General features: G+C 62.8%; 56 protein-coding genes (1 of these 56 cut by a window edge). 16 read left to right on the top strand and 40 right to left on the bottom strand.

The window, feature by feature from the left end; all coding sequences use genetic code 11:
• Nucleotides 1–5, bottom strand: partial view of a DUF736 domain-containing protein gene (locus ACYCUK_RS07560; RefSeq protein ID WP_461594182.1) — the 5' portion only. 304 nt of this gene lie to the left of the window's left edge; only the first 5 of its 309 coding nucleotides appear in the window; it begins with the start codon at nucleotides 3–5; its stop codon lies beyond the left edge, outside the window.
• A gap of 721 nt (nucleotides 6–726) precedes the next feature.
• On the opposite strand from ACYCUK_RS07560, the gene ACYCUK_RS07555 reads away from it, so the two are divergent.
• Genes ACYCUK_RS07555 through ACYCUK_RS07545 form a run of 3 tightly spaced genes read left to right on the top strand, consistent with a single transcriptional unit; the run spans nucleotide 727 to nucleotide 3,495 of the window.
• Complete coding sequence (locus tag ACYCUK_RS07555) at nucleotides 727–1,350, top strand: TetR/AcrR family transcriptional regulator (protein ID WP_461594181.1); 624 nt, start codon at nucleotides 727–729, stop codon at nucleotides 1,348–1,350.
• 55 nt (nucleotides 1,351–1,405) lie between these two features.
• Nucleotides 1,406–2,284, top strand: coding sequence for an NAD(P)-dependent oxidoreductase (locus ACYCUK_RS07550; protein ID WP_461594180.1), 879 nt, complete (start codon nucleotides 1,406–1,408; stop codon nucleotides 2,282–2,284).
• A complete protein-coding gene (locus ACYCUK_RS07545; RefSeq protein WP_461594179.1) occupies nucleotides 2,281–3,495 on the top strand; it encodes an MFS transporter in 1,215 nt (404 codons plus the stop codon). The genes ACYCUK_RS07550 and ACYCUK_RS07545 overlap by 4 nt, the downstream gene beginning before the upstream one ends.
• A 468-nt stretch (nucleotides 3,496–3,963) precedes the next feature.
• Here the strand turns inward: ACYCUK_RS07545 and ACYCUK_RS07540 are convergent, their stop codons facing one another.
• The gene (locus tag ACYCUK_RS07540; RefSeq protein ID WP_461594178.1) at nucleotides 3,964–4,788 is read right to left on the bottom strand and encodes a DUF932 domain-containing protein; all 825 of its coding nucleotides are present in this window, start codon (nucleotides 4,786–4,788) and stop codon (nucleotides 3,964–3,966) included.
• Between the two features lie 534 nt (nucleotides 4,789–5,322).
• A complete protein-coding gene (gene radC / locus ACYCUK_RS07535; RefSeq protein WP_461594177.1) occupies nucleotides 5,323–5,829 on the bottom strand; it encodes a RadC family protein in 507 nt (168 codons plus the stop codon).
• Between the two features lie 409 nt (nucleotides 5,830–6,238).
• Between radC and ACYCUK_RS07530 the strand changes: the two genes are divergently transcribed.
• Entirely contained in the window at nucleotides 6,239–8,881 is a 2,643-nt protein-coding gene (locus ACYCUK_RS07530; protein ID WP_461594176.1) for an AAA family ATPase, read from the top strand.
• A gap of 272 nt (nucleotides 8,882–9,153) precedes the next feature.
• Nucleotides 9,154–9,531: a helix-turn-helix transcriptional regulator gene (locus tag ACYCUK_RS07525; protein WP_461594175.1), complete on the top strand. Its 378-nt coding sequence runs from the start codon at nucleotides 9,154–9,156 to the stop codon at nucleotides 9,529–9,531.
• A gap of 25 nt (nucleotides 9,532–9,556) precedes the next feature.
• Here ACYCUK_RS07525 and ACYCUK_RS07520 read toward each other — a convergent pair whose 3' ends face one another.
• The 6 genes from ACYCUK_RS07520 to guaB form a co-directional block, all read right to left on the bottom strand.
• The gene (locus ACYCUK_RS07520; protein WP_297364592.1) at nucleotides 9,557–9,799 is read right to left on the bottom strand and encodes a hypothetical protein; all 243 of its coding nucleotides are present in this window, start codon (nucleotides 9,797–9,799) and stop codon (nucleotides 9,557–9,559) included.
• A 16-nt stretch (nucleotides 9,800–9,815) separates the two neighbouring features.
• A complete protein-coding gene (locus ACYCUK_RS07515; RefSeq protein WP_461594174.1) occupies nucleotides 9,816–10,763 on the bottom strand; it encodes a nucleotidyl transferase AbiEii/AbiGii toxin family protein in 948 nt (315 codons plus the stop codon).
• Nucleotides 10,747–11,568 carry a type IV toxin-antitoxin system AbiEi family antitoxin domain-containing protein gene (locus ACYCUK_RS07510; RefSeq protein WP_461594173.1) on the bottom strand — a complete coding sequence of 274 codons (822 nt, stop codon included), beginning with the start codon at nucleotides 11,566–11,568 and terminating at the stop codon, nucleotides 10,747–10,749. The genes ACYCUK_RS07515 and ACYCUK_RS07510 overlap by 17 nt, the downstream gene beginning before the upstream one ends.
• Nucleotides 11,569–11,724: 156 nt before the next feature.
• Nucleotides 11,725–12,981 carry a tyrosine-type recombinase/integrase gene (locus tag ACYCUK_RS07505; RefSeq protein ID WP_461594172.1) on the bottom strand — a complete coding sequence of 419 codons (1,257 nt, stop codon included), beginning with the start codon at nucleotides 12,979–12,981 and terminating at the stop codon, nucleotides 11,725–11,727.
• Nucleotides 12,982–13,282: 301 nt separating this feature from the next.
• Entirely contained in the window at nucleotides 13,283–14,875 is a 1,593-nt protein-coding gene (guaA, locus tag ACYCUK_RS07500; protein WP_461594171.1) for a glutamine-hydrolyzing GMP synthase, read from the bottom strand.
• 64 nt (nucleotides 14,876–14,939) lie between these two features.
• Complete coding sequence (gene guaB / locus ACYCUK_RS07495) at nucleotides 14,940–16,415, bottom strand: IMP dehydrogenase (protein ID WP_461594170.1); 1,476 nt, start codon at nucleotides 16,413–16,415, stop codon at nucleotides 14,940–14,942.
• A 169-nt stretch (nucleotides 16,416–16,584) separates the two neighbouring features.
• On the opposite strand from guaB, the gene ACYCUK_RS07490 reads away from it, so the two are divergent.
• Complete coding sequence (locus ACYCUK_RS07490) at nucleotides 16,585–17,154, top strand: DUF4124 domain-containing protein (RefSeq protein WP_461594169.1); 570 nt, start codon at nucleotides 16,585–16,587, stop codon at nucleotides 17,152–17,154.
• Nucleotides 17,155–17,207: 53 nt separating this feature from the next.
• Here the strand turns inward: ACYCUK_RS07490 and ACYCUK_RS07485 are convergent, their stop codons facing one another.
• Nucleotides 17,208–18,191: an asparaginase gene (locus ACYCUK_RS07485; protein ID WP_461594168.1), complete on the bottom strand. Its 984-nt coding sequence runs from the start codon at nucleotides 18,189–18,191 to the stop codon at nucleotides 17,208–17,210.
• Nucleotides 18,192–18,328: 137 nt separating this feature from the next.
• Between ACYCUK_RS07485 and lexA the strand changes: the two genes are divergently transcribed.
• A complete protein-coding gene (gene lexA, locus ACYCUK_RS07480; RefSeq protein ID WP_461594167.1) occupies nucleotides 18,329–19,000 on the top strand; it encodes a transcriptional repressor LexA in 672 nt (223 codons plus the stop codon).
• 60 nt (nucleotides 19,001–19,060) lie between these two features.
• Here the strand turns inward: lexA and rraA are convergent, their stop codons facing one another.
• Nucleotides 19,061–19,591, bottom strand: a complete 531-nt coding sequence (gene rraA / locus ACYCUK_RS07475) for a ribonuclease E activity regulator RraA (RefSeq protein ID WP_461594166.1) — start codon at nucleotides 19,589–19,591, stop codon at nucleotides 19,061–19,063.
• Between the two features lie 188 nt (nucleotides 19,592–19,779).
• Between rraA and ACYCUK_RS07470 the strand changes: the two genes are divergently transcribed.
• On the top strand, nucleotides 19,780–20,676 hold the full coding sequence (locus ACYCUK_RS07470; protein ID WP_461594165.1) for a cytochrome c oxidase assembly protein: 897 nt from the start codon (nucleotides 19,780–19,782) through the stop codon (nucleotides 20,674–20,676).
• Nucleotides 20,677–20,732: 56 nt separating this feature from the next.
• On the opposite strand, the gene ACYCUK_RS07465 is transcribed toward ACYCUK_RS07470, so the two are convergent.
• Both ACYCUK_RS07465 and clpB read right to left on the bottom strand, forming a co-directional pair.
• The gene (locus tag ACYCUK_RS07465; protein WP_461594164.1) at nucleotides 20,733–21,329 is read right to left on the bottom strand and encodes an SCO family protein; all 597 of its coding nucleotides are present in this window, start codon (nucleotides 21,327–21,329) and stop codon (nucleotides 20,733–20,735) included.
• A 225-nt stretch (nucleotides 21,330–21,554) separates the two neighbouring features.
• Nucleotides 21,555–24,152 (bottom strand): ATP-dependent chaperone ClpB, encoded by a 2,598-nt coding sequence (gene clpB / locus ACYCUK_RS07460; protein ID WP_461594163.1) that lies wholly within the window; start codon nucleotides 24,150–24,152, stop codon nucleotides 21,555–21,557.
• Between the two features lie 256 nt (nucleotides 24,153–24,408).
• Between clpB and ACYCUK_RS07455 the strand changes: the two genes are divergently transcribed.
• From ACYCUK_RS07455 to ACYCUK_RS07445, 3 genes are read left to right on the top strand one after another with little or no spacing between them, the layout of a single operon-like run.
• Nucleotides 24,409–24,732 (top strand): ElaB/YgaM/YqjD family protein, encoded by a 324-nt coding sequence (locus ACYCUK_RS07455; RefSeq protein WP_461594162.1) that lies wholly within the window; start codon nucleotides 24,409–24,411, stop codon nucleotides 24,730–24,732.
• A 9-nt stretch (nucleotides 24,733–24,741) separates the two neighbouring features.
• Nucleotides 24,742–25,125, top strand: coding sequence for a phage holin family protein (locus ACYCUK_RS07450; protein WP_461594161.1), 384 nt, complete (start codon nucleotides 24,742–24,744; stop codon nucleotides 25,123–25,125).
• Between the two features lie 15 nt (nucleotides 25,126–25,140).
• Nucleotides 25,141–25,503: a YqjK-like family protein gene (locus ACYCUK_RS07445; RefSeq protein WP_461594160.1), complete on the top strand. Its 363-nt coding sequence runs from the start codon at nucleotides 25,141–25,143 to the stop codon at nucleotides 25,501–25,503.
• Between the two features lie 21 nt (nucleotides 25,504–25,524).
• Here ACYCUK_RS07445 and moaE read toward each other — a convergent pair whose 3' ends face one another.
• From moaE to ACYCUK_RS07410, 7 genes are read right to left on the bottom strand one after another with little or no spacing between them, the layout of a single operon-like run.
• Nucleotides 25,525–26,034 (bottom strand): molybdopterin synthase catalytic subunit MoaE, encoded by a 510-nt coding sequence (moaE, locus tag ACYCUK_RS07440; RefSeq protein ID WP_461594159.1) that lies wholly within the window; start codon nucleotides 26,032–26,034, stop codon nucleotides 25,525–25,527.
• A gap of 22 nt (nucleotides 26,035–26,056) precedes the next feature.
• Entirely contained in the window at nucleotides 26,057–26,314 is a 258-nt protein-coding gene (moaD, locus tag ACYCUK_RS07435) for a molybdopterin converting factor subunit 1 (RefSeq protein ID WP_461594158.1), read from the bottom strand.
• Between the two features lie 8 nt (nucleotides 26,315–26,322).
• Complete coding sequence (locus tag ACYCUK_RS07430; RefSeq protein WP_461594157.1) at nucleotides 26,323–27,552, bottom strand: molybdopterin molybdotransferase MoeA; 1,230 nt, start codon at nucleotides 27,550–27,552, stop codon at nucleotides 26,323–26,325.
• Nucleotides 27,539–28,066, bottom strand: coding sequence for a molybdopterin-guanine dinucleotide biosynthesis protein B (mobB, locus tag ACYCUK_RS07425; protein ID WP_461594191.1), 528 nt, complete (start codon nucleotides 28,064–28,066; stop codon nucleotides 27,539–27,541). Before mobB ends, ACYCUK_RS07430 begins: the two co-directional genes overlap by 14 nt.
• Before the next feature lie 22 nt (nucleotides 28,067–28,088).
• The gene (gene thrC / locus ACYCUK_RS07420; RefSeq protein ID WP_461594156.1) at nucleotides 28,089–29,495 is read right to left on the bottom strand and encodes a threonine synthase; all 1,407 of its coding nucleotides are present in this window, start codon (nucleotides 29,493–29,495) and stop codon (nucleotides 28,089–28,091) included.
• A complete protein-coding gene (locus ACYCUK_RS07415) occupies nucleotides 29,495–30,805 on the bottom strand; it encodes a homoserine dehydrogenase (protein ID WP_461594155.1) in 1,311 nt (436 codons plus the stop codon). The genes thrC and ACYCUK_RS07415 overlap by 1 nt, the downstream gene beginning before the upstream one ends.
• A 51-nt stretch (nucleotides 30,806–30,856) precedes the next feature.
• The gene (locus tag ACYCUK_RS07410) at nucleotides 30,857–32,095 is read right to left on the bottom strand and encodes a pyridoxal phosphate-dependent aminotransferase (RefSeq protein ID WP_461594154.1); all 1,239 of its coding nucleotides are present in this window, start codon (nucleotides 32,093–32,095) and stop codon (nucleotides 30,857–30,859) included.
• 133 nt (nucleotides 32,096–32,228) lie between these two features.
• On the opposite strand from ACYCUK_RS07410, the gene ACYCUK_RS07405 reads away from it, so the two are divergent.
• From ACYCUK_RS07405 to ACYCUK_RS07395, 3 genes are all read left to right on the top strand, one after another.
• Entirely contained in the window at nucleotides 32,229–32,642 is a 414-nt protein-coding gene (locus ACYCUK_RS07405; RefSeq protein WP_461594153.1) for an Mth938-like domain-containing protein, read from the top strand.
• Between the two features lie 135 nt (nucleotides 32,643–32,777).
• Nucleotides 32,778–33,242, top strand: a complete 465-nt coding sequence (locus tag ACYCUK_RS07400; RefSeq protein ID WP_112487183.1) for a peroxiredoxin — start codon at nucleotides 32,778–32,780, stop codon at nucleotides 33,240–33,242.
• 196 nt (nucleotides 33,243–33,438) lie between these two features.
• Nucleotides 33,439–35,133 (top strand): PhoH family protein, encoded by a 1,695-nt coding sequence (locus tag ACYCUK_RS07395; RefSeq protein WP_461594152.1) that lies wholly within the window; start codon nucleotides 33,439–33,441, stop codon nucleotides 35,131–35,133.
• A 56-nt stretch (nucleotides 35,134–35,189) separates the two neighbouring features.
• Here the strand turns inward: ACYCUK_RS07395 and dnaB are convergent, their stop codons facing one another.
• From dnaB to ppsA, 6 genes are all read right to left on the bottom strand, one after another.
• Nucleotides 35,190–36,554 (bottom strand): replicative DNA helicase, encoded by a 1,365-nt coding sequence (gene dnaB, locus ACYCUK_RS07390; protein ID WP_461594151.1) that lies wholly within the window; start codon nucleotides 36,552–36,554, stop codon nucleotides 35,190–35,192.
• A 115-nt stretch (nucleotides 36,555–36,669) separates the two neighbouring features.
• Nucleotides 36,670–37,122, bottom strand: coding sequence for a 50S ribosomal protein L9 (gene rplI, locus ACYCUK_RS07385; protein WP_461594150.1), 453 nt, complete (start codon nucleotides 37,120–37,122; stop codon nucleotides 36,670–36,672).
• A 19-nt stretch (nucleotides 37,123–37,141) separates the two neighbouring features.
• Nucleotides 37,142–37,423 carry a 30S ribosomal protein S18 gene (gene rpsR, locus ACYCUK_RS07380; RefSeq protein WP_112487187.1) on the bottom strand — a complete coding sequence of 94 codons (282 nt, stop codon included), beginning with the start codon at nucleotides 37,421–37,423 and terminating at the stop codon, nucleotides 37,142–37,144.
• A complete protein-coding gene (locus tag ACYCUK_RS07375) occupies nucleotides 37,395–37,703 on the bottom strand; it encodes a primosomal replication protein N (RefSeq protein WP_461594190.1) in 309 nt (102 codons plus the stop codon). The genes rpsR and ACYCUK_RS07375 overlap by 29 nt, the downstream gene beginning before the upstream one ends.
• Nucleotides 37,704–37,720: 17 nt before the next feature.
• Nucleotides 37,721–38,083, bottom strand: a complete 363-nt coding sequence (rpsF, locus tag ACYCUK_RS07370; RefSeq protein ID WP_112487189.1) for a 30S ribosomal protein S6 — start codon at nucleotides 38,081–38,083, stop codon at nucleotides 37,721–37,723.
• A gap of 92 nt (nucleotides 38,084–38,175) precedes the next feature.
• A complete protein-coding gene (gene ppsA, locus ACYCUK_RS07365) occupies nucleotides 38,176–40,575 on the bottom strand; it encodes a phosphoenolpyruvate synthase (RefSeq protein WP_461594149.1) in 2,400 nt (799 codons plus the stop codon).
• Nucleotides 40,576–40,769: 194 nt separating this feature from the next.
• Here ppsA and ppsR point away from each other — a divergent pair, with 194 nt between their 5' ends.
• Entirely contained in the window at nucleotides 40,770–41,588 is an 819-nt protein-coding gene (gene ppsR / locus ACYCUK_RS07360; RefSeq protein WP_112488441.1) for a posphoenolpyruvate synthetase regulatory kinase/phosphorylase PpsR, read from the top strand.
• Between the two features lie 67 nt (nucleotides 41,589–41,655).
• A complete protein-coding gene (locus ACYCUK_RS07355) occupies nucleotides 41,656–42,780 on the top strand; it encodes a hypothetical protein (RefSeq protein ID WP_461594148.1) in 1,125 nt (374 codons plus the stop codon).
• A gap of 30 nt (nucleotides 42,781–42,810) precedes the next feature.
• Here ACYCUK_RS07355 and ACYCUK_RS07350 read toward each other — a convergent pair whose 3' ends face one another.
• From ACYCUK_RS07350 to ACYCUK_RS07285, 14 genes are all read right to left on the bottom strand, one after another.
• The gene (locus ACYCUK_RS07350) at nucleotides 42,811–43,593 is read right to left on the bottom strand and encodes a TrmH family RNA methyltransferase (RefSeq protein WP_112487192.1); all 783 of its coding nucleotides are present in this window, start codon (nucleotides 43,591–43,593) and stop codon (nucleotides 42,811–42,813) included.
• A gap of 12 nt (nucleotides 43,594–43,605) precedes the next feature.
• Complete coding sequence (gene rnhB / locus ACYCUK_RS07345; protein ID WP_461594147.1) at nucleotides 43,606–44,226, bottom strand: ribonuclease HII; 621 nt, start codon at nucleotides 44,224–44,226, stop codon at nucleotides 43,606–43,608.
• A 1-nt stretch (nucleotide 44,227) separates the two neighbouring features.
• Entirely contained in the window at nucleotides 44,228–45,367 is a 1,140-nt protein-coding gene (lpxB, locus tag ACYCUK_RS07340; protein WP_461594146.1) for a lipid-A-disaccharide synthase, read from the bottom strand.
• Between the two features lie 20 nt (nucleotides 45,368–45,387).
• Entirely contained in the window at nucleotides 45,388–46,179 is a 792-nt protein-coding gene (lpxA, locus tag ACYCUK_RS07335) for an acyl-ACP--UDP-N-acetylglucosamine O-acyltransferase (protein ID WP_461594145.1), read from the bottom strand.
• Nucleotides 46,180–46,189: 10 nt separating this feature from the next.
• Nucleotides 46,190–46,636, bottom strand: a complete 447-nt coding sequence (gene fabZ, locus ACYCUK_RS07330) for a 3-hydroxyacyl-ACP dehydratase FabZ (RefSeq protein WP_461594144.1) — start codon at nucleotides 46,634–46,636, stop codon at nucleotides 46,190–46,192.
• Complete coding sequence (lpxD, locus tag ACYCUK_RS07325; protein WP_461594143.1) at nucleotides 46,633–47,718, bottom strand: UDP-3-O-(3-hydroxymyristoyl)glucosamine N-acyltransferase; 1,086 nt, start codon at nucleotides 47,716–47,718, stop codon at nucleotides 46,633–46,635. The genes fabZ and lpxD overlap by 4 nt, the downstream gene beginning before the upstream one ends.
• 2 nt (nucleotides 47,719–47,720) lie before the next feature.
• Nucleotides 47,721–48,284, bottom strand: a complete 564-nt coding sequence (locus ACYCUK_RS07320; protein WP_461594142.1) for an OmpH/Skp family outer membrane protein — start codon at nucleotides 48,282–48,284, stop codon at nucleotides 47,721–47,723.
• Between the two features lie 17 nt (nucleotides 48,285–48,301).
• Nucleotides 48,302–50,587, bottom strand: a complete 2,286-nt coding sequence (bamA, locus tag ACYCUK_RS07315; RefSeq protein WP_461594141.1) for an outer membrane protein assembly factor BamA — start codon at nucleotides 50,585–50,587, stop codon at nucleotides 48,302–48,304.
• Nucleotides 50,588–50,606: 19 nt separating this feature from the next.
• Nucleotides 50,607–51,965: an RIP metalloprotease RseP gene (gene rseP / locus ACYCUK_RS07310; protein ID WP_461594140.1), complete on the bottom strand. Its 1,359-nt coding sequence runs from the start codon at nucleotides 51,963–51,965 to the stop codon at nucleotides 50,607–50,609.
• A 57-nt stretch (nucleotides 51,966–52,022) separates the two neighbouring features.
• Entirely contained in the window at nucleotides 52,023–53,198 is a 1,176-nt protein-coding gene (gene ispC / locus ACYCUK_RS07305; RefSeq protein WP_461594139.1) for a 1-deoxy-D-xylulose-5-phosphate reductoisomerase, read from the bottom strand.
• Entirely contained in the window at nucleotides 53,195–54,031 is an 837-nt protein-coding gene (locus tag ACYCUK_RS07300) for a phosphatidate cytidylyltransferase (RefSeq protein ID WP_461594138.1), read from the bottom strand. Before ACYCUK_RS07300 ends, ispC begins: the two co-directional genes overlap by 4 nt.
• A 19-nt stretch (nucleotides 54,032–54,050) precedes the next feature.
• Nucleotides 54,051–54,797: a polyprenyl diphosphate synthase gene (gene uppS, locus ACYCUK_RS07295; protein ID WP_461594137.1), complete on the bottom strand. Its 747-nt coding sequence runs from the start codon at nucleotides 54,795–54,797 to the stop codon at nucleotides 54,051–54,053.
• 27 nt (nucleotides 54,798–54,824) lie between these two features.
• Nucleotides 54,825–55,385: a ribosome recycling factor gene (gene frr, locus ACYCUK_RS07290; protein ID WP_461594136.1), complete on the bottom strand. Its 561-nt coding sequence runs from the start codon at nucleotides 55,383–55,385 to the stop codon at nucleotides 54,825–54,827.
• Nucleotides 55,386–55,409: 24 nt separating this feature from the next.
• On the bottom strand, nucleotides 55,410–55,759 hold a 350-nt coding region (locus tag ACYCUK_RS07285; protein ID WP_461594135.1), incomplete at its 5' end, for an amino acid kinase family protein.

Raw genomic sequence — 55,759 nt, 5'->3', positions numbered from 1 at the left:
GCCATGATGTTTTCTCCGTTCGGGTTTGCAAGGTCGCGCCCATCGCGGCCTTGTCGGTGATCCGCCCGGCGGGGGACGGGCTGGCCGCACCGCGCAGCGGCCGCAACAGCGTGGAGGACCGGGAGGCCCAAAGAATTTGCCGCGCGAGGAAGCTGCGCAGCGGCGGGGAAATTGTTTGGGCCGGACGGTTGCGGCCATGAAGCCCGAGGCGCAGCCGCCCCCCGCCAGGATTCACGACAAGTCAAGGACGCATGGGTCGAACCACCCCGAATGGAGACAGGGCCGACTCGGCATCTCCGTACAAGAGATTCACTGGCCTGTGGCCTGACGCTGGCAAGGGCTGGAACGCAACGACAAGCGAGGATGCCGTCAGTGCCAGGCGGTGGGCGGGTTGAGGGCGTGGCGTGGAATCTTCATGGAGAAGCCGTGCGGCGTTTGTCGGTGAACCGTCCTTCGTGGCGTTGCAGGCAACGAACCGCCAGCGTCGGGGACAGCACGCATCGGCACAACCCAGTGCAGCAAGGTGGAGCGCACCCCAGCGGTCCACCCACCTGCGGAGCGCCGACAAGCGGAGCAGCAAGCAAGCAAGGTGCACAGCCGGCGAGCTCGGCGGCGCAAACGCCGACACACCAGGACTTCTTCAGAACAAACATCAGGATGCGGATACTTGCCCGAAGACGATTTCATGTTAGATTAGGAAATGAATATTTCCTTTAATGGCGCACCATGACACCCTCCCGCCGTTCGCTTGCAACCGCCTCCCGTAGTCGAGGCCGTCCGCGCGAGTTCGATGTCGATCAGGCATTGGACCAGGCCGTGCGCGTGTTTAGCGAGCGTGGCTACCACGGCACCTCGATCAGCGACCTGACCCGCGCCATGCGCTTGGCCCAGGGCAGCATCTACAAAGCGTTCAAGAATAAGCAGTCCGTCTTCCTGGCCGCGTTCAACCGCTACCGCACACTGCGGGCCGAGAAGTTGCGGCAGACCATCGGCGATGCCGGCACGGGCCTGGAGCGCCTTCGCAACGCGCTCGCCTTCTATGTCGAATCCTCGCAGGGCGCGGAAGGCCGGCAAGGCTGCCTCGTCGTCGGCAGCATCGCGGAGCTCGCGACGTTCGACAAGGAAGTGGCGCGGCACATTGCCACGGCGTTGGAGCGCAACGAGGCATTACTGGCCGACCTGATCCGACAGGGACAGGAAGATGGCTCCATCCCCGCCTGCGTCGACCGGCTGGCTGCCACCCAGATGATGCTGTGCCTCGTGCAAGGCATGCGGGTGGTCGGGAAAACCGGCCGCACCCACGAGGACATGCAGGCCGTGGTGAATATCGCCATGAAGGTGCTGGCTTGATTTTTTTGCCAATTTAGGAAATATTTGTTTCCTATTTATCAGAGGAGCTTCTGTGATGAAAATCGGATTTGTCGGCCTCGGAATGATGGGAACACCGATGGCCGCCAACCTCGTCAAGGCCGGCTACCCGCTGCGCGTGTGGAACCGCTCGCAAGACCCAGTTGCCGCGCTCACCGCGCTCGGCGCCGAAGGCGCGACGACTCCGCGCGAGGCGGCCGAGGGCGCGGACGTGCTGATCTCCATGCTGGCCGATGACGCTGCCACGCGCGCCGTCATCATCGACGCACATGTGCTGGAGGCGCTGAAGCCGGGAGCGATCCACGTCAACATGGCCACGGTTTCCGTCGTCCTCGCGGGCGAACTGGAGCGACTGCACCACGAGAACGGCATCGGGTACATCGCGGCCCCTGTCCTTGGACGGGTGAACGTAGCCGAAGCTGGCCAGCTCAATATCCTCGCGGCCGGAGATCCCCAGGCATTGGCGGTCGTCCAGCCGCTGTTCGACGTTCTCGGCCAGAAGACATGGCACTTCGGGAACAAGCCCGAACAGGCCAATGTCATCAAGCTGGCGGTGAATTTCATGATCGCCAGCGCCATCGGGACGATGGGCGAAGCCGTGGCGCTCGCGCAAGGCTATGGTGTTTCCAGGACCGGCTTCCTGGACCTGGTCACGTCCACGATCTTCGCCTCACCCGTGTACAAGGGCTATGGCGACGCGATCGCCCATGACCGGTTCGAGCCCGTCGGCTTCAAGCTGGCGCTCGGCCTGAAGGACGTGCGGCTCACGCTGGAAGCGGCCGAGAAAGCGAACGTCCCGCTTCCCCTGGGCAGCGTCCTAAGAGACAACCATCTCGACAGCCTGGCGCATGGCGAAGGCCATCTCGACTGGGCGGCGCTGTCGCGCGTTTCTGCGCGCCGGGCCGCACAGGAATGAGCGCCGAAATCCAGGCCCCTCCACCCTTGGGGGGATTGCCGGTTCTTCTGGCCGCTTCATGCGGCCTGACCGCCGCCAATATCTACTACGCCCAGCCGCTGGCCGGGCCGATCGGCGCGGCGCTGGGGCTGCCCGCGGAGCTAACTGGCCTGATCGTCACCCTGACCCAGCTCGGCTATGGCCTGGGCCTGCTGCTCGTCGTACCGCTGGGCGATCTGGTGGAGAACCGGCGGCTGATCCTGATGCTGCTGGGCATCGCCGCTGCGGCCTTGCTGGCGGCGGGCCTCGCCAGCCACCCGCTGCCGTTCCTGGCGGCCGCGCTGGGCATCGGCCTCGGCACGGCGGCCGTGCAGGTGCTGGTGCCCTATGCCGCGCACCTTGCCCCCGAGGCAGTGCGCGGGCGCGTCGTCGGCAACGTCATGAGCGGTCTGATGCTGGGCATCATGCTGGCGCGTCCGGTGGCGAGCCTGATTGCGCAGGTGTCGTCCTGGCCCGTGGTCTTCTACGCCTCGGCCACGGCGATGGTGCTGTTGGGCGGGCTCCTGGCGCGCGCCTTGCCGCCGCGCATCCCCACGGCTCGATTGACCTACGGCGAGCTGCTGGCGTCGATGATCGACCTGGCTCGGCATACGCCCGTGCTGCGCCGGCGAGCGCTCTACCATGCTGCGCTGTTTGCCGCGTTCAGCCTGTTTTGGACAACGGTGCCGTTGCTGCTGGCGGGGCCGGCCTTTGGCCTGTCGCAGGGAGGTATCGCCCTGTTCGCCCTGGCCGGGGCGGCGGGTGCGGTCGCCACCCCGATCGCCGGCCGCGTGGCCGACCGGGGCTGGACGCGGCCCGCCACCGGGCTGGCGATGCTGGCCGTGGCCACCGCTTTCCCGATCACCCACATCGCAACACATGGTTCGGCTTGGGCGCTGGTCGCGTTGGTGGCAGCCGCCATCGTGCTGGATTTCGGCGTAGCGGCGAACCTGACCCTGGGGCAGCGCGCGATCTTCGTGCTCGGCGCCGAGTTCCGGGGCCGTCTCAACGGCCTATACATGGCCACCTTTTTCCTGGGCGGCGCGCTGGGCTCGGCGCTGGGCGGCTGGGCCTATGCGCGCGGCGGCTGGACGCTGACATCATGGTTCGGCTTTGCGCTGCCGGCCTTGGCGCTGGCGTACTTCGCCACGGAGCGGCGCAGCGCGGCCACGTCGGTACCGATGGCGTCGTAGCCTCAAGCCTCGCTATCCGGGCTGGTAGGGCATGGCTGGGTTTGCTCTTTTTTTAGGATTGCGGTTGGGCTTTTGAACCGGGCGCGGCACACCTGCCGCACCCGCTTTTTGAAAAAAGACCCCGACGCTCATCGCGTTGGGGCCATCGATCGCAGGGCCAGGTTACGCCGCCAGAGCGTGCGCCTCGTACTCCGCCGCCTCGGTGGCGACGTCCTCCGCCGCTTCGCTTTCGACGGCCTCCTGCTTACGGTGATGGACGCGCCCACGGTCTTGCGCACGTTGCGCTTGGAGAGGCGAAGCTGAGACAGCGGCACGAGAATCGGTTTTGCGCCGGGGCCGCAGCTTCAAGGGCGTGGGTTTCGTGAGTGGTCACGGTGTTCATGGTGAAAACTCCTGTCCCATGTCGGGACGTTCAAGATGGAAAGAAGATGGGCGGTCGAGGGGCCGCAGCCCCTCGGCGGGTTCGGTTCAGCCCTTGAGTTGCTTCATGCCCTCGGCCAGCAGCCATAGGGCGCGGTTGACCTTGACGTTCTGGTCGATGCCCTGAATCGGGCGGGTGCGCTGCCGCCGTCCGTTGGCGCTGCGCCCCATCAGTCCGCCTTGCGTCAAGTTCTCCTGCACGCGGTTGAAGGCGCTCCACAGGTCGGGGCGGTCGTCGTCGTGGCGGCGCGGAGCCAGCAGCTGCGCTTCGGTGATGGGCGCGGGCATGGCCGGGTCGTACTTGAGCGACAGCGCGGCATGGGCGAACACTTCGGCCTCGCCCCGGTCCAGCGTGATGGCGCGCATTGCGTCGCGGCGCTCGGCTACCCGCTCGAAACCGTCCAGCACTTCATACGCGCCCTCGATCACGTGGCCGGTCACGTCGCCTTTGTGCGGGATGCGCAGGTCGGCCACGGCATCGCCGCAGACCAGGCCGTTCTTGCAGACGAAGCGGAACATTCCGGCCAGCATCTGGTAACTGCTGGTGCCGTCGTGCGAGTTCAGCAGGATGATTTCGTTGGCCTCGCTGCCGTTGATCTGGCTGGCATGGCGTAGGCGGATCATGTGCTTGGTGTAGTCGCGCCGGTCGTCCTGCCGCACGCGGGTCTGGCAGACCATGAAGGGCTGGAACCCCTCCTTGCGAAGCTCCGTCAGCACGGCGGCGGTCGGGATGTAGCTGTACCGCCCGGAGCGGCTGGCGTGCTTGTCCTCGGCAAAGATGGACGGGGCCACGGCGCGGATTTGATCATCCGATAGCGGCTGATCGGCGCGCAGTACGGGGGAACGGGATGCGAAACGGGATGCGAGTTGCATGGTGCTTTCTCCTGACAAAAGGGTTGCTGTCGAAACCCCCACCGGATTCCTAGATTCGGAGCCCGCCTTTCGGCTTCTCCGGTGGGGTTGGCGCAGAGACCTGGGCCGGCCTCGTTGCCACCGTTTTTCCTGAGTTCATCGCCCGCGAAAAACCGGGCGCATGGCAATGGGCCGTCAAGGAGACAAGCGCGGGGTGGGTGCGGCCCGCAGCGCAGCGAGGACACGGCCCCGCGCGCCTTGACGGCCCATTGCCATGCGTTACGGTCGCGGGATAAGGTGATGAAGGAAGGAAAGACGGCTGGACGGGCAACGGCCGCATTCGGCGCCGATCCCACGCAAGCGAAGCGCGCAGCGCCGCAGGCGCGAAGGCCGAGCAGGTGCGGCCTGGTCGGCGGCCTTTGCGGGGCGCCAAGCAACGCGCGGCGGAGATGGGCTGCAAGCCGATCCCCTGGGAGCGCAAGCGCAGCGCGCAGGCCCGCAGGGCCGGAGAACATCGACAGAAGGCGCAGCAAAAAGGGGCCGAAGCCCCTTGGTTCAAAGCAGTCCGTGTTCGGAGAACGCCACGGTGTCGTTGCCGCCGACGACAATGTGATCCAGCAGCCGCACTTCGACCAGCGCGAGCGCTTGGCGCAGGTTCGCTGTCAGCGCCCGATCGGCAGCGCTCGGTTCAGGTGAACCGGAGGGATGGTTGTGCGACACGATGACCGCCGCCGCATTGCGCGCCAAGGCTTCCTTGACCACCTCGCGCGGATACACCGACGCACCATCGATGGTGCCGCGGAACAACTCGATGTATTCGATCAGCCGATGCCGGTTGTCGAGAAACAGCACCGCGAACACTTCGTGCTCGTAGCCGGCCAGTTTCGCGCACAGGTAGTTCTTGACCACCGCCGGCGATGTGAACTCCTCGTTGCGCTGCAACGTCTGGTCTACCACCAGACGCGCCGCCGCGAGGATCTGGCTGGCCGTCGCCGGACGATAGCGCCCACGCGCGTCACGCACCAACAGCGAGGCATCGAAGGAAAGAGAGAATTGCGACATGACCGTGCTCCGGTTGCTCGGGCGGAATTGCCCGGAACCGGCGCCAGCACGGCGCAGCGCAAGCAGTCAGGGGTCGCAGACGGCCACGGCCGCAAGCGCCATCGGCGTGCAGCCCTTGACGGCGAGAACGCCGTGATACGGTGAAGGGAAGCAGCAAGACCGCCTACCTACCACGCACATGGGCCGGCAAGCGGAGCGCGCAGACCCGCCAGGGTCGAAGGCGTCAGGGATCAAAGCCGGATGGCCGCGATTCGGCACGAGGCGCGGGGCGCAGCCCGCGAGCCCGACGGCGGCACGCCGGGACGCCATAATGTTTCGCATCTGCCACCATGAGCATTGCTATACATATATTGAGCAACTGCGCAGTGCTTATAAGGAGAAAAACAACGACAACGACTGGAGAGGACCCATGTCGATACTGCAGGAAATACTGGCTTGGACTCAGGGATTGCCCACATGGCAAAGCGATGCCGTTGCGCGTTTGCTGGCCAAACAGACGCTGACAGCGGATGACCTGGATGATTTGTTCGCGTTGCTCAAGATGGCGCATGGCATCCCCGATCCGAAGGACCGCAAGCCCAAACCCCTGACGGCCGACCAGATCCCGGTGCCAGTCAAGGTGACGACGCACGTCGAACTGCGTGCCATGAAGAATATGCGGCACGTTAACGCGATTGCAGAAAATCAACATCTGCCGTTCAGCGCTGCCGGGATGACCATCATTTACGGCGACAACGGTTCGGGCAAATCGGGATACTCGCGTGTGCTCAAGCGCGCCTGCCGTGCCCGCGACCAGATGGAGGCAATCCACCCGAACGCCAACCTGCCCGCAGGCAAGGCAGGTGCTCCCGAAGCCGCCTTCGAGATTGCCGTTGATGGCGTTGCAAAGGATGCGCACTGGACACAGGGCAAAGCAGCGCCTCCCGAGTTGTCATCGTTCGCCATCTTCGACGCACGCTGCGCGCGTGCCTACCTCGACAGCGAAGACGACTTTTCCTACGTGCCCTACGGGCTCGATGTGTTTGAGGGACTGGCGAAGGTCTGCAAACAGTTGAAGACCTCGATTGACGCGGAGCACGCGCAGTCCGCCGTCGACCTCACGGCGTTCGCGCCGCTGCAGGGCGACACGCCCGTCGGCAAGCTGATCGCCTCACTGTCCGCCAAGACGACCAAGGTCCAGATCGACACACTGGCCACGCTGACGCCGGAAGAACTGGCCCAGCATGTGGCGCTGGACAAGAGCCTGAAAGAGAACAACCCGAAGGAGAAAGCGGCTCAATTGCGCCTGCGTGCCCGCCGTATCGCGGCCATCGCGACGAATGCCACCAACAAGGGCGCGCTGGTGGACCAGGCGGTAGTCGCCAAGCTGCGCGGCCTGGCGGACAGTTACCGCACGGCGCAGGCGGCAGCCGCGCTCGCAGCCAAGCAATTCAAGGAAGATGAAAATCTGCTGCCGGGCACCGGCGGCGAGGCCTGGCGCGAGCTGTTCGATGCCGCCCGCAAGTTCGCGGTCGAATCCCACCCTGACAAGGCGTTCCCCGACTTGGGCGCGGAAGCGCCTTGCCCGTTATGCCAGCAACCTCTCGCCGAAGGCGCCGCACGCATGTTGCGCTTCGAGGCCTTCATTCAGCAGGAAGCAGAGAAAACATCCCAGGCACGTCGTACCGCCCTATACGCCGAATACAAGCCGTTCATCGCACAAATCCTGACTCTGAATCTCGACGATGTGACCCATGGCGAGATCGAAATCCTGGACCCGCAACTCGCGGCCGATGCCAAAGCGTTCGAGCCGTTGCTGACCGAACGCCAGGAAGCTATCAAGGCAGCGGTGCTCTCGCATCAGTGGGACGGTATCGATCAGGTTTTAGTCAACCCGGCGGCGCGGCTTCAGGCGCTGGCCGACAAGCTGAACGCCGAGGCCGAAACCCTGGAGAAGGCATCGGACGAGAAGGCTCGCGCCGTACTGCAGAAGCAGTTCGGTGAACTCGATGCACGGGTGCGGCTGAGCCAAGTCAGGGATGCGGTGGTCACGGCAGTCACGAAACTCAGTCATCAGGCCAAGCTCGTGCAGTGCCTCTCGGCCGTCAAGACCAACGCCATCTCGCTGAAGGCGTCGGAGCTGGCCGAAAAAGTCGTGTCCAAGGAACTTGCCGACGCGCTCAACCGCGAATTCAAGGCGCTGGGCGTCGGCACGCTGCGTGTTTCGCTCCAGAGCCGCGCCGACAGGGGCAAGGCTCTGCACAAGCTAAAACTGGAACTGCCGCAGAGCCGTAGCCCCAGCGATATCTTGAGCGAAGGCGAGCAGCGCGCCGTCGCGATCGGCTCCTTCCTGGCCGAAGTCGGGCTGAGCGGTGGCAAGGGCGGCATCGTGTTCGACGACCCGGTATCTTCGCTCGACCATCGTCGGCGCGAGCGCGTGGCGAAGCGCTTGGCTATCGAAGCCGCGCAGCGCCAAGTCATTGTGTTCACCCATGACATCTACTTCCTGTGCCTCTTGGCAGAGGAAGCAAAGCTGGCCGGCGTACCGATCGCCACGCAAAGCCTGACTCGGCGTGCGGAGGAATTCGGCGTTGCCGATCCAGAGCTGCCGTTCGAGGGCAAGAATGCAAGCAAGCGGATCGGCGCATTGAAAGCCCAGCACCAATCCATCGCCAAGCTGCACAAGGATGGCGAAGAGCAGGAACACCGGAAGCAAACCGTCGATGCTTATTTCCGACTGCGCATGGCGTGGGAGCGCGCTGTCGAGGAAGTCCTGCTACGCGAGGTTATCCTCCGTTTCCGCAAAGGTGTGGAAACACAGCGCCTGGCCGGGGTCGTGGTCGAAGACGACGACTACACCCAGGTGAATGCCGGCATGACGAAGTGCTCAAACTACGCGCACGACAAAGCGCTTTTGGGCGGTGTCGCCATCCCCGAACCCGACGAACTGCTTGCCGACATCATGGCGCTGGAGACGTGGCGCGCGCAGATCGACAAACGCAGCGGGGAGACGGCCAAGAAGCGCAAGGGCGGGCTGATCGCTGCAGCGCCCTCAGCAGTGGCAACGCCTTAAGGCGTTCGCCCAAGGTCAGAGCGCACTGTTGCATCAGCTTTTTGGGTGCGGTCCAGCTTGCGAGGAATGAGCGATACCAATGTCAGGATGTCGAGAGTTTACGTACCACTCGTACTTGCAAGAGGCTCAGCGCTGATCGATTTCACGGGTTCCTTGTACCCAACACGCCCACCTGCGCTGCCGTGGGTTGTCCGGATACTCGCCGATAGTCACCATGTCTCCATGAAGCAACCTTAGCGACAGGCACGCCCGGTCGCCACACGGAGCATGGCATGGAGAGCAGACGACCTCGGCAGTTCGCCGACAGCGATGACGCAGAACGCAAGCACGGGATCGCCCCTCCCTTGCCCGGCTCGGACGCATACGCGGAGCTACCCCAATTCCCCGCGACAAAGGTGCTTCCCTTTCGGCGCACCATCCGCCGGCACGAGCTGCACCAGATCGTCCCCCTGGCCGAGACAACGGTCTACGAGATGGAGCAGCGCGGCGAGTTCCCCAGGCGGTTCCGACTCACGCCCCGCTGCGTCGTCTGGGATCTGGAAGAGGTCCAAGCCTGGATCGAAGACCGCAAGCAAGCCTCTCGATCAGCGAAGACCGACGCATCGGCCGGCCCGGACGTGAGACTGCGCCGGCACCGCCCTGTTCGATGACACCTCTATCCAGCACCTACGGCGACTACCCCGCATCCACCCGGACCAGCACCGCTCCAGGCAGCGCTTGTGCCATCTGAGCCGTGGCAAGCGTGACCGCAGCATCGCGGTCGCTCGCCTCCCTGCTGAAAGCCAAGCCGACATGACCCGGCCGCCCCCAGCCGACCGTGGCATCGGCGCAGTCGCTGTCCGCCAACTGGCGAAGGACATCCTCCTGCGACCCCATGCCCGAGTCCAGTGCATAGACCAGTGTGAAATCGTGAACCATCGCATCGGCCTCCCTGTCATCCGGCACCAGCGATCCGCGCCAGCGTTTCGTCAAGCTGCCGGCGATCTGCCGCACGCTTGGCGACCGTGCGCTGCGCCAGGTTGTGCAGCTTGCGCCGCACGCCGGGCAGATCGGCCGCATGGTCAAGTCCGATCAAATTGAAATCCGGCTTCTCATCCTCGACGGATTGCAGAAAGGCGCGCGACGGCCCATCCAGCCAATGCGCGACCCGCGCCAACAGGCGCTCGCGGCTCTCCAGCAAAGCCGCCACGCCGATAGGCTCGGCTGTCATGCCCTTGAAATGGGCCTCGAAGGTGGCCTCGAAATCCGTGGGCACACGCGGCGCCAGCATCTCCCAGACCGGCTTGGGACTGCACGTCAGGTACACGAGGAAGGTGTGCCAGAGCGCTTCGTCCGCCCGCTCGTCCTGCAGCAGCAAGCCTACGTCGAAGAGATCGCGCGGATGCTGCCGAGACAGCGCCGCCGCCAGCTTGCCGGCATACAGGTCGGCGAAGTCCAGCACCTGCACCTCGGCGAAGCCGAACGCCTCTTCCACCCCTGGCCGCACGACCATGCGGCGCACCGGATGCACCGTACCGCGCATCACCGGCGTCGTCTCGATCTGCACGCGCGCACGGCTGCGGCTGGCCACCAAACGGGTGACCGCCCCGCCCTCGCCCGCCGAGGTCTGCACCTGCAGTTGCAAAGGCCGGGCGCGCAGCACATCGGCCAGCCTCCCCAGCGCTTCGGCGATCAGCCTCGCATCCTCGGCATAGTCATGCACCGGCAACCAGGCCAGATCTATGTCCACCGACAACCGTGGCAGATCGTGCTCAAACAGGTTGATGGCCGTGCCGCCCTTGAGCGCGAAGCGAGGCTCCTGTGCCAGCACCGGCAAAATCTCGACTAGTAGCTTCACCCGGTCGGTGTAGCGCCGATCCCAGCGGTCAAGCCAGGTGTTCATCGAGGTCTCCCGGCAAGGTGATCTGGTAGGTCGGATGGAGGCGCCCGCCGGGCACCAGTGCGCGCTTGCCCCGGCCCAGATCGACGCCGTCCAGAGGCACATGCGACAGCCACGCATGTCGATGACGCTCGGCCAGGGCCAGGAACAGCCGCTTGGCCTTGATGCTGCGGCAGTGGCGCAGCAGCAGGCCGACCCGCTGCGGACGCAGCGTGGTCATGGCCTGCATCAGCGCATCGGCCTCGTAGACCAGCGCCGCGTCCGTCACGCCATCGCACAGCTCCAGCATGGCACGCTCGGGCGTCGAGCAAATCAGGGCATCGGTCCCAGGCGCCGCGGAATGCCAAGCCAGGCCCACCTCTGACAGCGCCTTCTCGGAAACTTCCGCGGTGACAGACACGGCCGGCAGATCGAGCGGCCCCTTGCCCAGGAACTCGAAGCGTTGCTCCAGTGACAGCTTGCCCAACCAGCGCGGCGGCTGCTGTGGTCCATACAGCGTGATCGTCCCGGCATCGCCCAGGCGCAAGTAGTGCTCGTGCCCCTGCAGGGCCAGTGCGAAACGCCCCCCGACGTGCAGCGGCATGCCCTCCCCGACCTGTAGGCTGCGGACCACCCCATCCCATTGCAGCCGCCCGCCCCTGCGCATGTAGACGCCACGCGCCGGCGAAACCAGCCAGCCGCTGCCCACGTAGCGCGCCACAAGGCTGTTGGAGTAGCCGTGCGCTCGTAGCCAGCGGCTGGACACCAGGCGCGTATCGCCCAGCTCGGCCAGCAAGCGGTTCAGCTTTCCTGAATTTTGAGCATCCATAGTGCTCAAAATACCAGATTTATAAACCATCGCCAAGGCCGACCAGTTTGACAAGAATTTGAAAAGATCACTCATAGTGATCCTTTTTCGATTTATGCAAACCCTGCGCTGCCCGCCGACAGCGAGTTCCGATGCAGGCATCATGCGGGCATCCCTTCACAAAGCCGCACTGAGCACCGTGACCGACACGTTCTCCGGCAGCAGCTTGGGCACATGGGTGCGCCCGTCGATCCAGGCATCGACCATGTCCGCCCACTCCTGCAGCATGTGGCGCCGCTGCTCGGCGTACTCCGCCTTGTTGTAGACCGAGCGCGAGGAACGCCCTTCCTCGTGCGCGAGGCACTTTTCGATCCAGTCGCCGTTGAAGCCCACCTCGTTGAGCAGCGTCGAGCCGGTGCGGCGCAGGTCATGCACCGTGAACGGCTCCAGCGGCAGACCGGCTGCCTTGGCCCTCTCCACGATGAGCTGTGTCACCCGGTTCAGGGTCGCGTGCGACATACAACGCGTCGGCTCATAGCGCGAGGGCAGCACGAACTTCGAGCCCGCCGCGCAGGTGTGCAGCGCCACCAGGATGTCCAGGGCCTGCCGCGACAGATAGACCACGTGCGGGTTGCGTCCCTTCATTCGCTGCTTCGGGATCGTCCAGGTGGCCTTTTCGAAGTCGATCTCGCTCCAGGTGGCCTCGATCAGCTCGCTCTTGCGCACCAGGGTCAGCAGAACCATGCGCAGCGCCAGGCGGATCGTCGGATAGGTCGCGATGGACTCCAACTGATGGAACGCCAGCCGGATCTCTGCCGGCGAAAGCGCCCGGTCTTTCGGCACGAAGGTCGCGATCGAGGCCGCTGCCACATCGCTGGCCGGGTTGTCCACCTTCTCGCCGTGCAGGATGGCGAAGGCATAGACCTGCTTTACGATGTCGCGGACATGCACCGCCGTGGCGGGCGCCCCGCGCGCCTTCACCTTGTTGCACAAGGCGCGCAGGTCATCGGCAGTGATTTCGTTGAGCAGCCGGTTCTGGAACACCGGCAGGATGTCGCGATCGACGACGTGCTTGCGCATCGCGCGCGTGCTGTCAGCCATCCGGGCGTCCGCCAGCCACTTGACGGCGACGTCGCCGAAGTTCTTGGCAGCAGTCAGCCGGCGCTTCTCACGCTGCTTTTCCAGTGCCGGAGAACGGCCAGCAGCGACGGCCTTCTTGGCATCGAGCAGCTTTTCGCGGGCCAGCGCCAACGAGATGCCGCCAGGACCATAGCGGCCGATGGTCAGGGTCTCGCGGCGCCCGTTGAGACGGTAATCGTAGCGAAAGGTGACGGTACCGGCGGCCGATACCGTCACGTACATCCCATCCCGGTCAGAAACCTTATAAATCAATGACTTAGGACTCAGATTGCGCAGTGCTGTGTCGGTAAGCATCGAGGTTTTTCCTCCTGTTGGTGACGGCTTTTACCGTCAGGGGCCAGGAGACCCGTCGATGCCCGGAAAGCCGCATGAAACAAGCTTTCCAGGGGAGCGTTTTACCGTCAAAGACCGGTTTGGTCTCAATAGTAAACGGGAGGGCCTTAATCCGACCTCCGGTTCTTACCGTCAGCTCTACCGTCAACCCGTTTTGCTGGCCGGCGATAGCCACCGATAGACGCCGTGACGTATTTCCTTTTACATCAACACGTTACGTCAGTTTTTCGATAGCTGGCGATAGTCCCCGAAGGACGCGGTTTCACTCCCACTCGATCGTGGCCGGGGGTTTGGAGGAGACGTCGTACGTCACGCGGTTGATGCCGCGCACTTCGTTGATGATGCGGCTGGACACTTTTTTCAGCAGGGCGTAGGGAAGCTCGGCCCAGTCGGCGGTCATGAAGTCGCTGGTCTGCACCGCGCGCAGCGCGACCACGTAGTCGTAGGTGCGTCCGTCGCCCATCACGCCCACGCTCTTGATGGGCAGGAACACGGCAAAAGCCTGGCTGGTGAGGTCGTACCAGCTCTTGCCCGTGGCCTCGTCCTTGAAGGCGCGCAGTTCCTCGATGAAGATGGCATCGGCGCGGCGCAGCAGGTCGGCGTACTGGGGCTTGACCTCGCCCAGGATGCGCACGCCCAGGCCGGGGCCGGGGAATGGGTGGCGATACACCATCTCGGGCGGCAGGCCCAGCGCCACGCCGAGCTCGCGCACCTCGTCCTTGAACAACTCGCGCAGCGGCTCCAGCAGCTTGAGGCCGAGCGTTTGCGGCAGCCCGCCGACGTTGTGGTGGCTCTTGATGGTGGTGGCCTTCTTGGTCTTGGCGCCACCGGACTCGATCACGTCCGGGTAAATGGTGCCTTGCGCCAGCCACTTGGCATTCACCAGCTTTTTCGCCTCGCGCTGAAAGACTTCGACGAACTCGCGGCCGATGATTTTGCGCTTGGCTTCCGGCTCGCTCACGCCCTGCAGATGGCCGAGGAACTGGGCGCTGGCGTCCACATGCACCACCTTGGCATGCAGGCGTCCGGCGAACATCTCCATCACCATCGCACCTTCGTTCAGGCGCAGCAGGCCGTGGTCGACGAACACGCAGGTGAGCTGGTCGCCGATGGCGCGGTGGATCAACGCCGCGGCCACGCTGGAATCGACCCCACCGGAGAGCCCAAGGATGACCTCCTCCTCGCCCACCTGCTCGCGAATGCGGGCCACGGCTTCGGTGATGTAGTCGCCCATGATCCAGTCGCCCCTGCAGCCGCAAATCCCGCGCACGAAGCGCGTGAGGATGGCCTTGCCCTGCACGGTGTGCGTCACCTCGGGATGGAACTGCACGGCGTAGTAGCCGCGCGCCTCGTCGGCCATGCCGGCAATCGCGCAACTCGGCGTGGACGCCATCAGTTTGAAGCCGGGCGGGAGCTCCGTGACCTTGTCGCCATGGCTCATCCAGGCCTTGAGCATGCCGTGGCCTTCGGGCGTGCTGAAATCTTCGATGCCATCGAACAAGCGGGTATGGCCGCGGGCGCGCACCTCGGCATAACCAAACTCGCGGTGCTCGCTCCATTCCACCTTGCCACCGAGCTGCGCGGCCATGGTCTGCATGCCGTAGCAAATGCCGAGCACCGGCACGCCTACATCCCAAACCGCCTGCGGTGCGCGCAGCTCGTGGTCCTCATAGGTGCTGGCGTGGCTGCCTGAGAGGATGATGCCCTTGAGCCCGTTTTGCGCCATCTCGCGGATGAAGGCGTCGCCCACATCGTTCGGGTGAATTTCGCAATACACATGCGCTTCGCGCACACGGCGGGCAATGAGTTGAGTGACCTGGGAGCCGAAGTCCAGGATCAGGATGGTGTCGTGCATGAAGGCGGGTTCAAGTGCAATGAGGCCGTGGCGGAATGGCGATCGCCGCCACACCGTCCCTGTGTCAATCGACGTGGTAGTTGGGTGCTTCCTTCGTGATCTGCACGTCGTGCACATGGCTTTCGCGCATGCCGGCCGAGGTGATTTCGACGAACTGCGCCTGCCCGCGCATGGCGTCGATGCTGGCGCAGCCGCAATAGCCCAGGGACGAGCGCACGCCGCCGACCAACTGATAGAGGATGGCGGCGAGCGAGCCCTTGTACGGCACCCGGCCTTCGATGCCCTCGGGCACGAACTTCTCGGCTCCCGCAGCGGCCGAAGCATGGGTGCCGTCCTGGAAGTAGCGGTCGGCCGATCCGGCGTTCATCGCGCCGATGGAACCCATGCCGCGGTAGGTCTTGTAGGAGCGACCCTGGAACAGGATGACTTCGCCCGGCGCCTCTTCGGTACCGGCGAACATGCTGCCCATCATCACCGTATGCGCGCCGGCGGCAATGGCCTTGGAGATGTCGCCCGAATAACGCACCCCGCCGTCGGCCACCAGCGGCACGCCGCTGCCGGCCAGTGCCTGCGCCACATTGGCAATGGCCGTGATCTGCGGCACACCGACGCCGGCAACGATACGGGTGGTGCAGATGGAGCCTGGCCCGATGCCGACCTTGACGCCGTCCGCCCCCGCATCGGCCAGCGCCCGCGCCGCCTCGGCCGTGGCGATGTTGCCGCCGATCACGTCCACATCCGGGTAGTGCTGCTTGACCCAGCGCACGCGGTCGATCACGCCCTGGCTGTGGCCGTGCGCGGTGTCCACCACGATCACGTCCACCCCGGCGCGCACCAAAGCCTCCACGCGCTCCTCGGTGCCGTCGCCCACACCCACGGCAGCGCCGACGCGCAGCTTGCCTTGCGGGTCGCGCGCCGCGTTGGGGCGTTCGGTGGCTTTCTGGATGTCTTTCACCGTCATCAAGCCGCGCAGCTCGTAGGCGTCGTTGATCACCAGCACGCGTTCCAGCCGGTGCCTGTGCATCAGCGCCTTGGCTTCGTCCACCGTGGCGCCTTCACGCACCGTGACCAGCCGCTCGCGTGGGGTCATGATGTCGCGCACAGGCGAGTCGAACCGCGTCTCGAAACGCAAATCGCGGTTGGTGACGATGCCCACCACCTTGCCGTTCTCGATCACCGGAAAACCCGAAATGCCATGCTGGCGTGACAGGTTGACCACGTCGCTGATCTTGACGCTCGGCGAAATGGTGATCGGGTCCTTCAGCACTCCGGATTCGTAGCGCTTGACACGCGCCACCTCCGTGGCCTGCGCCTTGGGTGTGAGGTTTTTGTGGATGATGCCGATACCGCCTTCCTGGGCCATGGCAATGGCCAACTTGGACTCGGTCACCGTGTCCATCGCCGCCGAAATCAGCGGAATGTTCAGGCGCACGCGGCGTGTGAGCTGGGTGGAAAGGCTGGTGTCTTTGGGTAGAACTTGAGAATAAGCCGGGACCAGTAACACGTCGTCAAAGGTCAACGCTTTTCCGAGCAGGCGCATAAATCCTCCAGGCGCAAAAGGCGATGATAAAAGACCGCGCGGTCTCGCACTCGGGCGCACAGGTGCGGCATGCCCGCAACACCTGCCCGGATGTGAGGCTGCAAGGCATGAAAACAGGGCTTTGCGGCTGGCAAATGGCTTAAGCTTTTGCACAAACATGGAGCCATGAATGCCCGCAGTCGCCCCCGTCCGCACCCCAAGCCGCTTGCTGCATGCTGGCGCCGTGCCTGCCGCCTTGTTCGCTGTGGCCAGCCTTTTCATGGTCCAGTCCGCCATGGCCCAGTGGAAATGGATTTCCCCCGCTGGCGTGGTGCAGTACAGCGACCTGCCGCCGCCGCCGAATCTTCCACTCAAAAACATCCTGGCCAAACCGGCCGCCGCTTCCATGCGGACATATGCGCCGGCGGCAACGACGGCTTCTGGCCCTGCATCCGCCTCGGCGCCAGCGGCGAAGGACACAGCGCAGTCTCAAGCGCAAACCCAAGCCACGCGCGAGCTGCAGCAAAAGCTGGAGCAAGACAAGCGCGCCAAGGAAGCGGCGCAACGTTTGCAGCAAGAGGTTGACGCACAAGCCAGGCAGGCCAACTGCCAACAGGCGCAGCGCCAGTTGCAGACGCTCGACAGTGGCGTGCGCTTGGCCGAGGTGGACGCGCAGGGTAACCGCGCCTTTCTCACCGACGCCCAACGTACCGCGCAACGCCAGCAGGCCATGGCTGCGGTTGCGAACTACTGCCGCTGAGAGCGCCATGACGCCCGATTGCCTGCCGCCGGAGCGAGCAGCATCGGTTGTTTTTATCTTGGCCCGACGCCTGTTTCAGCAGCCAGTTCCAGCATCAGGCGGATGCGAATCTTGACGGCGTTCAAGCCGTCGAAGTCGCCTCCCGACAAAGCTCCCACGCGCGAGGCATAAAACACCCTGATGCCGGCTGTCTCGGCCTCGTCGAGGGCAGTTTGCAGCTGCTCATGCACTGTGCCGCTGCCGGTTCCCAGCACCACCAAACCCGCCAGCTTCTGGCTTGGATCGCCGCTTTGCGATGCCTGCATCAAGGCCCGGACCACCGCGCCGTCTGCGCCCGCATGGCTATGCACCAACTCCACGCGGGGCCAGCTTCCCCTTGGGGGTTGCCATGGTGTCTGCGGTAACTGGCCTGGCGGTTGCGACGGCAGCTGGCGCGTGATCTGCACGCCCTGCGCGCCGACGAAACCGAGCGGGCCGCGCTCGCCCGACGAGAACGCATCCACCGCCGTCGGCTGTGCTTTGCTCACATCGCAAGCGCTATGAATGCGCCCATGCAGCACGCAGACCACGCCAAACCCTCGCGCCTGCGGGCTCGCGGCGACTTGCACCGCGTCGTACAGATTGCGCGGCCCGTCGGCCGAGAGCGCCGTGGCGGGCCGCATCGCTGCGGTCAAGACCACAGGCTTGCCAGCCGGCAGCACGCAATGCAGGAAGTAGGCGGTTTCCTCCAGCGTGTCGCTGCCATGGGTGACGACGCAGCCGGCCACGTCATCCTGCTGCAACCCGTCGCGGATGCGGCTGGCGAGTTGCACCCAGACGGCAGTGCCCATGTCCTTGCTGTCGATGCTCGCGATTTGCTCGGCCTGCAAGCTTGCAAGTTGCTCGATGCCGGGTGCGGCTGCAACAAGAGCGGCGATATCGAGCACGCCGGCCCGGTAGCCAGCCTGCGCCGGGTGCGCCGTGGAGACCCCGGCGATGGTGCCTCCGGTACCGAGCATGAGAACTTTGGGCAGGGAAATATCGATTTTTGATTGCATGTGATGATGATCTGGATAAAAATACAGGCTGTTGATGATGACAGTATCCGGCTTAATATTTTGGCCCAGCCTCGAAGCCCAACCCAGGGGCAAGCACCTTGGATTGGTCCTTTGACTGGCTTGAGAGAGGAAGCACCATGCCGACACCCAGCACCAAGCTTACTGCGCGTCAGGGAGAAATCCTCACGCTCATTTCCAAGGCCATCGAGCGCACCGGCTACCCGCCCACGCGCGCCGAAATTGCCGCCGAACTGGGCTTTCGTTCGGCCAACGCAGCGGAAGATCATCTGCACGCCCTGGCGCGCAAGGGCATGATCGAACTCTCTCCGGGCACGTCGCGCGGCATTCGGCTCACCAGCACCGCCAGGCAAACGGTGCGGCCGGCAACCTGCCGCCCGCTCGCGCGAGCCTTGCCCGGCATGGAACAACTCATGCTGCCGCTCATCGGCCGCGTGGCTGCCGGCAGCCCCATCCTGGCGCAGGAACATATCGAGCAGACCATCGGGGTCGAGGCCCAGATGTTTGCATCCCGGCCTGACTATCTGCTCAAGGTCAAAGGCATGAGCATGCAGGGCGCCGGCATTCTGGATGGCGACCTGCTGGCGGTGAAGCAGACGCAGGACGTGCGCAGCGGCCAGATTGTCGTGGCGAGGTTGGGAGATGAAGTCACGGTCAAGCGTCTGCAGCGCAAAGCCGGGCATATTGAACTGCTCCCCGAAAACCCGGATTTCGCGCCCATCCTGGTGCAGGCAGATCAGGTTTTCGCGATCGAGGGTCTGGCCGTGGGCCTGATTCGCAACGGCTTTTGACCCGGCCTTGAAGGCTCGCAAACAACGCTCTTTCTTGATGGGTAGCGTCGTTCAGGGCGCTTATTCGCCAGCGGAGCCCGATCTGGGGCCCATGTGCAGCGGCTCGGCGCTGACCAGCATGCCGTCGGCATCGGCATAGAGCCAATCGCCAGGCCGCACCGAGACACCCTGAATGCGAACCGCAAGGTCGCGCTGGCCGGCGCCCTGTTTGCGCGGCGGCAACGGCATGGTTGCCAAGGCACGTACGCCAACCGGCGCTGCGGCGATTTCGGCGACATCGCGCACACAGCCGTCGATCACCACGCCAGCCCAGCCGCTCCGCGCCGCCAGCGCGGCAAGATTGCCGCCAAACAGCGCGTGCCGCATCGAGCCGCCGCCATCCACCACCAGCACCCGTGCCAGACCGGCGCCCTCCAGCGCGGCGCGAACCAGGCCGTTGTCTTCAAAACACTGCACGGTGCTGACTTGGCCGTGAAAGGACTGCAAGCGGCCGAAGTTCCTGAACCGCGGTGGCAAAATCCGAACCAAGCCCGTGGCGATCGCCTCCAAATGCTGATCGCAAAAATCGCAGGTTGAAATCAACGATTGCATGATGTTGCTCCTCATGGTTGAAAGCCCCGCTTGCAGGCTTGTCTTGGCTTTACATTGAAACTGCAAACAGCGCAGCCCCGCATGCTTGAGATCAAGCCGCTCGTCCTAATAGGGCGAATTGTGAACAGCTTGTCACTCGGTGGTGTATGCCGACGGCGTTATCCTTGCGCCCTGACGTTTGAACCCTGATGACTCTTTTCGTGAGTTCCTTGCTGCACTGGCTCCACCCCTGGTACCCATCCTGGCCGATGGCGCTTTTCCTGCTGGGCGGTGCTGTGCTTTACCTGCGCGGCACACTCAAGCAACACACGCCCTGGTGGCGGCAAATGTGGTTCTGGCTGGGCTGGCTGCTCACGTACCAGGGGCTGCAGACCCAGTGGGACTACTACGCCGAGCACCAGTTCTTTCTGCACATGCTGCAGCAGATGGCGCTGCACGACCTCGGCCCCTTGCTGGTGATGCTTGCCTGGCCCGGGCCCACCTGGCGGGCGGGAATCCCGGCGCGCTGGCGCAGTCGTTATCTGATGCCCCTGATGCGCACCACGCCGATGCGGGGCCTGACCGATTTCGTGCTCAACCCCTGGATTGCCGGCGCGCTGTTCTCCGGGCTGGTCGTGTTCTGGCTGGTACCCTTCATCCATGTGGGCGTGATGCTCAACACCATGGTGTACCAGTTGATGAACTGGACCATGGTGTTCGATGGACTGTTGTTCTGGTGGCTGGTGCTCGACCCAAGGCCTGCGCCACCGGCGCATATGCGACCGGGCGGGCGCATTTTCCTGCCCATCGTCGCCATGGTCCCGCAAATGATTCTGGGCGCCGTGCTGGCGCTGACCAGTGCCGACTGGTATCCCATCTACACCCTGTGCGGCCGGGCGATATCGGGCATCGACCCGCTGACGGATCAGCATCTCGGCGGCTTGATCCTGTGGATTCCGGCCTCCGGCATCAACGTCATTGCCGCCATGGTGGCCTTGCGGAACTGGATGCGATTGTCGGAACGCGGCCGCTTGCCGGAACCGTCACGCCAAGCTGCTGCACAAAATTCCCCCGATCCCCATCCCGAGCCCAGGCCCGTGGGCTGAAGCCGATGGATTGCAGCCGCCGCCATCAACAAGAGCAACCGCCGCCTGGCCTCGGCTCAATCGGCTAGCAGCTGTTTGACGTCGTGCACGATGGACGGCACGGGAGACAGGTCCGAGCCAATCAAGATGCCACGTCCATCCTTGCTGAAGACATAGATGGCGGCGCTGTGGTCAACCACGTAATTGCCGGACTTGTCCTTCTTGCCCAGCCGGTAGGCAACGTGGTAGCGCTTGGCCACATCCTCAATTTCCTGCGGCGTCCCCGTCAGGCCAATGGCTTGCGGACTGAATGCCTGGGTATAAGCACGCAGAATGGGGAGCGTGTCACGGACCGGGTCGACCGAGACCATCAGGATTTGCACATCCTTGCCCTGCGGCCCCAGTTCCTTGACCGCCTCGGCCAGATGCGACATGGTCAAGGGGCAAACATCCGGGCAATGGGTGTAGCCGAAATACAGGATGACCACCTTGCCTTTGTAGTCGGCGGCCGTCACCTTTTGCCCCGTGTCCGAGGTCAGATTGAACTTCAAGTTGGCCAATACGGCGCTGACATTGTCGAGATCCCAATGCTGCTTTTGGCCGCAAGCCGCAAGTGTGGTGACCAAGGCCAGCGCACCAGCGGCCAGGAGGAGGGTTCTGCGTCGTGCATTCAAGTTCATACTGCAAGCCAAGTGGAAGTTTCGGCCATCATCGTAACCGCTTGAAACAGGGCCGAGAGGCCCTATTGCCCTCCGCCTCTCGGCCCTGCACAGTCTGAAGTGGGCGGACCTTTGCTCTGCGGATGCGGCAGCGCAGGCACATGAGAGACAGGCCGCAACGCAAAAGGTTCCGATTGCCGGGTGTGACCTTGCGCGCCGGCAAGACCACGCCCGAAGGCTTCAATGCACGGTGCGCTCGAACACGAGTTCACCATCGCGCACGTCCACCGGCACCACCGACTTCGGTCCGAAGCCGCCTTCCAGGATGCGTCTGGACAGCGGATTCTCGATCCGGCTCTGAATCGCGCGCTTCAGGGGCCGCGCACCGAACACCGGATCGTAGCCAGCCTTGGCAATTTCGGCGATCGCCGCGGCCGAGACCTCCAGCTTGATGTCCATCTGCGCCAAGCGGCTTTCCAGCGACTTGAGCTGAATGCGCGCAATGCCTTCGATCTGCACCGGGCTCAACGCGTGGAACACCACCACCTCGTCGATGCGGTTGAGGAACTCGGGGCGGAAGTGCTGCTTCACCTCGACCCAAACGGCATCACGAATCGCCTCCTGCGGTTGCCCGGTCATGGCCATGATGTGCTGCGAGCCCAGATTCGAGGTCATGACGATGACCGTGTTCTTGAAGTCCACGGTGCGGCCCTGACCGTCCGTCAGGCGGCCGTCGTCGAGCACCTGCAGCAGCACGTTGAACACGTCCGGGTGCGCCTTTTCCACCTCGTCGAGCAGGATCACGCTGTAGGGCTTGCGCCGCACCGCCTCGGTCAGATAGCCGCCCTCCTCATAGCCGACATAGCCCGGCGGCGCGCCAATCAAGCGCGCAACCGAATGCTTCTCCATGAATTCGCTCATGTCGATGCGAATGAGGTGGTCCTGGCTGTCGAACAGAAACTCGGCCAGGGCCTTGCACAGTTCGGTCTTGCCGACACCGGTGGGGCCGAGAAAGAGGAAGGAGCCGTATGGCCGGTTCGGGTCCGACAGGCCTGCGCGCGACCGACGAATGGCGTCGGACACAGCGCGAATCGCCTGATCCTGCCCCACCACCCGCTGGTGCAATTTGTCTTCCATCTGCAGCAGCTTGTCGCGCTCGCCTTGCAGCAGCTTGGACAGGGGAATGCCGGTCATGCGGCTGACCACTTCGGCAATTTCCTCCGCCCCCACCTGGGTGCGCAGCAGGCGCGGCGTGGCTTTCCCACCCTTGGCATGGCCCGCCGATTCCTGGGCCTGGGCGTCTTTCAACTGGCGCTCCAGTTCGGGCAGTCGGCCATATTGCAGTTCGGCCACCTTGTTGAAATCGCCCTTGCGCGTCAGCTCCTCGATCTGGAAGCGCATCGCGTCGATCTGCTCCTTCACCTGCGCCGAACCCTGCACCGCAGCCTTCTCGGCTTTCCAGATTTCCTCGAGGTCGGAATACTCCTTTTGCAGCTTGGCGATTTCGTCTTCGATCAGGCCGAAGCGCTTTTGCGAGGCTTCGTCCTTTTCCTTGCGTACCGCTTCGCGCTCGATCTTGAGCTGGATGATGCGGCGGTCCAGCCGGTCCATCACCTCGGGCTTGGAGTCGATTTCCATCTTGATGCGCGAGCCGGCCTCGTCGATCAGATCGATGGCTTTGTCGGGCAGAAAGCGGTCGGTGATGTAGCGGTGGCTCAGCTCCGCCGCGGCGACGATGGCCGGGTCGGTGATGTCCACGCCGTGGTGCAGTTCATAGCGCTCCTGCAGTCCGCGCAGGATGGCGATGGTCGCCTCCACCGTGGGCTCGTCCACGAGCACTTTCTGGAAGCGGCGCTCCAGGGCGGCGTCTTTCTCGATGTATTTGCGGTACTCGTCCAAGGTGGTGGCGCCAATGCAATGCAGCTCGCCGCGCGCCAAGGCGGGTTTCAGCATATTGCCCGCATCCATCGCGCCTTCGGTCTTGCCGGCGCCGACCATGGTGTGAATTTCGTCGATGAACAGAATCACCCGGCCCTCTTCGGCCGCCACTTCCTTCAGCACGGCCTTCAGCCGCTCCTCGAACTCGCCACGAAACTTGGCGCCCGCCAGCAAGCCGGCCATGTCCAGCACCAGCACACGCTTGTTCTTCAGCGTCTCCGGCACCTCGCCGTTGACGATGCGCTGCGCCAGGCCCTCGACAATGGCCGTCTTGCCCACGCCGGGCTCGCCGATCAGCACCGGGTTGTTCTTGGTGCGCCGCTGCAAGACCTGGATGGTGCGGCGGATTTCGTCGTCGCGGCCGATCACCGGGTCGAGCTTGCCGGCGCGGGCGCGCTCGGTCAGGTCGAGGGTGTATTTGTTCAAGGCCTCGCGCTGCTGCTCGGCGTCGGCGCTGTTCACGCTCTGGCCGCCGCGCACGGCGTCAATCGCCGTCTCCAGCGATTTGCGCGTCAGCCCGACCTCGCGCGCCAGCCGGCCGGCGTCGCCCTTGTCGTCGGCCACGGCCAGCAGGAACAATTCGCTGGAAATGAACTGGTCGCCGCGCTTGCCGGCCTCTTTTTCCGTGAGGTTGAGCAGATTGTTCAACTCGCGGCTGATCTGGATATTCCCCTCGTTGCCCTGCACCTGCGGCAGTCGGCCAATTGCCGCCTGCGCCGCAGTGGCCAAGCCTTGCACATGGACCCCGGCACGCGCCAGCAAGGCCTTGGGGCCATCCTGCCGCAGCATGGCCGCCAGCAGATGAACGGGTTCGATATAGGGATTGTCCTGCGCCACGGCCAGAGACTGAGCCTCGCTCAAGGCTTCCTGGAATTGGGTGGTGAGTTTTTCGAATCGCATGGGTCACTCCATTTTGGCTACCACAGGAGATGCGGCTGCGTACTTGCATTTTCAAGTCGAAGTCATCGTCTGATCTTGATCTGGATGAAACCCCGTCTGCGGTTTACACGGCATACTGCGCTTGTCAGGGTATTGCCGCGGCGCGCGCCATTCCAACGCAACTCGCTTGCAATGCAGCATTTCGCCCATATGCTGTAAATAAGTACTGCTGCACCGATTCGCAATTCAACCCCCAGCAACCCAAAGGAGAATGACCATGGCCAAGACCGCTGTGCAAACCCCCGCCAACGTGACCGACAAGTTCGTCACCGACCTGAAGGAAGTTGCCGCCGATGCCGAGGAACTGCTCAAGCTCACAGCCGGCCAGGCGGGCGACAAGATTGCCGATGTGCGTGGGCGTTTGAGCGATCGCTTGGGCACCGTGCGTGACCAGGTGGCGCAAATGGAGGCCGATGTGCTCGAAAAAGGCAAGGAAGTTGCCCGTGTCACCGATCAATATGTGCACGACAACCCTTGGACGTCGATTGGCGCCACCGCAGGCGTGGCCTTCCTGCTCGGCTTGCTGATCGGCCGCCGTTGAAGTTTTTCCGTGGCCGATCATCCCGACACCGGCTGGACCGGCAGCCTGCGCGCCCGGCTCGACAACCTGCTGGCCGCAGCGCAAACGCGGCTGGAACTGCTCACGGTCGAGCTGCAGGAAGAAAAGCTGCGCCTCGCCCGCCTGTTGTTCATGACGGTGCTGGCAGCCTTGTTCCTGGGTTTCGCCGCCGTGTTCGCCGCGCTCTGGATCACCGTCGCCTTGTGGGACAGCCACCGGCTGCTCGCACTGGGCCTGTCCACCGGCCTGTTCGTGACCCTGGGCGTGGCCGCGGCCACCGTGGCAGCGCGCACCGTGGCCGCCGGCAGCCGCTTGTTCGCCGCGTCCATCAACGAATTGAACAAGGACCGCTCGGCCTTGGGACGCGAGCCATGACCGTCGAGCGCGCCCATGAGCCCCGAGTCGGTTGAATTGCTGCTGCGCAAGCAGCGCCTGCAGCTCGCTGCCGCAGACCAGCGTCGTGGCTGCTTGGCCCTGGTCGATGATGTGGAGGCCGGCATGGACAAACTGGCCCGCCTGCAGACCAGCCTGCAAGGCTTGGGGCAGTCCATGCGTGAGCATGCGCCGGCGCTTGCCTTGGCTGGGCTGGTTGTGTTGGTCTGGCGCCCGCGTGGGGTGTTGCGCTGGGCGCAGCGCGGCTGGCTGCTGTATCTCGGAACCCGCCGTTTGCGCAGCGTTTGGGGCGCTGCACTGGCAGCCGTAGGCAAGCTGCGTGGTGGGGCCGAAGCCCGCTCTGCCGCAGAGCAAGCCTAGGGCCTGTTTGCCGCGTGGGAATCAGCCGGCTGCGCTGTTGCTTGCCGTGATGCCCCAGCGCGCCAGCGCCGCATCGTCGGCCTCGCGGGCATCGACCCAATGCGCCCCGTCGGGGGTGGTTTCTTTCTTCCAGAACGGCGCCTGGGTCTTGAGGTAATCCATCAGGAAGGCACAGGCCTCGAACGCCGCATGGCGGTGAGCCGAAGCCACCACCACCAGCACGATGGGGTCGCCCGGCTGCAGGGCGCCCACGCGGTGAATCACGGTTGTCGCCTGCAGGGGCCAGCGCTGCTGCGCCTCTTGCACCATGTGCGCAATGCTGTGCTCGGTCATGCCGGGGTAATGTTCCAGCTCCAGCGCCTGCACAGCCTGTTCGCCCTGCCCGGCTAGAGCCGCGTTATGGTCGCGGCAAACACCTTCGAAACAAGCCACGGCGCCGATGTCGGTGCGGCCCGAGCGCATGCGGCGCATTTCCTCGCCGGCGTCGAAGCACTCATTCTGGATACGGATGGTGGGGGTGAAGGCGGTCATGGCTGTTCGGTAGCACGCAAGCTCAGCCGCCCGTCACCGGCGGAAAAAACGCCACTTCGCATCCTGGAATCCAGGGCGATTCAGGCTCGGCCATGATATGGTTGCAAGCCATGCGCAGGGGCTTGTCCTGGCCAAGTGCAAAGGCGTGGCGGGAACTGCGCGCTGCCAGCCAGGCGCGCACCTCCGCCAGGGTGGTCAGGTTATCGGGCAGCTCCAGGGTCTCGCTGCCCAGACCGACGGCCTCGCGCACGCTGGCGAAATAACGGATGGTGGTTTGCATGGTTGGACTCAAACGAGCAGCTCGGCGAATGGAATGAAGCGCACCGGGTCGCCCGCCTTGAAGGTCATGCCAGCCGGATTATCCACCAGGCCATCGCCCCAAACCGTGGAGGTCAGCACCGCGGAGTTCTGGTTGGGGTAGAGCTCGACCTGGCCGTTGGCGTCAAGACGGGCGCGCAGGAATTCGCGGCGCTTGTCGGCCCGGGGCCAGTTCGAGGCGCTGGGCAGCGACAAGCCGCGGTGGGCGAGCAGCTTCGCGCCCTGCAGCGCCAGCAGGAACGGGCGCACGAATACCAGGAAGGTGACGAAGCTGGAGACCGGATTGCCCGGCAGACCGATGAAATGCGCGCTCCCACCAGACGGCCGCCGCACCGCACCGAAGGCCAGGGGCTTGCCGGGCTTCATCGCGATTTGCCACAACGCCAACTGCCCCAAGGCCTGCACGGCGGGTTTGACATGGTCTTCCCCGCCGACGGAGACGCCGCCGGATGTCAGGATGAGGTCATGCTCCGCTGCCGCGAGCCGCAGCGCGTCTTGCGTCGCGTCCAGCCGGTCGGGCACTTGGCCGAGATCCGTCACGGCACAACCCAGGCCCTGGAGCAGGCCGCTCAGCAGAAAGCGGTTGCTGTTGTAGATGGCGCCCGGCGGCAGCGGCTCGCCGGGCATGATGAGTTCGTCGCCGGTGGACAGCAGGGCCACGCGTGGGCGTGGCACCACTTCCAGCGTGGCGACGCCGACTGACGCCGCCTGCCCCAGATCCTGCGGCCGCAGGCGGTGGCCGCGCTCCAGCACCACGCTGCCGGCCTGCACGTCGCAGCCACGTGGGCGCACCCATTCACCCGGCTTGGGTGCGTGCTGCAGGGTGACGACATCACCGTCGGCCACGCATTGCTCCTGCATCACCACGGCATCGGCTCCATCGGGCATGAAGGCGCCCGTGAAAATGCGTGCGGCCTCGCCCGGCTGAAGCGGCTGGCCCACATGGCCGGCGGCAATGCGCTGGCCCACATGCAGCCGGGTGCCGGGGCTGATGACGTCGGCGCTGCGCACGGCGTAGCCATCCATCTGGGTGTTGGCAGCAGGCGGCACATCGACGGGGCTGCGCACCTCGGCAGCCAGCACGCGTCCCAGGGCTTGCAGGGTGGCCACCGACTCCGCGCGGTCCAACGGACGTGCCGCCTGAAGCAGCACTTGCAAGGCGGCATCCACATCCATCAGAGCAGTGTCATGAGCTTGCATCGGAGCGGCGAAAAAGCAGGTGATTGTCGAGCAGCCATTGGGCCACGGCGGCGGGTTGGTTGATGTCGAGAATGGTGGCAGTGGTGGGTTGCGGCAAGCTGTGCAGGTCGTCCGTGGCGATGGCGAGGATATGTGCGTCGTCGGGATAGCACACCGGCTTGCCGGCGCTTTGCCGCCAGACCTCGATTTTAGGAATGGGGGCGTGCTTGAAGCCCTCCACCAGGACCCAATCCACCTTGTGCAGCATGGGCAAGAGCTCATCGACGGTGTGTTCGACCGGCTTCGCGGACTCGCGCTGCAGCGCCACCAGATACGTGGACGCGACCAGCACCTCGTGCGCGCCGGCTTTGCGGTGGCGCCAGGAGTCCTTGCCGGGATGGTCGATGTCGAAGTTGTGATGTGCGTGCTTGATGACCGAAGCGACGAGGCCGGCCCGTCTCAAATGGCCAACGAGTTGCTCGACCAGGGTGGTCTTGCCGCTGCCGGAATAGCCCGCAAAACCGACCACATGCAGCGGTCTCTTTTCCTGCGGCAACTCAGACATGCTCGGCGATATAGGCCTTGAGCGCATCGACATCCGGCTTCATGATCACGAATTTCTGTGGTCGCTGCTCCAGGCTCTCGGCTGCCGCCGGACGCTGTGGTTCCTGGCCGATGGCTTCCACCAGCGTCGCCGAGAACTTGGCCGGCAGCGCGGTTTCCACCACCAGCATGGGAACGCCCGGCTCCAGGTGAGCGCGCGCCACGGCCACGCCATCGGCGGTATGCGGGTCGATCATCACGCTGCTGCGCTCCCACACTTCGCGGATGGTCTGCAGCCTGAGGGCGTGGTTGCTGTGGCCGGAAACGATCTCGGCCTGCATGCGGGAGAACGCCGGGTCATGCGACACATCGAAATGCCCTTGCTCGCCGAGCTGGCGTTCGAACAGGTCGCGCGTACGGGCGGAATCGCGCCCCAGCATGTCGAACACGTAACGCTCGAAGTTCGAGGCCTTGGAAATGTCCATCGACGGGCTGGAGGTGTGATGGGTTTCGGCCGCGCCGCGCGGCCGGTACACGCCACTGCGAAAGAATTCGTCCAGCACGTTGTTCTCGTTCGTGGCCAGCACCAGGCGGTGGATGGGCAGGCCCATTTGCCGCGCCACATGGGCGGCGAGGATGTTGCCGAAATTGCCCGACGGCACGGCGAAAGACAGCGGTTCGCCGACGCCACGCACGCTGCGCAGATAACCCGCGAAGTAATACACCACCTGGGCCACGACCCGCGCCCAGTTGATGGAATTGATGGTGCCGATGCGCTTGGTGCGCTTGAAGTTCAGATCGCTCGATACCGCCTTGACCATGTCCTGGCAGGTGTCGAACACATCCTGCACGGCGATGTTGTGGATGTTGGCGTCCGCCAGACTGTACATCTGTGCCGTCTGGAACGGGCTCATCTTGCCGAACGGCGAGAGCATGAACACGCGAATGCCGCGGCGCCCGCGCATGGCGTATTCGGCGGCGCTGCCGGTGTCTCCCGAAGTCGCGCCGAGGATGTTGAGTTCCTGCCCGCTCTTCGCCAAGGCCTGCTCGAACAGCCGCCCCAGCAGTTGCATGGCCATGTCCTTGAAGGCCAGCGTCGGCCCTTCGGACACGCCGAGGAGACTGATCCGCGCGTCCAGCGGTTTGATGCGCACCACCTCGGCGCTGCCAAAGACCTCGGCGGTGTAGGTGGCCCGCACCAAGGCACGCAGGGTCGCGGCGTCCATCGGCTCGACATAGGGCTGCAGGATCTCGAAGGCCAGCTCGGGATAGCTCAAGGTCTGCAGGCGGCGCAAATCATCCAGGCTGAAACGCGGATAGTGCTCGGGCAGATACAGCCCGCCATCGGGTGCCAGGCCCTCGAGCAGGATGTCGTCGAACTGGCGCTGCGCGGCCTCGCCGCGGGTGCTCAAGTAAAACATCAGCGCAACTCCTCTTTGCGCAGACGCACGATGGGCGCAAGCACGGTGTCGAGTTGCTGGATGCGCGCCAGGGCCTGGTTCATCTGGCGCTCCAGGGTTTCGTGGGTCAGCAAAATGACGTCGGTGTGCTGGTCGTTCTCACCCGATGGGCGTTGCAGCAGCGCGTCGATGGACATGCCGCATTCGGCCAGGATGTGGGTGATCTCAGCCAGCACGCCGGCTTCGTCGCGCACGTGAATGCGCAGGTAGTACGCGGTGGTCACGCGCTCCATCGGCAGAATCGGCGTATTTGCCAATGCCCCCGGCTGGAAAGCCAGATGCGGTACGCGGTGTTCGGGGTCGGCGGTATGAAGGCGCGTGACGTCCACCAGGTCGGCGATGATGGCTGAAGCGGTGGGTTCGGACCCGGCGCCCTTGCCGTAGTAGAGCGTTGCGCCCACGGCATCGCCCTGCACCACAACGGCATTCATGGCACCTTCCACATTGGCCACGAGCCGGGTTGCCGGAATGAGTGTGGGATGCACGCGCAACTCGATGCCCTCGGGCGCACGCCGCGTGATGCCCAGCAGTTTGATGCGATAACCCAGCTGCTCGGCATAGCGGATGTCGGCCGCGTCGAGATGCGTGATGCCCTCCACATGCGCCTTGTCGAACTGCACCGGAACACCGAAGGCGATGGCGCAGAGGATGGTGATCTTGTGCGCGGCGTCGATGCCCTCGATGTCGAAGGTCGGGTCGGCCTCGGCGTAGCCCAGGCGTTGTGCTTCCCGCAGCACGACATCGAAGCTCAAGCCCTTGTCGCGCATTTCCGAGAGGATGAAGTTGGTGGTGCCGTTGATGATGCCGGCCACCCACGCGATGCGATTGGCCGCCAGCCCCTCGCGCAGCGCCTTGATGATGGGAATGCCGCCTGCCACCGCCGCCTCGAATGCCACCATCACGCCCTTGGCCTGCGCTGCGGCAAAAATCTCATTGCCATGCAGCGCGATCAGCGCCTTGTTCGCGGTCACCACATGCTTGCCAGCGGCAATCGCGGCGAGCACCAATTCACGCGCCGGCGAAATGCCGCCGAGCAGTTCCACCACGATGTCGATATCGGCTCGGGTGGCAAGCTCCATGAAGTCCTGCGTGATGGGCAACGTGGTGCCGATGGACAGGCGTGCCTTCTCCGGATTGCGCGCGGCGACCGCCGCCACCTCAATGCCGCGGCCAGCGCGGCGGCGCAATTCTTCCTGGTTGCGCTCGAGCACCTTGACGACCCCTGAGGCCACCGTACCCGCACCCAGCAGGGCGATTTGAATTGGATTCATCGTGTTGAACGAAGTGGGGAAAGACCCGGCGCCAAAACGCTGGGCGGAGCATCAAGCTGCAATGGGCTTGCGCTTGCTTTTACGCTGATGTTCGAGAAACCGCGCGATGCGGCCGATGGCCTCGGTCAGGTCATCGGCATTGGGCAGGAACACCAGACGGAAATGGTCTGGGCGTGGCCAGTTGAAACCCGTCCCCTGCACGATCAGCACCTTTTCCTCGGCCAGCAAATCGTAGGCAAATTGCTGATCGTTGACGATGGGGTAGATCTTCGGGTCCAGCCTGGGGAACATGTACAACGCAGCTTTGGGCTTGACCACGCTCACGCCGGGAATCTGCGTCAACAGCTCATAGGCAAGATCGCGCTGCTTGGTCAGGCGGCCATTCGGCGCCACCAGATCCTTGATGCTCTGGTAGCCGCCCAGCGCGGTCTGGATGGCGAGCTGTCCCGGCGTGTTGGCGCACAGGCGCATGGACGCCAGCATCGCCAGGCCCTCGATGTAATCGCGCGCATGGCGCTTGTTGCCCGACACCACCATCCAACCCGAACGGTAGCCGCAGGCGCGGTAGTTTTTCGACAGCCCGTTGAAGGTGACGAACAGCACATCGTCGGCCAGCGAAGAGAGACTCAGATGCACATTGCCGTCGTACAAGGTCTTGTCATAAATCTCATCGGCAAACACCACCAGTTCGTGCTCGCGCGCCACCTGCACCAGTTCCAGCAGCAACTCCTTCGGGTAGAGCGCGCCGGTTGGGTTGTTCGGGTTGATGACGACCAGGGCCTTTGTATTCGGCGTGATTTTCTTGCGAATGTCGGCGATGTCCGGATGCCAGTCGGACTGCTCGTCGCAGATGTAATGCACCGGCTTGCCGCCCGACAGCGAAACCGCGGCGGTGTAGAGCGGGTAGTCGGGCGCGGGAATCAGGACCTCGTCGCCATTGTTGAGCAAGGCGTTCATGCTCATATTGATGAGCTCGGACGCGCCATTGCCGATGAACACATCGTCGATGCTCACCCCAGCCACACCTTGCTCCTGGGTGTAGTGGACGATGGCCTTGCGTGGCGCGAACAAGCCCTTCGAGTCGGTGTAGCCGGCGGCCTGCGGCAGGTTGTGAATCATGTCCTGCACGATTTCATCCGGCGGATCAAACCCGAACACAGCCAGATTGCCAATGTTCAGCTTGATGATCCGATGGCCGTCCTCTTCCATCTGTCGCGCTTTGTCCAGCACCGGACCCCGGATGTCGTAGCAGACATCCGCCAACTTGTTCGACTTCCGAAATTCCCGCACATAACCTCCATGGACCCGATTTGTCCTCGATTCAGCCCTGGACTTGGGCCGCCCACAGGCCCGACAGCATTGGACCGAACCCTATAATCTAACGTGTTTGCAAGCGCCATCCCCAAGGCGGAACCCCTATTTCATGAAGCTGCAACCGGATTCGAACCAGGCCCAGTTCACCATTTCCGCACAAGGCCCCGGCTTCGTGGAGGTCAACGGCGTGCGCTATGCGCACGGCATCTGCCTTGGCTCCGGCATGCCGCCCGAGGTCTGGGGTCAAGACGGCTTCACTGCCCTTGCCGAAAGCCATTTCGCTCGCCTGGTTGAAAGCGAGCCGGAAATCATCATTGTCGGCACCGGAAGCCGTCAACAGTTCCCGAAACCTGCACTGTTGCGCGTGTTGATGGAGCATGGCATCGGTTTCGAGGTCATGAACACGGCTGCAGCCTGCCGGACCTACAACATCCTCGCCGCTGAGGGCCGCAAGGTCGTGGCCGGACTGTTGATTGGTCCTCTGCTGGATACGCCTATTGCTACACGCGGCGATGATTTGTAACTCCACTTGCTAAAATGTGCATTGTTGTTTGACGGGTGACTTCGGCAGGCGCGGGCGTTCAGCCCGCAATGCGGTAACGGTGGGGTTCATTCATCAGCCGTTACCGACCTGTACGGCCCGCTATCAGGAGACTTCATGGCTTTGGTGCTTAACAAGCTTGTTCCGGATTTCGAGGCTACGGCCACCAGCGAAATCAAATTCAGCCCAAAAAACTATCAGGGCAAAAAACTCATCCTGTACTTCTACCCCAAGGACATGACGCCGGGATGCACCACCGAGGCCATGCAGTTTCGTGACCTCTATGCGGAGTTCGAAGCGGCAGGCGCCGTCATCTTCGGTGTCTCGCGCGACAACCTGGTCTCGCACGACAAATTTCGCACTCACCTCGAATTGCCCTTCGACCTGATTGCCGACACCGAAGAAAAGCTTTGCCACATGTTCGGCGTGGTGAAGAACAAGATCATGTACGGCAAGAAGGTCAAGGGTATCGAGCGCAGCACTTTCTTGTTCGACGCCGAGGGTGTTCTCCGTGAGGAATGGCGCGGCGTCAAGGTGGCCGGTCACGTTGAAGAAGTGCTCGAAGCCGTACGCCAACTTTGAATCCAGCAGGACACAGGCCTCTGCCCGCCGCGCAAGCTCTGCCATGCGCAAAATGGCTGGTATGTCGCCAGTTGGTCCGTGTCGCAAAGCACACAACCGCTTTTCGGTCATAGCTGAAAGCGGTTGTGTGCTTTGCGGCCCCCGTTTTCGCTAACGTCTAGCCCTCGCCTGCGCCCCTTCCCACCAGTTCATCGCCATGCCCCTGCCCCAGCCCCCCACGAAACTCGGTTCCCTGGTCAAAGCCTCGTCGGCGTCCGATGACCAGGCTGTGGTCGCCGCGGTGACTGCACGCCCCAACCAGACACGCAGCGCTGCTCCAACCAAGCCAGCACAAACCCGTACGGCCGAGCGCATTCGGCCCAATGCCGAGGTTTCGTCCCATCCAGCACCTGCATTTGCGCTGGCCACCAGCACACTGGAGGCATCCGCGGACGCCCGGCCCAGCAAGCCCAACGCACCGCGCAAAGCTGCCAAGCGAGTTGCCGAAAAGACAGCAGAAGTGGCGAAGTTATTCGTGCTGGACACCAATGTCCTGATGCACGATCCGACCTCTTTGTTCCGCTTCGAAGAACACGATGTGTACCTGCCCATGATCACGCTCGAAGAGCTGGATGGGCACAAGAAAGGCATGTCCGAGGTGGCCCGCAACGCACGCCAGGCCAGCCGGGAGTTGGACGCTCTGGTGGCCGGTGTCGAGGGCGGCATCGAGTCGGGCATCAGGCTGGATCACACCGGTCACCGCGAAGCGCGTGGCCGGCTGTTTTTCCAGACCCGTGCGCACGAAGCACGCTTGCCCGAGGCCCTGCCGCAAGGCAAGGCCGACAACCAGATTCTGGCCGTCCTGCAGGCGTTGACACAGGCGCATACCGAGCGACCCGTGGTGCTGGTGTCCAAGGACATCAATATGCGTGTGAAGGCGCGTGCCCTGGGCCTGCACGCGGAAGACTATGCCAACGACAAAACGCTGGACGACGCGGACTTGCTCTACACAGGTGTCTTGCCGCTACCGGCCGATTTCTGGGAGCAGCAGGCACAGTCGGTGGAGAGCTGGCAGCAAGGCGGTCAACCCTTCTACCGCCTGCAGGGACCACTGGTTTCAGCCATGCTGGTGAACCAGGCGGTGTACTGGGAGTCGCCCAGCGCCACGCCCTTGTATGCAAGGGTGAAGGAAATTCGTGCATCCACCGCGGTGCTGCAGGTCATCCGCGACTTCAGCCATCAGAAGAACGGTGTCTGGGGCGTCACGGCGCGCAACCGTGAACAGAATTTCGCGCTGAATCTGCTGCTCGACCCGGAAGTGGATTTCGTCACCCTCACGGGCCAGGCCGGCACCGGCAAGACCTTGCTCGCGCTGGCGGCAGGCCTCTATCAGGTGCTGGAGGAGCGGCGCTACAACGAAATCATCATCACCCGGGTCACGGTTCCGGTCGGCGAAGACATCGGTTACCTGCCGGGCACCGAAGAAGAAAAAATGTCCCCCTGGATGGGCGCGCTTGACGACAACCTCGAAGTGCTGAACCAGTCTGGCGGGGCATCCCAGGGGGGTGAATGGGGGCGCGCCGCGACGCAAGAGCTCATCCGCTCGAAGATCAAGATCAAAAGCATGAACTTCATGCGCGGTCGCACCTTTCTGAACAAATTCGTCATCATCGACGAAGCCCAGAACTTGACGCCCAAGCAAATGAAAACGCTGATCACGCGCGCCGGCCCCGGCACCAAGATCATCTGCATGGGCAATATCGCGCAGATCGATACACCCTACCTCACCGAGGGCAGCTCAGGTCTGACCTATGTGGTCGACCGTTTCAAGGGCTGGAAGCACAGCGGGCACATCACCCTGGCGCGCGGCGAACGCAGCCGTCTGGCCGATCACGCCACGGAAATTTTGTAAGCCCGGCGCATGGCATTCAAGGGGCGGCAGACCATCCGGTTTGTCGCCCCTTCTTCTCAGAACGCGCGCGCCAGATTCTCGAACCGCGTGAGTTGCCGCAGGAATGTAAGATTGACCACGCCGATCGGGCCATTACGCTGCTTGGCGATGATGATCTCGGCAACGCCCTGATCCTTCGAGTCCTTGTTGTAGACCTCGTCGCGGTAGATGAACAGAATCACGTCGGCATCTTGCTCGATGGCGCCGGATTCGCGCAGATCGCTCATCACCGGACGGCGGTCGGTGCGTTTTTCCAGATCGCGGTTGAGCTGCGACAAGGCGATCACCGGGCATTGCAATTCCTTGGCCAGGGCCTTGAGCGAACGGGAAATCTCGGAAATTTCAGTCGCGCGATTCTCCCCTTCGCGTGACGAGGTCATGAGCTGCAAATAATCGACCACGATCAAGCCAAGCTTGCCGCACTGGCGAGCCAAACGCCTGGAGCGCGCGCGGACCTCCAGCGGGTTGAGCGCCGGCGACTCGTCGATATGGATTTGCACCTCGTCCAGGCGCTCGATGGTCTCGGGTAGGCGCGACCATTCGTCTTCCGTGAGCTGTCCTGTGCGCAGATGCGATTGATCGATGCGGCCCAGGGAACCAACGATGCGCAACACCAATTGCGAAGCTCCCATCTCCATGCTGAACACAGCCACCGGCAACTGCTCGTTGACGGCCACATGCTCGGCAATGTTGATGGCGAGCGAGGTCTTGCCCATGGAGGGTCGACCCGCGATGATGACGAGATCGCCTGCCTGCATGCCGGCCGTCATGCGGTCCAGATCGGCAAAGCCCGTGGCCACGCCGGTGATGTCGGAGCCGCCATGCTCGGAGAGTTGCTGCACGCGGTCGAGCAATTCGCCGAGCAACTGCTTCATGGGCTGAAAACCAGCCTTGCCGCGGGCGCCGGCTTCGGAAATGGCAAAGATTCGCGACTCCGCTTCATCCAGAATCTGCTGCACCGCCCTACCCTGCGGGTTGAGCGCGCTCTGGGCAATCTCGTCGCTGATGGTGACGAGATTGCGCAAAATGGCGCGTTCCCGAACGATTTCGGCATAGCGCCGGATATTCGCCGCACTCGGCACACCCTGCGCCAGTGCATTGAGGTAGACGAGGCCGCCGCAAGACTCCGCCTGGCCATGCAGCTGCAAGGCCTCCAGCACGGTGATGACATCCGCGGGCTTGGTGGCCTGGATCAACTCGCTGATGGCTTGGTAGATCAGCCGATGCTCGTGGCGATAGAAAAAGCTGACATGCAGGATGTCGGCAACGCGGTCGAAGGCCTGATTGTCGAGCATGAGCCCACCCAAAACCGACTGCTCGGCCTCGGCCGAGTGCGGAGGTGTGCGCAAACCCTCGAGGGTGGAATCCATCATGGCAGGCATGGTGACGAGCTTATCAGTGGGAACGGGTGTGGAAGCAATGGATGGCCGATGAGTGGCAATCGGAGACAAAAAAGCCGCGCTCGTGCGCGGCTTTTTTGCTGAAGCGGGAGAACCCTCAGGCGTGCTCGCCCAGCACCGCAACGGTGATGGCCACGGTCACGTCGGTGGTCAGCACCACGTCCACCGCATGGTCGCCCACGGTTTTGAGCGGACCATCCGGCAAGCGCACGGCAGCTTTCGCGACGTTGAAACCTTGCTTGCCCAGGGATTCGGCAATGTCGTGGTTGGTGATGGAACCGAACAAGCGGCCATCAACGCCGGCTTTCTGCACCAGTTGCACCGTCAAGCCTTCCATCTGCACGGCGAGAGCTTGGGCAGCGGCCAATTTGTCGGCAGCCGACTTCTCCAGTTCAGCGCGCTTGGCTTCGAATTCACGCAAGGCCTGGGCCGTGGCGGTGCGTGCCTTGCGCTGGGGAATCAGGAAGTTACGGCCATAGCCGTTCTTCACTTTGACCACATCGCCAAGATTGCCGAGGTTGGTCACTTTTTCGAGCAGAATGATTTGCATGGGAATTGTCCTTGGCTGTTCAGCTCTTGTGCTGGTCGGAGAACGGCATCAGGGCCAAAAAGCGCGCACGCTTGATGGCCGTATTGAGTTGACGCTGGAAAATCGAGCGCGTGCCGGTCAGGCGTGCAGGAATGATCTTGGCATTTTCAGCCAGGAATTCACGCAGCGTGTCCAGGTCCTTGTAGTCAATCTGCTTGACACCGGCGACGGTGAAGCGGCAGAAGCGCTTGCGCTTGAACAGCGAAGATTGCTGGTTGCGTTTGGGTTTGTTCTTACGGTCGGTCTTCTTGAAATAGGCCATGTTCAGGCTCCAAAATCCATTCGGTAATGTTCAGCTTCAGGGTTCGAGATCCACGGCGGTTGGGCATCAGATAGCCTGCAAGATGGAGAAGCTGGCCTGCTTGCACATGCTGAAGTTTGCGCGCCATGAGGGAGAAAGCGACGCATTGCAACTCCAGTTCGATCTGCTGCACATGGCTGGCAAGGGCTTGTGTGGATGCGTGGTTCACACGCAAATCCAGCGCCTCGACGCCAGCCGGTGTGTAGCGCAGCGCGCCACGCTCGATCACCGTTGCAAGAATCTCGAGTCGGTTGATGCTCAGGCAACTTGCTCCGGCTGGGCCTTGCGGGCCTCTTCGCGCTCAACCGAACGCATCATGACGGATGGCTGGGTCTCGGCCTTGTCCATCTTGACGATCAGGTGGCGCAGCACGGCATCGCTGAACTTGAAACCATGTTCCAGTTCCTGCAGCACATCCTGATTGGCCTCGATGTTCAGGCACAGATAGTGGGCCTTGGCCAGTTTCTGGATCTGATAGGCCATTTGACGACGGCCCCAATCCTCGAAGCGATGAACCACGCCTCCCTTGCTGGTCACCACGCTTTTGTAGCGCTCGACCATCGCGGGGACTTGCTCGCTCTGGTCAGGGTGAACGATGAGAATGATTTCATAATGACGCATATGGACTCCTTCTAACCCACGGGGGGTTTCTTTGCGGATAAAGCCGCCCAGGGCGTCAGTCCCAGTGCGGCAAAGAAACATTCAATTATAGATTAGTGCGCTGGGTTGACGGCCAAAGCTTGCCAAGTGGCAACCACGGTGTCCGGGTTCAGCGAGATCGACTCGATACCTTGATCCATCAGCCAGCGCGCCAAATCGGGGTGATCGGACGGGCCCTGGCCGCAGATGCCAACGTATTTGCCGCTGGCCAGGCAGGCACTGATGGCCTGCTTGAGCAAGGCCAGAACGGCCGGGTCGCGCTCATCAAAAGCCTCGGCAACCAGCCCCGAGTCACGGTCCAGACCCAGGGTGAGTTGGGTCAGGTCGTTCGACCCGATGGAGAAGCCATCGAAGAATTCGAGAAAGTCGGCCGCCAGCACGGCGTTCGATGGCACCTCGCACATCATGATGAGCCGCAGGCCGTTCTCGCCGCGTTTGAGCCCGTTGCGCGACAACAGTTCGATCACCCCGCGCGCTTCCTTCAAGGTCCGCACGAACGGCACCATGATCTCCACATTGGACAGGCCCATCTCGTCGCGCACACGCTTGAGGGCGATGCATTCCATCTCGAAGCTCTGGGCGAAGTCGCGCGAGACATAGCGTGATGCGCCGCGGAAACCCAGCATGGGATTTTCCTCATCGGGCTCGTAGCGCGAACCGCCGATGAGCTTTTTATATTCGTTCGACTTGAAATCCGATAGGCGGACGATGACGGGCTTCGGGTAGAACGCAGCACCGATGGTGGCGATGCCTTCGGTCAGTTTGTCGATGTAGAACGCGCGCGGACTGGCGTGGCCGCGCGCGACGCTTTCCACCGCCTTCTTCAAGTCGGCGTCGACGTTGGGATACTCAAGCACGGCGCGCGGGTGGACTGCAATGTTGTTGTTGATGATGAATTCCAGACGGGCCAGACCGACACCGCCATTGGGGATCTGGGAGAAGTCGAACGCCAGTTGGGGATTGCCGACGTTCATCATGATCTTGACGGGGATGTCCGGCATCTCACCGCGCCTGACCTCGGTCACCGACGTCTCCAGCAACCCTTCGTAGACGATGCCTGTATCGCCTTCGGCGCAGGAGACGGTGACCAACATGCCATCCTTGAGCAAGTCGGTCGCATCGCCACAACCGACGACTGCCGGTATGCCGAGTTCGCGCGCAATGATGGCCGCGTGGCAGGTGCGTCCGCCACGGTTGGTGACGATGGCCGACGCCTTTTTCATCACCGGTTCCCAGTTCGGGTCGGTCATATCGGTGACGAGGATGTCGCCAGCCTGCACCTGATCCATTTCGGCCACGGAATCGACGACCCGGACCGGGCCGGCGCCGATTTTTTGGCCGATCGCACGTCCGGTGACGAGAGACGTACTTTTCTGCATCAGCGTGAAGCGCTGTTCGGCACGCCCATGTGCGCGCGATTTCACGGTTTCAGGCCTCGCTTGAAGAATGTAGATCTGGCCATCCTTGCCGTCCTTGCCCCATTCGATGTCCATCGGTCGGCCATAGTGCTGTTCGATGGTCAGCGCGAAAGCGGCCAACTCGGTGGCTTCGGCGTCGCTCAGGCTGTAGCGGTTGCGCAGTTCTGCGGGCGTGTCCACGGTTTGCACGAGACGATCCGAGCCGGCTGGCGCAAATTCCATGCGGATGAGCTTCGAGCCCAGATTGCGGCGAATGACGGCCGCCTTGCCAGCGCGCAGCGTCGGTTTGAAAACATAGAACTCGTCGGGATTGACAGCGCCCTGCACCACCGTCTCGCCCAGGCCATAGGACGAGGTGATGAAGACCACGTCCTCGAACCCGGACTCGGTGTCCAGGGTGAACATCACACCCGCGGCGCCAAGATCGCTGCGCACCATGCGCTGGATGCCCGCGGAAAGCGCAACCTGGTGATGCTCGAAACCCTGATGCACGCGGTAGGAAATCGCGCGGTCGTTGAACATCGAGGCGAAGACATGTCGAACTTTGTCGAGTACGGCGTCGATACCGGTGACGTTGAGATAGGTTTCCTGCTGACCCGCGAACGAGGCGTCTGGCAAGTCTTCGGCCGTTGCCGAGGAGCGCACGGCAAAGCTGGCGTCAGGCTGAGCGGCCGACAGCGCGCTGAAATGCTCGCGGATGGCGGCTTCCAGCGCGGCGGGTAGCGGCGTATCGCTGACCCACTGCCGGATGTCGGCTCCCGTACGTGCCAGGACGCGCACATCGTCAGCATCCAGGCGGTCGAGCGCCTGCTTGATGCGTGCGTCCAGCCCTCCTTGCTGCAGAAACTGGCGGAATGCGAAGGCCGTGGTCGCGAAACCACCGGGCACGCGGACACCACTTGCCGTCAGTTGACTGATCATTTCACCGAGCGAGGCGTTCTTGCCCCCCACCACCTCGACGTCCTGCATCCTCAACTTCTCGAATGGCACCACCCAGTCGGTGTCGCAAAAGCGCACCTGGCTTTGATTTGACATGAACAACCCTCAATAGAATGAAAGAAATCTGGGCAAGTCCTGCGAGGGCTTGGCAAACACGGGGGCTGCACCGGTTGTTTTTGCTGTTTTGATGTGGCCGCGGTGCTTGAGGGCGCGCGAAAAGGCGAAGTCCTGCAGGCGAGTCTTGACTCTGATTCTAAAGCCCGGACCGGCTTTCTTCGGTGCAACGCAACATGCCTAATCGTTCAGTCTTTTTCGTCTCGGACGGAACCGGGATCACCGCCGAAACCTTCGGCAATTCCATCCTTGCGCAATTCGACGCCCAGCCCCATCGCGTGCGCCTGCCCTTTGTCGACACGGTGGAGAAGGCGCATCAGGCGGTGGAGCGCATCAACCTGGCCACGCGCAACGAGGGGCGTCCGCCGGTTGTCTTCATCACCCTGGTGAACACCGAGGTGCTGCAGGTCATCCGTTCTTGCAATGGCTTGGTGATGGATATGTTCACGACCTTCGTCGAACCGCTGGAAATCGCCTTCGGCATCAAGTCCAACCACCGCATCGGGCAGTTCTCCGACATCGCCAAAAGCTCGCGCTACAACGACCGGATGGACGCGATCAATTTCGCCTTGCTGCATGACGACGGCCAGTCGTCGCGTAACCTGGCGCTGGCCGATGTCATCCTGGTCGGCGTGTCGCGCAGTGGCAAAACCCCAACGTCCTTGTATCTGGCCATGCAGCATGGCGTGCGTGCCGCAAATTACCCGCTGATTCCAGAAGATTTCGCCCGCATGTGCCTGCCTTCGGCGCTGACGCAGCATCGCAGCAAGTTGTTCGGCCTGAGTATCGCGCCGGAGCGCTTGAGCGAAATTCGCCGCGAGCGCAAGCCTGGCAGCACTTATGCCTCTTTGCACAACTGCATGGAAGAGGTCGCCGAGGCCGAGCGCTTGATGCGACGCGAAGGCATACGCTGGCTGTCATCCACACATAAGTCCATTGAGGAAATTGCCACCACGATCCTGCAGCTCATTCGTCCCGACCGGTTGGAATATTGAGATCAACGTCTGTACCGCGATGCTTCGCCCAAATCCACCCCCGCACTGCTCCTCCCCTCGCCCGACCATGGCCACGACTTCGTACGAAAGCAATAAAAACGAATATCTGCTGGGGTTTGCCTCCACCCAGCAAAACCAGCCTGAGCAGGAGCAGGCGTTGCCGATCAATCCACTGCGACATGAAAACCCGTATGGCGTGGTGATGGTGGATGCCGCGGCTGACATCTCCAGCGCGATGGCGCAGCACCCGCGCCTGCGCGTCCTGCCGTTGGCCATCCAATGGCCTGGGCGCACCTTCATGGACAAGGGCTTGCGGGAAAAACGCGGCGAATTGCGCCATATGGGGCGCGAGCGACTGCGCACGGCGCAAATCGCCGCACCCAGCGTGGAAGGGCTCGAGTACCGCCTCTATCCCAACATCGCCGTCAATGCCGACTGGTTGATCTATATTGGATCCCTGCGCGCGCTCAACGATCCTGCCGCCGCACTGCAAACGCTGCTGCTGCAGCATCTGGAAGAAATTCACGAACTGCGGCGCAGTCGTGGGTTGCCGGCCGATCTGCAAGTGCTCTGCCTCGATGGCGGCTCGATGCTCTCGGGCCCTGCTTTGCAGGCGCGCGTTCTGCTGAAAAAACTTGACGCTGGCGAACCAGTCAATCAGGTGGCGCAGACAGCCGCACAGATTTCGAGCATGACCCGCCAGTGGCTGGTCCCGCGCTATCCGGGGGATATGGCGGCGACACTCTCCAGGTTGGCCAATCCGGCGCTGAGCCCTTGGGTGCAGGCCTGTTCATCGGGGATCGACAAACTCTGGAATCCTTACCCGATTTTGTCCAGTGGGCCCGACGGGCTGCATTGCATGTCACGAGCCAAACGCTGGCGCACTGCAGTTGCTGCGGTCTTTGCGCGCACCGAACAAAGCCTGCTGGAGGGTGGCATTCAAGGGACTTCCATGCAGATCAGTTTCGATGGCAGCATTCGCGAATTGCAGGCATGGCCCGAATTTGCGCGCCTGCGCCAGCAGGCGGATCACATGCAGGTGCGCCTGCATGTCACCCATATGAGCTTGGCCGGACGTATCTGGGCCTCGTCCGGTTCACTCAGCCTGGCTTTGGTGCAAGCGCCCGCAAACCCTGCCGATGCTGAGCCGCCGGCACGTCTTCACGCTGCGCACCAGCTTGGCTGGGGCTGAGTTTGAGGCTTGGAGTGCGCCGAAGGCCTCTCAGCCCTCAGCCAGCTGGCGTTGGCGCACACCCTCGAAGAGGCAAACCGCGGCGGCAGAGGCCACATTGATGGATTCGATCGGCCCTGCCTGGGGAATTCGGACGACGGCTGAACATTTGGCCATGAGGTGCTCAGAAATGCCCTGCCCTTCATTGCCGAACACCCAAGTCACGGGCTGATTCAAATCCAACTCATACAAACCCATATCTGCAACGGAAGCCGTGGCGTAGATCGGGCGTGGAACGATGTTCGCAACCTGGTCCCAGGGTGCGTCCTCGAAGATGGGCAAGTAGAAATGGGCTCCCATGGCGGCGCGCAAGACTTTGGGCGTCCATGCCCCAGCCGTGCCTCGCAGCAGATAGACCGCGCCGCAGCCGGCCGCAGCCGCCGTGCGCAAGATGGTGCCGACATTGCCGGCATCCTGAATGCGGTCGAGCACGACCGCAGCACCCGGCTTGGGCTTGGCGCCCTTGGGTTTGTCGATCAACATGCCCACTTGCGGACCATTTTCCACCGTGGAAATCCAGCTGAAGAGGGCGCGATGCAGGATGACCGTGTTCGTGCTCCCGGCGCGTTCGACCAGGGCTGCGATTTCAGGTTGCAGCAGGCCATCGTCAGTCGTCACCAAGGGGTCGGCATGATGGCCGCTATCGAGCGCGGCCTGCACAAGATGAATGCCTTCGAGCCAGACTTGGCCGAGGCGTTTGACCGCGCCGGGTTCGCTGCTCAGCGCGCGCAGTGTTTTGACCAATGGGTTTTCAGCGGAAATGATGCGCTTCACGGCGGCCTTCGCTCAAGGTTGGATCAGTTGTCGTATGGGGGAAAAACTGTGGCGATGTTCGGCGCAGGGGCCATGGCGTTGCAAGGCGAGCCGATGCTGCATTGTGCCGTAGCCGAAATGCCGATCAAACCCGTAAACAGGGTGATCCTTGGCCAGGGACTGCATCAACCGATCGCGGTAGACCTTGGCGATGATGGAGGCGGCACTGATGGCCGGTTGCGTGGCATCGCCGCCGACGATGGCCTGGCAAGGCATGGGCAGCTCAGGCGTGCGATTGCCGTCGACAAGCACGAGATCAGGCTGCAGCTTGAGCGCCGCCACGGCGCGCTGCATCGCCAGTAGCGTGGCTTGAAGAATGTTGATCTGGTCAATTTCCTGGGCACTGGCCCGCCCCAGGCTCCAGGCGAGACAATGCTCGCGGATCTGAATATCCAGGATTTCACGACGCTTGCTGGAGAGCTTTTTGGAGTCGGCCAAACCGGTAATCGGGCAATGGGGATCGAGAATGACGGCTGCCGCGACCACGGGACCTGCCCAAGTGCCACGCCCCACTTCGTCACACCCCGCGACGTGTGCGACGGACGGTTCGCATTCGGAGTTGGGCCATGCTGGTTGCTGCACGACGGGGATCATCTCATCCAGCCCTGGCAGCTTCGAGGATGGCCTGTGCGGCAAGGCTTGCCGTCGGCCGACGCAACTGCGCATGCAGTTCGGCGAAGCGGTCTTGCAACTGCGCTTGTCGCACGCTGTCTTGCAGCAGCCTTTCGGCCGCTTCGGCCAGTGCGTCGGGTGTGCAGGCATCTTGCAGCAGTTCGGGCACCAGAAACTCGCGCGCAAGAATATTGGGCAAGCCAACCCAGGGCTGGTAGCCCTTGCCCGCCATGAGTCGCCGCGACAGCTCGGGCACACGGTAGCCAATCACCATCGGACGTTTGAACAAAGCGCATTCCAAGGTTGCCGTGCCACTCGCCACCAGGGCCAGGTCGCAAGCGGCCATGACGGCGTGTGACTTGCCATGCGTGAACTGGACCTCGAGTCCCGGCACACCCTGCAACTGCCGCCGCAGCAAGGGCAGCAGACTCGGGTGCGCGACGGGCAGAACCATACGCGCACCATGACGCTGCTGCAGCCGTCGTGCAGCGCCGAGAAAGCTGGGAGCGATGTGCTGAATTTCCCCAAGCCGGCTGCCGGGCAGAAGACCGATGACCAGGGCATCTTGAGCCAGTCCGAGCAACTGGCGCGCGCCATGCCGATCGGGCTGGTCGGGAATCACTTCCGCCAAAGGGTGCCCGATATAGGTGGCGCGCACGCGGGTCTGGGCATAAAGCTCAGGCTCGAACGGAAAGACACAGAGCATGTGATCGACCGCCTGGGTAATACCGAGCAGACGTTCGCGCCGCCAAGCCCAGATGGATGGACTGACCAGGTGCACGGTGGGAATCCGGGCTTCGCGCAGACGGCGCTCCAAGCCCAGATTGAAATCGGGCGCATCGACCGCGACGAACACGGCAGGTGGCTGGCGCAGCAGGCGTAGACGCAGTTGCCGACGCATCCACAGCAACTCAGGCAGACGTGGCAGCACCTGGGTGTAGCCATTCACGGCCAGGCGCTCGGTCGGCCACCAGGCGGTGAAGCCTTGTTCGCGCATGCGCTCGCCACCGATACCTGCGCACGCCACATCAGGCCGCACCTTGCGAAGTGCAGCAAGGACATGGGAGGCCAGCAAATCCCCAGACGGTTCCCCGGCAACCATGGCGACGAAGCCGACTGACATGGCAGGAGCCGTAGCTTGACTCAGGGGCGAGCGATGCCGCGCTTGCTGGCCGCGATGAAACCGAGCAATTGCGCCAGATCTTCGCGGCTGCTGGCATGCGTTGCCTGCAACTCGGCCAGCGCGGCCACTGCCTGTTGCAGCGACAAACCCTGGCGATAGAGCTTGCGATACGCCTCGCGCAAAACGGCGATGCGCGCCACATCGAAGCCGCGTCGGCGCAGACCTTCGGCGTTAATGCCGTGAGGCGCCCCAGGGTTGCCTGCGAGCAGCACGAACGGTGGCACGTCCTGCGTGACGACGGAGCTGATGCCGGTCATCACATGCGCACCGATTTGCACGAACTGATGCACCCCCGTATAGCCACCCAGGACGGCCCAGTCGCCGACATGCACATGCCCGGCCAGTTGTGCGCTATTGGCAAAGACGGTGTGGTTGCCAACCTGGCAGTCGTGCGCCAAGTGCACATAGGCCATGACCCAGTTGTCGTCGCCCAAGCGGGTGACGCCTGCGTCCTGCGCCGTGCCCAGGTTCAGGGTGCAGTATTCGCGAATGGTGTTGCGGTCGCCGATGTGCAACTCGGTCGGTTCGCCAGCGTACTTCTTGTCCTGGGGAATGCCGCCGAGCGAGCAGTAAGCGTGAATCTGGTTGTCACGGCCGATACGGGTGCGTCCTTGGACGCAGACATGCGGGCCGATCTCTGTGCCCGCGCCGATTTGGACTTCGGGGCCGATGACGCAAAAGGGCCCGATGCGAACGCTGGAATCGATCTGCGTCTTGCTGTCGACGATTGCTGTGGGATGAATCAAGCTCAAGGCAGCCCCGTCAGTCGATCTGGCGTTCGGTACACATCAACTCAGCCTGCGCCACGATTTCGTCGTCAACCCGCGCCACGGCATTGAATTTGTAGATGCTGCGCATTTGACGAACCATCTCCACCTCGAGCATGAGCCTGTCCCCTGGCACGACCGGACGCTTGAAGCGGGCGCCGTCGATGCCCACCAGGTAGTACACCGAACTCTCCTCGGCACCCTGCTCCAGGGTGCCGAAGGCAAGAATGCCAGCGGCCTGTGCCAGAGCCTCAAGGACGAGAACGCCCGGCATGATGGCTTTTTGCGGAAAATGCCCTGAGAAATAGGGCTCGTTGAACGAGACATTCTTGTAACCCAAAATACGCTTGCCCTTTTCGAACTCCACCACCCGATCGATCAGCAAGAAGGGGTAGCGGTGAGGAAGGAGTTTCTGGATCTGGTTGATGTCAAAAACAATCATGGTTTGGTCGAGTCAGGGAGTGCCTGTGTTTCAAGCTTGTTTTCGAGTTGTCGCACTCGGCTGCGAAGTTGCGACAGATGCCGTAGCGTCGCCGCATTTTCTGACCAGTTCTGGTGGGTATCCAGGGGGAAGGCTCCTGTGTAATGCCCCGGCTGACGCACGGAACGCGAGACCAGCGACATGCCGCCAATCACGACATGGTCCGCAATCTCCAGGTGCCCGGCGATGCCCACGCCGCCGCCGATGAAACAGTGGGCGCCAATACGCGCGCTACCCGAAACGCCGACGCAACCAGCCAACGCGGTGTGGGGGCCGATTTGTACGTTGTGCGCGATCTGCACCAGATTGTCGATCTTGACGCCGTCGCCAATACGGGTGTCGTCCAGCGCGCCACGGTCGATGGTCGTGTTGGCGCCGATCTCCACATCGTTGCCAATGCGCACGCTGCCGGTTTGCGGGATCTTGACGCCGACGCCGTTTGCATCTCGGGCATAGCCAAAGCCGTCCGCCCCGATCACCGCGCCCGAATGCACGATGCAGCGCGCGCCCAAAGTGCAACCCGCAAGCACCACCGCGCGCGGATGCAAGCGCGTACCTTGGCCAATGATGGCGTTGCGACCAACAAAGCAACCCGCGCCGATATGGGCGGCATCATGGATCACTGCGCCGCGCTCGATCACGGCACATGGGCCAACCACAGCGGTTGGAGCCAGATCGGCCCCCGCTTCAACCACGGCAGAGGCGTGAACTCCAGCCACTTCAGGCTCAGCCTGCAACTCGGCAAACCACTGGGCAAGCCGGGCGTAATACAGGTAGGGGTCTGGCGTCAGAATGGCCGCCTGGAAACGTTGCGCCTCGGCCTCCAGATCGGGCGGCATGACCATGCAGCCGGCTTGCGTGGTGCTCAGCCACTCACGCTTGCTGCTGTGACTGAGGTAAGCGATGTCGGTTGCGCCGGCGCGCTCGATGGACGCGATGCGCAGTACCTGGTGCTGCCCATCACCCCGCAGGGTGCCGCCCAATGCGGCGACAATCTCGCCAACCCGCAGGCCCTTTGCGGCTCCCAGGGGCTGCTCGCTCATGATTACTTGCTGGGAGCATCCAAGGCCTTCAGGACCTTGTCGGTGATGTCGATGCGAGGGTTAACGTACACGGCATCCTGGAAAATGATGTCGTAGTTATCCTTCTCGGCAATTTCCTTCACGACCTTGTTCGCCTTGTCGAGCACGATGGCCAGGGCGGCATTGCGCTTGGCGTTCAGGTCTTCGCCAAACTCGCGCTGCTTGCGCTGAAAGTCCCGGTTCATGTCCGCCAGTTGTTGCTGGGAGTTGATGCGATCGCTATCCGACATCACCGGGCCATCTTTTTCAAGTTTCTGGTTCAGCGCCTTGATCTTGGCGGCCATGTCCTGAAGTTCCTTGTCGCGCTTGGAAAACTCGGATTCGAGTTTTTGCTGCGCGGCTTTCGCCAAGGTTGAATCCTTCAGAATACGTTCGGTATTGATGAAACCGATTTTTCCAGTCGCCCCTGTTGCTGCCACGGGCTTGGCCGGCGCTGACTGAGCGTTGGCGGGCATGCTGGCAAAGAGCGTTGCCGCGCAAAAACTGGCAACAATGGTGTAACGAGTCAGGCAAGTCATCGACATCATGGCGTTTGGGATGGTGATCAGAAGGCGGTACCGACAGTGAACTGGAAGGCTTGCAGCTTGTCGCTGGGCTGCGAACGAATGGGCTTGGCAATGCTGAACTTCAGGGGGCCGATTGGGGAAATCCACGATACCGCCACACCGACCGAGGCGCGCATATCCGACAAGCTGACCTTTTGATTCTCACCCCAGACATAGCCGCTGTCGAGGAAGGTCGACATGCGCAGGCTCTTGTCCGCGCCGGTTCCCGGGAATGGGAACTGGTATTCAAAATCAGCCACGAGCAGCTTGGCCCCCCCAAGTGCATTGCCTTGCGCATCTTGCGGGCCCAAGGAGCTTTGCTGGAAGCCGCGTACGGTGCCGATGCCGCCGGCATACAGATTCTTGAAAATGGGAAGAGGTCTGCCATTCAAGCCATGGGCATAGCCCACCAGCCCGTTGAATGCCAGGTTGGTCTGCCGGGTGACCGGCAAGAACTGCTGGAATTGATAGGTTGAGCGAACGTAGCGCAAGCTGCTGAATGGGCTGTACTCCACGCTCAGACGCTGGTAGCGCCCATCGGTGGGAACCAGCGCGCTGTTGCGGCTGTCTCGTTGCCAGCCGATGGTCAGAGGAATGCCGGAGGAGGTTTTGCCGAACTGGTTGACGTAGGCGATATAGGAGGCTGGCGCACCAGGCGCTAAGGCGAGGCTGTATTGTTCAAATCCGGCGCCGAAGAACACGCGATCGAGTTCGGTGAAGGGCACGCCGAACTGGACATTGAAACCCGGCGTCGTGATCGTGTAGTTGTTGCCCTGACTGTAATAAGGCCGGATGGTGCGGTAGTAGGCGTTGACCGTGCGGCTGATCCCGTCTTGGGTGAAATAGGGGTTGGTACTGGACACCGACAAGGTTCGGTAATAGCTGGACGTGTTGAAGTCGACGCTCAGGTTGTTACCGCTACCAAAAATATTGTCTTGGCTCACCGAAGCGTTGAATGAGATGCGGTTGGCGCTGGAAAACCCGACGCCCAAGCCCAACATGCCGGTGGGTTTTTCGGTGACATGCATGTCCAGGTCGGCTTGGTCGCTGGTGCCAGGAACCTCGCGGGTACCGAGTGTTGCATCCTTGAAGTAGCCCAGACGATCGACGCGGTCGCGCGATAGCTTGATGCGGTCGACGTCATACCAGGCGTCCTCGAATTGACGGAATTCGCGGCGGATGACTTCGTCGCGGGTCCGGGTGTTGCCGGAGATGTCGATGCGACGGACGTAGATTCGCTTGCCCGGATCGGCATCGATGGTGAAGAAGACCTCGTGCGTTTCACGATTGATCTCGGGCTTGGGCTCGACACGGGCGAAGGCATAACCATAGACGCCGAATTTCTCGACGATGGACTTGACGCTTTCATTGAGCAGCTTGGCACTGTAGATATCGCCCGGCTTGAGCCTCACCAGCGCGCGGAACTCATCGGCCAGGCCGAGATAGTTGCCTTCAAGCTTGTAGCCTGAAACCGAGTACTTCACTCCCTCGTGAATGTTGACGGTGATGAACATGCTGTTCTTGTCGGGTGACAGCGCCACCTGGGTCGACTCGATGCGGAAATCGAGATAACCGCGATCGAGGTAATACGAGCGCAAGGTTTCGAGGTCGGCGTTGAGTTTGGCACGCGAGTACTGGTCGGACTTGGTGTACCAGCTCAGCCAGCCGGGGGTGGAGAGCGAGAAAAGGTCGCGCAGATCGCTTTCGCTATAGACCTTGTTGCCGACGATGTGGATGGCGCGAATCTTGGCGATCTCACCCTCGGTGACATTGAACAGCACATTGACGCGGTTTCGCTCCAGCGGCGTCACGGTGGTGGTGACCTCTGCCGCGTAGTAGCCCTTCGCCAGATATTGCTGCTTGAGTTCCTGCACCGCCTTGTCGACCAAGGCCTGGTCGAAAGGACGGGCCTCGCCAAGCCCCACCTGGCTGAGCGCCTCGGTCAAGGTTTTTTTCGGAAACTCCTTGGTGCCGGCGAACTCGACACTGGCGATCACCGGACGTTCTTCCACGATGATGGTGACCACATCGTTGTCGGTGCGGACGCGCACATCCTTGAACAGCCCGGTGGCGAACAGAGCCCGAATGGCGGCAGCGCCGTTCTCCGGGGTGTAGGTGTCGCCCACGCGAAAGGGCAAGTAGCTGAAGACGGTCCCTGGTTCGGTTCTTTGAAGGCCATCGACGCGGATGTCCTTGATGACGAATGTGTCGGCGGCGTAGGCCTGGGCACAGGCCACAGCCAACACGGCCACGGCAGTACCCTGCAATGCGTGACGGAACCTCAAATTAACCTCGGAGTTGGGATCAATGCATGGGCCCGATCAACCGGGCGAAGTCGTTGTAGAGCGCAATGGTCATCATCAGTGCAATGATGACAAGGCCGCCTTGCTGCAGCCTTTCCTGCAAACGCTGGGGAATACTGCGACGCGTAAAACCTTCAATCGCATAATACAAGAGATGCCCCCCGTCCAAGACCGGTAGCGGCAGCAGATTCAACACACCCAGACTCACGCTGATGATGGCCAGAAAGCTGATGTAGGACAACCAGCCGAGTTCGGCACTGCGGCCAGCGTAGTCCGCAATGGTCACGGGTCCACTCAGATTGCTGAGGGATGCCTGGCCGATGACCATTTTCCCCAGCGTCTTGAGCGTGAGTGCGCTCAATTCCCAAGTGCGTGAGAAGCCCTGGACCACGGCACCCAAGGGCCCACTCTTGACCACCACGGTGGGAATTTCACCGCCCAGCATGGCCCCAATGCGCCAGACCCGTTGGCCATTCGACGCCAGATGCTGAACTTGGGGGCGGATGGTCAAAGAGACGTTTTGTTGCCCGCGCTTCACCAGCAACTGCAGGGGCTTTCCAGCGCTGGCCTGGATGGCCTTGAGCAAGGCTTCAGCCCCACTGATGGCCTTGCCATCCACCTGCGTCACGACATCGCCGGCGCGCATGCCGGCCTTCTCGGCGGGGCCACCGGCGATGGTTTCACGAATCAATGCCGGCGGGCTTTTCAGTCGCAGGCCCCAGGTGGCGAGAAAGTCGGGCTGACTGGCTTTGTCCTCGGCGCCGGCAAAGTGCAAGGTGACGTTCGAGGTGGCGCCGTCAGCCGCCTTGAGCTGCATGCTCACCGTTTGCCCGTCCATGGCCGCAGTGAGCAATTGCAACTGCAGATCGGACCAGGACTGCACGGCCTGGGTACTGCCGTCGGCCGTGATGGCAACAACCTGATCGCCTGCGCGCACCCCGGCAACGGCCGCCGGACTGCCAGCAGCAGGGGCCCCCAAGAGCGCAACGGGCTGACGCACGCCGACGAATGCAACCACCGCAAACAGCGCCGCCGCCAGCAACAGATTGGCAGCAGGGCCCGCCGCCACGATGGCGGCGCGTTTGAACAGGGACTGGCGGTTGAAGGCACGCGGCACATCGGCGGCAGGGACATCGCCTTCGCGTTCATCGACCATGCGCACGAAGCCACCCAACGGAATGGCGGCGATGACGAATTCAGTCTGGTCGGGTCCGCGCTTCCACTTCAACAACGGCTTGCCAAAGCCAATGGAAAAGCGCAGCACCTTCACCCCGGCAGCCACCGCCACGCGGTAATGCCCATACTCATGAATCGTGATGAGCAGGCCGAGAGCGAAAAGAAAGGCAAGCACAGTGACCATCCGATACTCCTCAGGGCAACGCGCGACTTGCGGTGCCAGCGTGGATTGTGCCTCGCTTCAAGGAACCAGGGTGTTGATACGGGACTGAGCCTGCTGGCGTGCCAGCTGGTCGAGTTCCAACAGATCGTCAAGGTTGCGCACAGCGTTGAGATTGACGTCGTTCAGTGTGTCGGCGTTCACGCGGTGAATATCGGTGAAGCGCATCCGCCCCTGAAGGAAAGCATCGACCGCCGTTTCGTTGGCGGCGTTGAGCACGGCACAGGCTCCCATGGGCATGGAGAGGGCGGCGTAGGCCAGTTGCAAGCCGGGAAAACGCTGGGGGTCCGGCAAATCGAAATCAAGACGGCCGATGCACGCCAAGTCCAGCCAGGATGCACCAGAAGCCATGCGCTGCGGGTAGGACAAACCGTAGGCGATCGGAGTGCGCATATCGGGCATGCCGAGTTGCGCCACAACCGACCCGTCGTGATAGCCGACCATGGAATGCACGATGCTTTGGGGATGGATCAGCACCTGGATTTGCGCTGGCAGCATGCCGAACAAGTGATGCGCTTCGATGACTTCGAGCGCCTTGTTCATCATGGTGGCGGAATCCACCGAGATTTTTCGCCCCATGCTCCAGTTCGGGTGGGCGCAGGCTTGATCGGGGGTGATGTCGCGCAGCGTCGAGGTGTCGGCCTGGCGGAAAGGTCCGCCGGATGCCGTGAGCGTGATGTCGCGCACGCTGCTCCGCCAGTGACTGCGCTCATCCGGCAGGCTTTGCAGAATGGCGCTGTGCTCGCTGTCGATGGGAATGAGCAGCCCACCACCTTGCTGCATGGCCTGCATGAAAAGCTCGCCCGCCATCACCAGCGACTCCTTGTTGGCCAGCAACACGCGCTTGCCGGCACGCGCGGCGGCAATGCTCGAGGCAAGCCCCGCAGCCCCGACGATCGCAGCCATCACGATATCGGTCTCGACCGCTTGCGCGACTTGCACATGGGCCGCGTCGCCTTGCAGAACTTCGGTCTTGCCGCCATGAGCCCGAAGGGCCGTTTGCAGGCGTTGGGCCGCTGCCGCATCGCTCAGCACGGCCAGGCGCGGGGCAAAACGCAGGCATTGCGCCAACAGCAGATCGTCACGCCTTTGGGCGCCCAGCGCGTACACCTCGAAGGCTTCAGGGTGCAGGGCCAGCACCTCCAGCGTGCTTTGGCCGATGGAGCCGGTGGAGCCGAGAATCGCGACGCGTTTCATGCCATGAATAGCAGTGCAATGGGCAACAGCGGCAGCAGTGCATCGACCCGGTCGAGCACACCGCCATGGCCGGGCAGCAGGCCGCTGCTGTCTTTCACGCCAGCATGGCGTTTGAGCAAGGATTCAAACAGATCACCCATGATGCTGAGGGTGACCAACAAAACGGCGCTGACCAGCATCGCGGGCATGCCATACGTTTGATCGATGCGCGCCAGCAAAGTGCCCGACAGGCCGGGTAGCGCACTGCACACCCAGGCATAAACCAGGACCGCCAGCAAGGCGGCGTAGGCCCCGGCCCAGGTCTTGCCCGGGCTGATGCGCGGCGCAAGCTTGCTGCGACCGAAAGCGCGGCCGCCGAAATAGGCGGCGATATCCGCCACCCAGGCGATGCCGAGCAGGGACAAGAGAAAGCCTGGGCCAGACTCACGGGCCAGCAGTAAGGCCAGCCATGCGGCAAACATCACGATAAAACCCAGCACCGCGAGAACGGCAGGCACGGCAAGAAACCGAGGCAGGTTCGCGCGCGGCAGACAAAAAGCGAGCAGCGCGATCCAGACGAGGGCCGCTGCCATCAGGATCGGACGAAGGTTTGCGATGGAGCCAGCACCTCCGGCTTGCATCAGCAACAGCAGGGCCGACGCCGTTGCCAACCAAAGCATGGCCCATACCACTGCCGCCATGGATTTGAAACCTGCCAGTCGCGCCCACTCCCACATGGCCGCGCTGGAAAAAAGGGCCATGACCAGCGCGAAGACCGAGAGTGATGCGAGGAAGAGCGTGGGAAGCAGCAGCGCCAGCAGGACGACTGCAGTGATGATGCGCGTGCGCAGCATGGAGGCTTGTGGACGCGCCTCAGGCCACGCGCAGGCCAGGGGCCTGTGGATGCACCGTGCCGAAGCGCCGCTCGCGTTGCGCGTAATCGGCCATGGCGAGTGCCAGCGATTTTTCGTCGAAATCGGGCCAGAGAATGTCGGTGAAATAGAACTCGGTGTAAGCAATTTGCCAAAGCAAGAAGTTACTGATGCGCCGCTCACCGCCGGTGCGAATGAGCAGGTCGGGCGCTGGCACATCGGCCAGGCACAGATGCTGCGCCAATGACTCCTCGCTGATGGGCTCGCCGCTGGCCTGCAGCGCCTGCATCGCCTGCACCAGATCCCAGCGGCCACCATAGTTGATCGCCACGTTGAGCACGAGACGCGTGTTTGCAGCGGACAGGTCTTCGGCTTGCTGCATCAACTCACGCATCGGCGTGTCGAACGCGCTGCGCTCGCCGACAAAACGCAGGCGCACGCCCTGTGCTGCCAACTCGCGGGTTTCGCGGCGCAACGCCTGCACGAAAAGATCCATCAGCGCCGAGACCTCATCGGCAGGACGATTCCAGTTCTCGGACGAAAAGGCAAAGACCGTGAGAAAAGGCACTCCCTGCGCGATACAGCCGCGCACCACGCTCTTCAGGGCATCGACCCCATATTTGTGCCCTGCCGTACGCGGCAGCAAGCGGCGTTGCGCCCAGCGCCCGTTACCGTCCATCACCACGGCGATATGGCGCAAACCTGGGGGGGCTTGCTCGACTTGTTTCGGGACTTGCTTCGATGCCACTGTCGCTCCTTGCTGGCTGCACCTGAGTCAGACGGCCAGAATTTCCGCTTCCTTCTGGGCGAGAAGTTTGTCGACTTCCACGATGAAACGATCGGTCATTTTCTGGATATCGTCCTGGGAGCGGCGCTCATCATCCTCGGAGGCCTCTTTGGCTTTGACCAGATCTTTGAGCTGCTGGTTCGCATCGCGGCGCAAATTGCGCACCGCAACCTTGGCGCCTTCGGCCTCGTGCCTGATGACCTTCACCAGGTCACGTCTGCGCTCCTCGGTCAGCGCCGGCATGGGCACGCGAATCAGGTCGCCCTGGCTCTGCGGGTTGAGGCCCAGATCCGAATCGCGGATGGCTTTTTCCACCGACTGGGCCAGCTTCTTCTCCCAGGGCTGCACGCTGATGGTGCGGGCATCCAGCAAGTTGATATTGGCCACCTGATTGATGGGCATCATGGTGCCGTAATAGTCCACCATCACATGGTCGAGCAGGCCAGTGTGGGCGCGGCCGGTACGCACCTTGGCCAGATCGGATTTGAGCGCATCGATGGACTTGAGCATCTTCTGCTCGGTGTTTTTCTTGATGTCAGCGATCGTCATGATGATTCTGAGCTTGTGAGAAATTCAAAGATGCACCAGGGTGCCTTCCGACTCACCCTGCACCACGCGCAGCAGCGCGCCGGGTTTGAGAATACTGAAGACGCGGATGGGCAGACCCTGGTCGCGGCAGAGGGCAAAAGCTGTTGCATCCATGACCTGAAGGCGCTTGATGATGGCCTCGTCGAAGCTGATGCTGGGGTAACGCGTTGCCGTTGGATCCTTGGCCGGATCTGCAGTGTAGATGCCGTCCACCTTGGTGGCTTTGAGCATGACTTCGGAGCCGATTTCCGCCGCTCTCAGCGCTGCGGCCGTGTCCGTGGTGAAAAACGGATTGCCGGTTCCGCCGGCGAAAATCACCGACTTGCCTTCTTCCA

It is taken from the genome of Thiomonas sp. (genome assembly GCF_054608695.1).
Note: the sequence above shows the minus strand (reverse complement) of the source record. Positions and strands in the feature narration are given on the sequence as shown.

What these genes read in the sequence shown, in the direction of transcription:
- ppsR (WP_112488441.1), top strand. Translation starts at nt 40,770, where the DNA reads ATGCCTAATCGTTCAGTCTTTTTCGTCTCGGACGGAACCGGGATCACC.
- ACYCUK_RS07520 (WP_297364592.1), bottom strand. Translation starts at nt 9,799, where the DNA reads ATGGTTCACGATTTCACACTGGTCTATGCACTGGACTCGGGCATGGGG.
- fabZ (WP_461594144.1), bottom strand. Translation starts at nt 46,636, where the DNA reads ATGATTGTTTTTGACATCAACCAGATCCAGAAACTCCTTCCTCACCGC.
- ACYCUK_RS07445 (WP_461594160.1), top strand. Translation starts at nt 25,141, where the DNA reads ATGAGCCCCGAGTCGGTTGAATTGCTGCTGCGCAAGCAGCGCCTGCAG.
- rseP (WP_461594140.1), bottom strand. Translation starts at nt 51,965, where the DNA reads ATGGTCACTGTGCTTGCCTTTCTTTTCGCTCTCGGCCTGCTCATCACG.
- ACYCUK_RS07400 (WP_112487183.1), top strand. Translation starts at nt 32,778, where the DNA reads ATGGCTTTGGTGCTTAACAAGCTTGTTCCGGATTTCGAGGCTACGGCC.
- ACYCUK_RS07540 (WP_461594178.1), bottom strand. Translation starts at nt 4,788, where the DNA reads ATGCAACTCGCATCCCGTTTCGCATCCCGTTCCCCCGTACTGCGCGCC.
- lpxD (WP_461594143.1), bottom strand. Translation starts at nt 47,718, where the DNA reads ATGAGCGAGCAGCCCCTGGGAGCCGCAAAGGGCCTGCGGGTTGGCGAG.
- guaA (WP_461594171.1), bottom strand. Translation starts at nt 14,875, where the DNA reads ATGCACGACACCATCCTGATCCTGGACTTCGGCTCCCAGGTCACTCAA.
- dnaB (WP_461594151.1), bottom strand. Translation starts at nt 36,554, where the DNA reads ATGCCTGCCATGATGGATTCCACCCTCGAGGGTTTGCGCACACCTCCG.
- ACYCUK_RS07455 (WP_461594162.1), top strand. Translation starts at nt 24,409, where the DNA reads ATGGCCAAGACCGCTGTGCAAACCCCCGCCAACGTGACCGACAAGTTC.
- rnhB (WP_461594147.1), bottom strand. Translation starts at nt 44,226, where the DNA reads ATGATCCCCGTCGTGCAGCAACCAGCATGGCCCAACTCCGAATGCGAA.
- ACYCUK_RS07555 (WP_461594181.1), top strand. Translation starts at nt 727, where the DNA reads ATGACACCCTCCCGCCGTTCGCTTGCAACCGCCTCCCGTAGTCGAGGC.
- ACYCUK_RS07320 (WP_461594142.1), bottom strand. Translation starts at nt 48,284, where the DNA reads ATGATGTCGATGACTTGCCTGACTCGTTACACCATTGTTGCCAGTTTT.
- ACYCUK_RS07415 (WP_461594155.1), bottom strand. Translation starts at nt 30,805, where the DNA reads ATGAATCCAATTCAAATCGCCCTGCTGGGTGCGGGTACGGTGGCCTCA.
- moaE (WP_461594159.1), bottom strand. Translation starts at nt 26,034, where the DNA reads ATGACCGCCTTCACCCCCACCATCCGTATCCAGAATGAGTGCTTCGAC.
- frr (WP_461594136.1), bottom strand. Translation starts at nt 55,385, where the DNA reads ATGACGATCGCTGACATCAAGAAAAACACCGAGCAGAAGATGCTCAAG.
- ispC (WP_461594139.1), bottom strand. Translation starts at nt 53,198, where the DNA reads ATGAAACGCGTCGCGATTCTCGGCTCCACCGGCTCCATCGGCCAAAGC.
- rplI (WP_461594150.1), bottom strand. Translation starts at nt 37,122, where the DNA reads ATGCAAATCATTCTGCTCGAAAAAGTGACCAACCTCGGCAATCTTGGC.
- ACYCUK_RS07405 (WP_461594153.1), top strand. Translation starts at nt 32,229, where the DNA reads ATGAAGCTGCAACCGGATTCGAACCAGGCCCAGTTCACCATTTCCGCA.
- ACYCUK_RS07485 (WP_461594168.1), bottom strand. Translation starts at nt 18,191, where the DNA reads ATGCAATCAAAAATCGATATTTCCCTGCCCAAAGTTCTCATGCTCGGT.
- ACYCUK_RS07430 (WP_461594157.1), bottom strand. Translation starts at nt 27,552, where the DNA reads ATGCAAGCTCATGACACTGCTCTGATGGATGTGGATGCCGCCTTGCAA.
- ACYCUK_RS07470 (WP_461594165.1), top strand. Translation starts at nt 19,780, where the DNA reads ATGACTCTTTTCGTGAGTTCCTTGCTGCACTGGCTCCACCCCTGGTAC.
- lpxB (WP_461594146.1), bottom strand. Translation starts at nt 45,367, where the DNA reads ATGTCAGTCGGCTTCGTCGCCATGGTTGCCGGGGAACCGTCTGGGGAT.
- ACYCUK_RS07530 (WP_461594176.1), top strand. Translation starts at nt 6,239, where the DNA reads ATGTCGATACTGCAGGAAATACTGGCTTGGACTCAGGGATTGCCCACA.
- clpB (WP_461594163.1), bottom strand. Translation starts at nt 24,152, where the DNA reads ATGCGATTCGAAAAACTCACCACCCAATTCCAGGAAGCCTTGAGCGAG.
- ACYCUK_RS07490 (WP_461594169.1), top strand. Translation starts at nt 16,585, where the DNA reads ATGCCCGCAGTCGCCCCCGTCCGCACCCCAAGCCGCTTGCTGCATGCT.
- radC (WP_461594177.1), bottom strand. Translation starts at nt 5,829, where the DNA reads ATGTCGCAATTCTCTCTTTCCTTCGATGCCTCGCTGTTGGTGCGTGAC.
- ACYCUK_RS07355 (WP_461594148.1), top strand. Translation starts at nt 41,656, where the DNA reads ATGGCCACGACTTCGTACGAAAGCAATAAAAACGAATATCTGCTGGGG.
- ACYCUK_RS07545 (WP_461594179.1), top strand. Translation starts at nt 2,281, where the DNA reads ATGAGCGCCGAAATCCAGGCCCCTCCACCCTTGGGGGGATTGCCGGTT.
- ACYCUK_RS07300 (WP_461594138.1), bottom strand. Translation starts at nt 54,031, where the DNA reads ATGCTGCGCACGCGCATCATCACTGCAGTCGTCCTGCTGGCGCTGCTG.
- ACYCUK_RS07525 (WP_461594175.1), top strand. Translation starts at nt 9,154, where the DNA reads ATGGAGAGCAGACGACCTCGGCAGTTCGCCGACAGCGATGACGCAGAA.
- rraA (WP_461594166.1), bottom strand. Translation starts at nt 19,591, where the DNA reads ATGCAATCGTTGATTTCAACCTGCGATTTTTGCGATCAGCATTTGGAG.
- rpsF (WP_112487189.1), bottom strand. Translation starts at nt 38,083, where the DNA reads ATGCGTCATTATGAAATCATTCTCATCGTTCACCCTGACCAGAGCGAG.
- rpsR (WP_112487187.1), bottom strand. Translation starts at nt 37,423, where the DNA reads ATGGCCTATTTCAAGAAGACCGACCGTAAGAACAAACCCAAACGCAAC.
- ppsA (WP_461594149.1), bottom strand. Translation starts at nt 40,575, where the DNA reads ATGTCAAATCAAAGCCAGGTGCGCTTTTGCGACACCGACTGGGTGGTG.
- ACYCUK_RS07515 (WP_461594174.1), bottom strand. Translation starts at nt 10,763, where the DNA reads ATGAACACCTGGCTTGACCGCTGGGATCGGCGCTACACCGACCGGGTG.
- thrC (WP_461594156.1), bottom strand. Translation starts at nt 29,495, where the DNA reads ATGTTTTACTTGAGCACCCGCGGCGAGGCCGCGCAGCGCCAGTTCGAC.
- guaB (WP_461594170.1), bottom strand. Translation starts at nt 16,415, where the DNA reads ATGCGCCTGCTCGGAAAAGCGTTGACCTTTGACGACGTGTTACTGGTC.
- ACYCUK_RS07505 (WP_461594172.1), bottom strand. Translation starts at nt 12,981, where the DNA reads ATGCTTACCGACACAGCACTGCGCAATCTGAGTCCTAAGTCATTGATT.
- lexA (WP_461594167.1), top strand. Translation starts at nt 18,329, where the DNA reads ATGCCGACACCCAGCACCAAGCTTACTGCGCGTCAGGGAGAAATCCTC.
- ACYCUK_RS07510 (WP_461594173.1), bottom strand. Translation starts at nt 11,568, where the DNA reads ATGGATGCTCAAAATTCAGGAAAGCTGAACCGCTTGCTGGCCGAGCTG.
- ACYCUK_RS07550 (WP_461594180.1), top strand. Translation starts at nt 1,406, where the DNA reads ATGAAAATCGGATTTGTCGGCCTCGGAATGATGGGAACACCGATGGCC.
- ACYCUK_RS07395 (WP_461594152.1), top strand. Translation starts at nt 33,439, where the DNA reads ATGCCCCTGCCCCAGCCCCCCACGAAACTCGGTTCCCTGGTCAAAGCC.
- moaD (WP_461594158.1), bottom strand. Translation starts at nt 26,314, where the DNA reads ATGCAAACCACCATCCGTTATTTCGCCAGCGTGCGCGAGGCCGTCGGT.